This window comes from Pseudomonas sp. HR96 (assembly GCF_034059295.1).
Classification (GTDB): Bacteria; Pseudomonadota; Gammaproteobacteria; order Pseudomonadales; family Pseudomonadaceae; genus Aquipseudomonas.
On record NZ_CP139141.1, the window covers coordinates 4,024,487 to 4,080,041 of the forward strand.

55 protein-coding genes (2 of these 55 cut by a window edge) are annotated in these 55,555 nt (G+C 64.0%); 25 read left to right on the forward strand and 30 right to left on the reverse strand.

Annotated features, from left to right (window positions below):
* A protein-coding gene (locus SFA35_RS17980; protein ID WP_320571879.1) for an inorganic phosphate transporter crosses the window boundary here: on the forward strand, positions 1-33 show its 3' end. Its footprint begins 1,575 nt before the window's first position; 33 of the gene's 1,608 nt are visible here — the last part of the coding sequence; its start codon lies beyond the left edge, outside the window; its stop codon occupies positions 31-33.
* 85 nt (positions 34-118) lie between these two features.
* Here SFA35_RS17980 and SFA35_RS17985 read toward each other — a convergent pair whose 3' ends face one another.
* The 4 genes from SFA35_RS17985 to SFA35_RS18000 form a co-directional block, all read right to left on the reverse strand.
* Positions 119-1,009 (reverse strand): pseudouridine synthase, encoded by an 891-nt coding sequence (locus SFA35_RS17985; protein WP_320571880.1) that lies wholly within the window; start codon positions 1,007-1,009, stop codon positions 119-121.
* Between the two features lie 74 nt (positions 1,010-1,083).
* Positions 1,084-1,398 (reverse strand): transcriptional regulator, encoded by a 315-nt coding sequence (locus tag SFA35_RS17990; protein WP_320571881.1) that lies wholly within the window; start codon positions 1,396-1,398, stop codon positions 1,084-1,086.
* Positions 1,399-1,484: 86 nt separating this feature from the next.
* Positions 1,485-1,730 (reverse strand): glutaredoxin family protein, encoded by a 246-nt coding sequence (locus SFA35_RS17995; RefSeq protein WP_320571882.1) that lies wholly within the window; start codon positions 1,728-1,730, stop codon positions 1,485-1,487.
* Between the two features lie 54 nt (positions 1,731-1,784).
* Complete coding sequence (locus SFA35_RS18000; protein WP_320571883.1) at positions 1,785-2,993, reverse strand: ammonium transporter; 1,209 nt, start codon at positions 2,991-2,993, stop codon at positions 1,785-1,787.
* A gap of 404 nt (positions 2,994-3,397) precedes the next feature.
* Between SFA35_RS18000 and SFA35_RS18005 the strand changes: the two genes are divergently transcribed.
* From SFA35_RS18005 to SFA35_RS18030, 6 genes are all read left to right on the forward strand, one after another.
* Positions 3,398-3,712 (forward strand): DUF883 family protein, encoded by a 315-nt coding sequence (locus SFA35_RS18005; protein ID WP_320571884.1) that lies wholly within the window; start codon positions 3,398-3,400, stop codon positions 3,710-3,712.
* Position 3,713: 1 nt separating this feature from the next.
* A complete protein-coding gene (locus SFA35_RS18010) occupies positions 3,714-4,103 on the forward strand; it encodes a phage holin family protein (RefSeq protein ID WP_320571885.1) in 390 nt (129 codons plus the stop codon).
* Positions 4,100-4,462 (forward strand): hypothetical protein, encoded by a 363-nt coding sequence (locus SFA35_RS18015; RefSeq protein WP_320571886.1) that lies wholly within the window; start codon positions 4,100-4,102, stop codon positions 4,460-4,462. Before SFA35_RS18010 ends, SFA35_RS18015 begins: the two co-directional genes overlap by 4 nt.
* Positions 4,463-4,581: 119 nt before the next feature.
* Positions 4,582-5,745: an EAL domain-containing protein gene (locus tag SFA35_RS18020; RefSeq protein ID WP_320571887.1), complete on the forward strand. Its 1,164-nt coding sequence runs from the start codon at positions 4,582-4,584 to the stop codon at positions 5,743-5,745.
* A 70-nt stretch (positions 5,746-5,815) separates the two neighbouring features.
* Complete coding sequence (locus SFA35_RS18025) at positions 5,816-7,147, forward strand: deoxyguanosinetriphosphate triphosphohydrolase (protein WP_320571888.1); 1,332 nt, start codon at positions 5,816-5,818, stop codon at positions 7,145-7,147.
* 192 nt (positions 7,148-7,339) lie between these two features.
* The gene (locus tag SFA35_RS18030) at positions 7,340-7,966 is read left to right on the forward strand and encodes a response regulator transcription factor (protein ID WP_320571889.1); all 627 of its coding nucleotides are present in this window, start codon (positions 7,340-7,342) and stop codon (positions 7,964-7,966) included.
* A 71-nt stretch (positions 7,967-8,037) separates the two neighbouring features.
* Here SFA35_RS18030 and SFA35_RS18035 read toward each other — a convergent pair whose 3' ends face one another.
* On the reverse strand, positions 8,038-8,382 hold the full coding sequence (locus SFA35_RS18035; protein ID WP_320571890.1) for a YggL family protein: 345 nt from the start codon (positions 8,380-8,382) through the stop codon (positions 8,038-8,040).
* Positions 8,383-8,629: 247 nt separating this feature from the next.
* On the opposite strand from SFA35_RS18035, the gene dacB reads away from it, so the two are divergent.
* The gene (gene dacB / locus SFA35_RS18040) at positions 8,630-10,090 is read left to right on the forward strand and encodes a D-alanyl-D-alanine carboxypeptidase/D-alanyl-D-alanine-endopeptidase (RefSeq protein ID WP_320571891.1); all 1,461 of its coding nucleotides are present in this window, start codon (positions 8,630-8,632) and stop codon (positions 10,088-10,090) included.
* A 112-nt stretch (positions 10,091-10,202) separates the two neighbouring features.
* On the opposite strand, the gene SFA35_RS18045 is transcribed toward dacB, so the two are convergent.
* Together SFA35_RS18045 and rlmKL are read right to left on the reverse strand one after the other, a co-directional pair.
* Positions 10,203-12,590 (reverse strand): diguanylate cyclase, encoded by a 2,388-nt coding sequence (locus SFA35_RS18045; protein WP_320571892.1) that lies wholly within the window; start codon positions 12,588-12,590, stop codon positions 10,203-10,205.
* Positions 12,591-12,733: 143 nt separating this feature from the next.
* Entirely contained in the window at positions 12,734-14,998 is a 2,265-nt protein-coding gene (gene rlmKL, locus SFA35_RS18050; protein ID WP_320571893.1) for a bifunctional 23S rRNA (guanine(2069)-N(7))-methyltransferase RlmK/23S rRNA (guanine(2445)-N(2))-methyltransferase RlmL, read from the reverse strand.
* A 586-nt stretch (positions 14,999-15,584) separates the two neighbouring features.
* Here rlmKL and rmf point away from each other — a divergent pair.
* Entirely contained in the window at positions 15,585-15,800 is a 216-nt protein-coding gene (gene rmf, locus SFA35_RS18055; protein ID WP_008368461.1) for a ribosome modulation factor, read from the forward strand.
* 93 nt (positions 15,801-15,893) lie between these two features.
* On the opposite strand, the gene SFA35_RS18060 is transcribed toward rmf, so the two are convergent.
* The 9 genes from SFA35_RS18060 to ppsA all read right to left on the reverse strand — a co-directional run bounded on the left by SFA35_RS18060 (position 15,894) and on the right by ppsA (position 25,233).
* The gene (locus SFA35_RS18060) at positions 15,894-16,919 is read right to left on the reverse strand and encodes a quinone-dependent dihydroorotate dehydrogenase (RefSeq protein ID WP_320571894.1); all 1,026 of its coding nucleotides are present in this window, start codon (positions 16,917-16,919) and stop codon (positions 15,894-15,896) included.
* A 245-nt stretch (positions 16,920-17,164) separates the two neighbouring features.
* Positions 17,165-18,220, reverse strand: a complete 1,056-nt coding sequence (locus SFA35_RS18065; RefSeq protein ID WP_320571895.1) for an OmpA family protein — start codon at positions 18,218-18,220, stop codon at positions 17,165-17,167.
* Positions 18,221-18,326: 106 nt separating this feature from the next.
* On the reverse strand, positions 18,327-18,893 hold the full coding sequence (sigX, locus tag SFA35_RS18070) for an RNA polymerase sigma factor SigX (protein ID WP_414058552.1): 567 nt from the start codon (positions 18,891-18,893) through the stop codon (positions 18,327-18,329).
* Positions 18,894-19,010: 117 nt separating this feature from the next.
* Positions 19,011-19,835: a mechanosensitive ion channel family protein gene (locus SFA35_RS18075; RefSeq protein ID WP_320571897.1), complete on the reverse strand. Its 825-nt coding sequence runs from the start codon at positions 19,833-19,835 to the stop codon at positions 19,011-19,013.
* 1 nt (position 19,836) lies between these two features.
* On the reverse strand, positions 19,837-20,085 hold the full coding sequence (locus SFA35_RS18080) for a CrfX protein (protein ID WP_320571898.1): 249 nt from the start codon (positions 20,083-20,085) through the stop codon (positions 19,837-19,839).
* Positions 20,086-20,168: 83 nt separating this feature from the next.
* Positions 20,169-21,164 carry a zinc transporter ZntB gene (locus SFA35_RS18085; protein ID WP_320571899.1) on the reverse strand — a complete coding sequence of 332 codons (996 nt, stop codon included), beginning with the start codon at positions 21,162-21,164 and terminating at the stop codon, positions 20,169-20,171.
* A 26-nt stretch (positions 21,165-21,190) separates the two neighbouring features.
* On the reverse strand, positions 21,191-21,682 hold the full coding sequence (gene rraA, locus SFA35_RS18090; RefSeq protein ID WP_320571900.1) for a ribonuclease E activity regulator RraA: 492 nt from the start codon (positions 21,680-21,682) through the stop codon (positions 21,191-21,193).
* 84 nt (positions 21,683-21,766) lie between these two features.
* Complete coding sequence (locus SFA35_RS18095) at positions 21,767-22,753, reverse strand: alpha/beta hydrolase (RefSeq protein WP_320571901.1); 987 nt, start codon at positions 22,751-22,753, stop codon at positions 21,767-21,769.
* Between the two features lie 104 nt (positions 22,754-22,857).
* The gene (gene ppsA, locus SFA35_RS18100; RefSeq protein WP_320571902.1) at positions 22,858-25,233 is read right to left on the reverse strand and encodes a phosphoenolpyruvate synthase; all 2,376 of its coding nucleotides are present in this window, start codon (positions 25,231-25,233) and stop codon (positions 22,858-22,860) included.
* Here ppsA and SFA35_RS26795 point away from each other — a divergent pair.
* Both SFA35_RS26795 and SFA35_RS18105 read left to right on the forward strand, forming a co-directional pair.
* Positions 25,180-25,365, forward strand: a complete 186-nt coding sequence (locus SFA35_RS26795) for a hypothetical protein (RefSeq protein ID WP_414058420.1) — start codon at positions 25,180-25,182, stop codon at positions 25,363-25,365. The two genes, ppsA and SFA35_RS26795, sit on opposite strands and share 54 nt — an antisense overlap.
* Positions 25,366-25,403: 38 nt before the next feature.
* On the forward strand, positions 25,404-26,222 hold the full coding sequence (locus SFA35_RS18105) for a pyruvate, water dikinase regulatory protein (protein WP_320571903.1): 819 nt from the start codon (positions 25,404-25,406) through the stop codon (positions 26,220-26,222).
* Between the two features lie 9 nt (positions 26,223-26,231).
* On the opposite strand, the gene prpF is transcribed toward SFA35_RS18105, so the two are convergent.
* The 5 genes from prpF to SFA35_RS18130 all read right to left on the reverse strand — a co-directional run bounded on the left by prpF (position 26,232) and on the right by SFA35_RS18130 (position 32,918).
* The gene (gene prpF / locus SFA35_RS18110; RefSeq protein ID WP_320571904.1) at positions 26,232-27,413 is read right to left on the reverse strand and encodes a 2-methylaconitate cis-trans isomerase PrpF; all 1,182 of its coding nucleotides are present in this window, start codon (positions 27,411-27,413) and stop codon (positions 26,232-26,234) included.
* A 12-nt stretch (positions 27,414-27,425) separates the two neighbouring features.
* Positions 27,426-30,017 (reverse strand): Fe/S-dependent 2-methylisocitrate dehydratase AcnD, encoded by a 2,592-nt coding sequence (gene acnD, locus SFA35_RS18115; RefSeq protein ID WP_320571905.1) that lies wholly within the window; start codon positions 30,015-30,017, stop codon positions 27,426-27,428.
* A gap of 65 nt (positions 30,018-30,082) precedes the next feature.
* A complete protein-coding gene (prpC, locus tag SFA35_RS18120) occupies positions 30,083-31,210 on the reverse strand; it encodes a 2-methylcitrate synthase (protein ID WP_320571906.1) in 1,128 nt (375 codons plus the stop codon).
* An 83-nt stretch (positions 31,211-31,293) separates the two neighbouring features.
* Complete coding sequence (gene prpB, locus SFA35_RS18125; RefSeq protein WP_320571907.1) at positions 31,294-32,184, reverse strand: methylisocitrate lyase; 891 nt, start codon at positions 32,182-32,184, stop codon at positions 31,294-31,296.
* Positions 32,181-32,918 (reverse strand): GntR family transcriptional regulator, encoded by a 738-nt coding sequence (locus SFA35_RS18130; protein WP_320571908.1) that lies wholly within the window; start codon positions 32,916-32,918, stop codon positions 32,181-32,183. The genes prpB and SFA35_RS18130 overlap by 4 nt, the downstream gene beginning before the upstream one ends.
* A gap of 211 nt (positions 32,919-33,129) precedes the next feature.
* Here SFA35_RS18130 and SFA35_RS18135 point away from each other — a divergent pair, with 211 nt between their 5' ends.
* From SFA35_RS18135 to SFA35_RS18155, 5 genes are all read left to right on the forward strand, one after another.
* Positions 33,130-33,672 (forward strand): ATP-dependent zinc protease, encoded by a 543-nt coding sequence (locus SFA35_RS18135; RefSeq protein WP_320571909.1) that lies wholly within the window; start codon positions 33,130-33,132, stop codon positions 33,670-33,672.
* A 5-nt stretch (positions 33,673-33,677) separates the two neighbouring features.
* Positions 33,678-35,210 (forward strand): inactive transglutaminase family protein, encoded by a 1,533-nt coding sequence (locus SFA35_RS18140; protein ID WP_320571910.1) that lies wholly within the window; start codon positions 33,678-33,680, stop codon positions 35,208-35,210.
* Positions 35,210-36,205, forward strand: a complete 996-nt coding sequence (locus SFA35_RS18145) for an alpha-L-glutamate ligase-like protein (RefSeq protein WP_320571911.1) — start codon at positions 35,210-35,212, stop codon at positions 36,203-36,205. The genes SFA35_RS18140 and SFA35_RS18145 overlap by 1 nt, the downstream gene beginning before the upstream one ends.
* The gene (pabB, locus tag SFA35_RS18150; RefSeq protein ID WP_320571912.1) at positions 36,202-37,566 is read left to right on the forward strand and encodes an aminodeoxychorismate synthase component I; all 1,365 of its coding nucleotides are present in this window, start codon (positions 36,202-36,204) and stop codon (positions 37,564-37,566) included. Before SFA35_RS18145 ends, pabB begins: the two co-directional genes overlap by 4 nt.
* Before the next feature lie 89 nt (positions 37,567-37,655).
* Entirely contained in the window at positions 37,656-38,390 is a 735-nt protein-coding gene (locus tag SFA35_RS18155) for a phosphoadenylyl-sulfate reductase (protein WP_320571913.1), read from the forward strand.
* Between the two features lie 52 nt (positions 38,391-38,442).
* Here SFA35_RS18155 and cysB read toward each other — a convergent pair whose 3' ends face one another.
* From cysB to SFA35_RS18170, 3 genes are all read right to left on the reverse strand, one after another.
* The gene (gene cysB, locus SFA35_RS18160; protein WP_320571914.1) at positions 38,443-39,417 is read right to left on the reverse strand and encodes an HTH-type transcriptional regulator CysB; all 975 of its coding nucleotides are present in this window, start codon (positions 39,415-39,417) and stop codon (positions 38,443-38,445) included.
* 118 nt (positions 39,418-39,535) lie between these two features.
* Positions 39,536-40,036 carry a universal stress protein gene (locus tag SFA35_RS18165; RefSeq protein ID WP_320571915.1) on the reverse strand — a complete coding sequence of 167 codons (501 nt, stop codon included), beginning with the start codon at positions 40,034-40,036 and terminating at the stop codon, positions 39,536-39,538.
* 88 nt (positions 40,037-40,124) lie between these two features.
* Positions 40,125-41,036, reverse strand: coding sequence for a 5'-nucleotidase (locus tag SFA35_RS18170; protein WP_320571916.1), 912 nt, complete (start codon positions 41,034-41,036; stop codon positions 40,125-40,127).
* Positions 41,037-41,177: 141 nt separating this feature from the next.
* On the opposite strand from SFA35_RS18170, the gene SFA35_RS18175 reads away from it, so the two are divergent.
* A complete protein-coding gene (locus tag SFA35_RS18175) occupies positions 41,178-42,251 on the forward strand; it encodes a 3-deoxy-7-phosphoheptulonate synthase (protein ID WP_320571917.1) in 1,074 nt (357 codons plus the stop codon).
* A gap of 69 nt (positions 42,252-42,320) precedes the next feature.
* Here SFA35_RS18175 and SFA35_RS18180 read toward each other — a convergent pair whose 3' ends face one another.
* Entirely contained in the window at positions 42,321-42,602 is a 282-nt protein-coding gene (locus SFA35_RS18180) for a GNAT family N-acetyltransferase (RefSeq protein WP_320571918.1), read from the reverse strand.
* A 451-nt stretch (positions 42,603-43,053) separates the two neighbouring features.
* Here SFA35_RS18180 and SFA35_RS18185 point away from each other — a divergent pair, with 451 nt between their 5' ends.
* Positions 43,054-43,308: an Lpp/OprI family alanine-zipper lipoprotein gene (locus SFA35_RS18185; RefSeq protein WP_320571919.1), complete on the forward strand. Its 255-nt coding sequence runs from the start codon at positions 43,054-43,056 to the stop codon at positions 43,306-43,308.
* A 66-nt stretch (positions 43,309-43,374) separates the two neighbouring features.
* Here the strand turns inward: SFA35_RS18185 and SFA35_RS18190 are convergent, their stop codons facing one another.
* The 3 genes from SFA35_RS18190 to SFA35_RS18200 form a co-directional block, all read right to left on the reverse strand.
* A complete protein-coding gene (locus tag SFA35_RS18190; protein WP_320571920.1) occupies positions 43,375-44,337 on the reverse strand; it encodes a L,D-transpeptidase family protein in 963 nt (320 codons plus the stop codon).
* A 110-nt stretch (positions 44,338-44,447) separates the two neighbouring features.
* Positions 44,448-44,729, reverse strand: coding sequence for a hypothetical protein (locus SFA35_RS18195; RefSeq protein WP_320571921.1), 282 nt, complete (start codon positions 44,727-44,729; stop codon positions 44,448-44,450).
* Positions 44,730-44,785: 56 nt separating this feature from the next.
* Complete coding sequence (locus tag SFA35_RS18200) at positions 44,786-45,391, reverse strand: arylesterase (protein ID WP_320571922.1); 606 nt, start codon at positions 45,389-45,391, stop codon at positions 44,786-44,788.
* Between the two features lie 15 nt (positions 45,392-45,406).
* Here SFA35_RS18200 and SFA35_RS18205 point away from each other — a divergent pair, with 15 nt between their 5' ends.
* The 3 genes from SFA35_RS18205 to SFA35_RS18215 all read left to right on the forward strand — a co-directional run bounded on the left by SFA35_RS18205 (position 45,407) and on the right by SFA35_RS18215 (position 49,246).
* Positions 45,407-46,090 (forward strand): ABC transporter ATP-binding protein, encoded by a 684-nt coding sequence (locus SFA35_RS18205; protein WP_320571923.1) that lies wholly within the window; start codon positions 45,407-45,409, stop codon positions 46,088-46,090.
* Positions 46,090-48,603 carry an ABC transporter permease gene (locus tag SFA35_RS18210; RefSeq protein WP_320571924.1) on the forward strand — a complete coding sequence of 838 codons (2,514 nt, stop codon included), beginning with the start codon at positions 46,090-46,092 and terminating at the stop codon, positions 48,601-48,603. The genes SFA35_RS18205 and SFA35_RS18210 overlap by 1 nt, the downstream gene beginning before the upstream one ends.
* 82 nt (positions 48,604-48,685) lie before the next feature.
* Entirely contained in the window at positions 48,686-49,246 is a 561-nt protein-coding gene (locus SFA35_RS18215) for a hypothetical protein (RefSeq protein ID WP_320571925.1), read from the forward strand.
* On the opposite strand, the gene SFA35_RS18220 is transcribed toward SFA35_RS18215, so the two are convergent.
* Both SFA35_RS18220 and greB read right to left on the reverse strand, forming a co-directional pair.
* Positions 49,225-49,437, reverse strand: a complete 213-nt coding sequence (locus tag SFA35_RS18220) for a hypothetical protein (protein ID WP_320571926.1) — start codon at positions 49,435-49,437, stop codon at positions 49,225-49,227. The genes SFA35_RS18215 and SFA35_RS18220 overlap by 22 nt on opposite strands.
* Before the next feature lie 40 nt (positions 49,438-49,477).
* Positions 49,478-49,963, reverse strand: coding sequence for a transcription elongation factor GreB (greB, locus tag SFA35_RS18225; RefSeq protein ID WP_320579104.1), 486 nt, complete (start codon positions 49,961-49,963; stop codon positions 49,478-49,480).
* Between the two features lie 304 nt (positions 49,964-50,267).
* Between greB and SFA35_RS18230 the strand changes: the two genes are divergently transcribed.
* From SFA35_RS18230 to SFA35_RS18245, 4 genes are all read left to right on the forward strand, one after another.
* Positions 50,268-50,792: a hypothetical protein gene (locus SFA35_RS18230; RefSeq protein ID WP_320571927.1), complete on the forward strand. Its 525-nt coding sequence runs from the start codon at positions 50,268-50,270 to the stop codon at positions 50,790-50,792.
* On the forward strand, positions 50,792-51,718 hold the full coding sequence (locus tag SFA35_RS18235; protein WP_320571928.1) for a hypothetical protein: 927 nt from the start codon (positions 50,792-50,794) through the stop codon (positions 51,716-51,718). Before SFA35_RS18230 ends, SFA35_RS18235 begins: the two co-directional genes overlap by 1 nt.
* Positions 51,715-54,909 carry a T6SS effector BTH_I2691 family protein gene (locus SFA35_RS18240; RefSeq protein WP_320571929.1) on the forward strand — a complete coding sequence of 1,065 codons (3,195 nt, stop codon included), beginning with the start codon at positions 51,715-51,717 and terminating at the stop codon, positions 54,907-54,909. The genes SFA35_RS18235 and SFA35_RS18240 overlap by 4 nt, the downstream gene beginning before the upstream one ends.
* 75 nt (positions 54,910-54,984) lie before the next feature.
* On the forward strand, positions 54,985-55,555 hold the 5' portion of the coding sequence (locus SFA35_RS18245) for a DUF6708 domain-containing protein (RefSeq protein ID WP_320571930.1). It continues 236 nt past the right edge of the window; the window shows 571 of its 807 coding nt (coding positions 1-571); the start codon lies at positions 54,985-54,987; its stop codon lies off the right edge, out of view.

Below are 55,555 nucleotides of genomic sequence, written 5' to 3' on the forward strand. Positions count from 1 at the left end.
AGCCTGTACTGGGTGTTCAGCAGGCTGTTCTGATTGGCTCACAGGTGCTTGTCTTCAGGGTCGCCAGGGTCACCACTGGCCGCCCCCTGGAGGCTTGCGGCAGGCACCTGCCGATACATCAAGGCATCAGCAGCCGCAACCCCGAGACAAACTCGCGCGCGACCCCGCTCAAGGGGTCGGCAAAGCGCACGCTCTGCGCCAGCAGCTGCAAGGGCCGCTGGTAATCGTCCGGATCGCCATTGATTTGGGGATAGAACGGATCATGGCGAATGCTCGCCCCCAGCGCCGTCATGTGCACCCGCAGCTGGTGGGTCTTGCCGCTGATGGGGTGCAGTATGTAGCGCCAATACTCCTCACCCTGCTCGCCGACCTCCACGCGGGTCTCGCTGTTGACCTGCCCCGGTACCTCGCGCATGCGGAAAAACGGCTCGCCGTGCTCCAGGCGGCTGCGATGAGTCAGCGGGTAGTGGTGTTCGGGCAAGGCGCGGGCGATGGCTTCGTAGCGCTTGTCGATGCGCCGAGTGGGAAACAGCTGCTGATAGGCCGAACGGCTGGCCGGGTTGGCAGAAAACAGCACCAGCCCGGCGGTGTGGCGGTCGATGCGGTGCAGCGGCACCAGATGAGGGTTGTCCAGGCGCTGGATCAAGCGGCGCAACAGGGTGTGCTCGACGTATTCGCCGGTCGGGGTGACGGGCAGAAAGTGCGGTTTGTCAGCCACCACCAGATGCTCGTCGGCATACAGGATCTGCTCGTGGAAAGGGATCGGCCGCTCGTTGGGCACTTCGCGAAAATAATGGATGCGCAGCCCCTGACGGTAGGCCAGCTCGACCGTGATCGGCTGACCCTCGGCGTCCAGTACCCGACCACGAGCGATGCGGTCGAGCCACTGCTCCCGATCGATGGCCTTGAAATGCGCGCACAGGCAGTCCAGCACGGTCCCCCAGTTACCCGGTGGCAGGCTCAAGGTACTGGCCTGATGGCGGGCGGGATCGAAAGGCTGCGAGCTCATGGGTGATTCCAGGCGGGTGACTCAAGGGGGCGCTGATTATCCCGCAGCCGTGTGCGGCCTGTCACCCGGGCGGGTCAGCTCGCGCTGGCTTCGCGGGCGGCCTCGGTGAACTCCTTGAGCCAGCGCAATACATCCACCGCCTCCCAGCGGCTGGGGTCGTACAGCGCGTAAAGCAGCCCCTGGTAACCCACCACGTCCAGCGGTCGGTGGTAGCCGGCGCGCTGGAACAGCGCCTCGATTTCGGCGAAGCAGGTATTGAAGTGCAATTTGTTGAAGGGCGTCTTGCCCTCGGTGACCAGGCCGTCCAGACGCAGCTCGAGCACCGCCTCCATGACCACGCTCGGCGACATCCGGTTGACGCTGTATTTCAGTTGTTCGACGTTGACCATGAGCCTCGGGGGCCTCTTTGCACTGATACTGTATTTATATACAGCATAGTGCAACCCGGTTTGATAGTGCAACCAGGTTTGTCCGGTCAACGCGCGCTGCGGCCAAGGAAGCTGACGATGTGCTCGGCCTCGAACGGCCAGGCCAGCTCCGCACCCGTGTCGACCCGGCGCAGCACCGGGGTGGCGCCCTCATAGCGCTCGCGCAGAGGCTCGGCGCTGATATCGACCAGCTCCACCAGCAGGCCCCGCTCCACCATCGGCATCAGCTCGTATTCGGCCAATTCACAAAGGTGACAGCCAGGCGTAATCAACAACTGACATTCGGGAAACATGACGCCGTTACCGTGCAGGCGGGCAGATAATCATTCTAGGCCAGCAGCGCCGCTTCAGTCGTGGCTAAGCGCACCGATGCGATGAAGCGCCAGGTCTGCGCCGTGATATTCCTGTTCCTGGCTCAAACGCAGGCCGACTGTAGCCTTGAGCACGCCGTACACCAGCAGCCCGCCCAGCAGCGCCACCAGCACCCCGGCCAGGGTGCCCAGCAGCTGGCTGAGCAGGCTCACCCCGCCCATGCCACCCAACGCGCTCTGGCCAAAGATGCCACAGGCAATACCGCCCCAGACGCCGCACAGCCCGTGCAACGGCCAGACACCCAGCACGTCGTCGAGCTTCCAGCGGTTCTGCGTGGCGGTGAAGCACCATACGAACAGCGCCCCGGCGATGGCTCCAGTGGCCAGCGCCCCGACCGGATGCATGAGGTCGGAGCCGGCGCACACCGCCACCAGCCCAGCCAGCGGGCCGTTGTGCAGAAAGCCCGGATCGTTGCGCCCGATGGCCAGCGCGGCGACGGTGCCGCCGACCATGGCCATCAGCGAATTGACCGCCACCAGCCCGCTGACTCCTGGGAGGGTCTGCGCGCTCATGACGTTGAAACCGAACCAGCCGACGATCAGAACCCATGAGCCCAGCGCCAGGAACGGAATGTTCGAGGGCGCAAAGGCCACCACTCGCCCCTCGCGAAAGCGCCCCTGGCGCGGCCCCAGCAGCCACACCGCCGCCAGCGCCAGCCAGCCGCCCATGGCGTGTACCACCACGGAGCCGGCGAAGTCGTGAAAGCCTGCGCCCAGTTGGTGTTGCAGCCAGGCTTGAATGCCGTAGTTGCCGTTCCAGGCCACGCCTTCGAAAAACGGATAGATGAAGGCAACGATCAGCAGCGTCGCACACAGTTGCGGCACGAAACGCGCGCGCTCGGCGATGCCGCCGGAGATGATCGCCGGAATCGCCGCCGCGAACGTCAGCAGGAAGAAAAACTTAACCAGCCCATAGCCACTGTTCGCCGCCAACTGGGCGGCGGGCTGGAGAAAGGTCACGCCGTAGGCGACCCAGTAGCCGATAAAGAAGTAGGCCAGGGTCGAAACGGCAAAATCGCTGAGGATCTTGCACAGCGCATTGACCTGGTTTTTCTGCCGGACCGTGCCGACTTCCAGAAAGGCGAAGCCGGCGTGCATGGCCAGCACCATCACCGCACCGGCCAACAGGAACAGGGTATTGGCGCTGTGCACCAAAGGGTCGAGAGCGGTTTGCAGGTTTTCCATTACAGCAGCAGGCCTGGTAGCGGAATGGCACCAAAACGGCGCAAACCGCAACTCGCGTGCACCAGGGACGAGCCGAACGCCACCGAACCAGGTGATCGCGTGCAGGTCGGTGGACGACAACGGCAGCTTGCAGCGTCTCGAGTCACCCCGGGGGTTGAACGAGCGAAAGATGAAGGTCCGGGGCTGGATTCCAGCGCCCCTCTACAGCGCGGCAGCCCTGCTCGCGCACCATGAAGTAGCAAATCCTGTACCAGCTCGGCGCCGTGCGCATGGCTGCGGATGTGTGCACAAATCGCAGTGAACCTTCGCCGTGCGGCTAGACTCGAAACATTCAGTCACTCGAAACCGGTGCGCGGACATCAGCCCGCGCAGCCTTCGACACCTCGCCACCGATGGAGAAAGACATGGTCAGCGCCACCGCCAAGCAGGCTCAGGAAGTACTTACAGCCGATTTCCAGACGCTCGTCAAAGACACCGAGAAGCTTCTCGCCCACACCGCCAACCTGGCCGGTGAGCAGGCCGATGAGCTGCGTGCGCAGATCAACGAAAGCCTGCAGCGCGCCCGCGAAACGCTGAAGGCCACCACCGAGGCGGCCAAAGTGCGCAGCCAGGAGGCGGTCGCCACCGCCGAGGACTACGTTCAGGCCAAGCCCTGGCAGGCGATCGGCGTAGCTGCCGGCGTGGGCTTCCTCATCGGCTTGCTGGCAACCCGGAACTGACATGTCCTCACTCGATACTGAAACTCCGTCCGCCAAGACCGGCCCAACCAGCCGTCGCCTCGGCGCTGCGCTGCTGGGGCTGCTGCACAGCCACATCGAGCTGTTCGGCATCGAGCTGCAGGAACAGAAAGCGCGCACCTTGAGCCTGTTGCTGTTCGCCGGCCTGGCGCTGGTGTTCGCTCTGCTCGCGCTGGTCGCCCTGTCCGGCCTGGTGCTTATCCTGCTGTGGGACACCTACCGCATGGCCGGCATGCTGGGCCTGTGCATCTTTTACGTACTGGCGGGCATCTTCTGCGCCCTGCGGCTCAAGGCCGCGATCTTCGACGAATCCTCGCCATTCAGCGGTACGCTGCATGAACTGGCCAACGACCGCGAGCGACTGCTGCCATGAGTGCCGAATCCCCAAGCAAGACCTCGCGCAGGGAAATGCGCAAGGCACTGGTCTGCCTGCGTATGGAAATGCACCGCCAGGAGATCCGCCGGGAGGCCAGCCAACTGGTCAACCCGATGACCCGTCTGCGCGGCATGGGCAAAGGCGTGACCCAAGGCATGGGCATCAAGCATGCACCGCTGTGGGGAATCGCCGGCGTCACGCTGCTGGGCTTCCTGACCGGCAAGCGCGCGCGCAGCACCCCGACCGTAGTGGCCGAGCCGCACCGTAAGGGTGGCATGGGTCGGGCGATCAAGCTCACCACCACGCTTATGCCCTTGATTCGACTGGCGTTGCGCCTCAACTCGAACCGGCAATAGCTGGCACTTCGCTGGCTGCATTCTTGCAAGGCTGTTCGTTCTGTACGGCGCCGCTGCCCGCTTTGGGCCGCGGCGCTGTGCTTTTGCCTGCGCAGTCATACTCCAGTAAGGGAATCAACGTGATCGACGGGCAACCGCTCGCTTGCTTTCAGCCATTCATCGACACCGCCACCGGCCGCATCGCCGGCATCGAAGCCCTGGGTCGCCTGCGGGGCGCCGATGGCCGGCTGGCCTCGGTCGGGCCACTGTTCGCCGACCCGCGCGCGCCCATGGCGGCGTTGCGCCAACTCGACCGGCAGATCCGCGACGACGCCTTGAGCCGCTTGCACGAAGCGCCAGATGACTGGTTCCTGAGCATCAATATCTCGCCGCGCTGGATCAACCGCCTGCGCCCCGGCCAGGCCCTGCCCAGCCTCAAGCAACTGCGCCAGCACGGTGTCGCAGCCGAACGCGTGGTGTTCGAGATCACCGAGCTGGGCGGCGATATCCAGCGCCTGGCTGCCGTGGTCGGCCGCTACCGTGAAGCCGGCGCGCGCATTGCCATCGACGATTTCGGCGCCGGCTATTCCCAGCTCGATCGCGTGCTGGCCTTGCAGCCGGATATTCTCAAGCTGGACATGCGCCTGTTCCAGGCTGCCGCTCGCGGCGGGCCCAGTAGCGAAGTGGTGAAGGCGCTGGCGCAAATGGCGGAGAAGACCGGCTGCTGGATCATTGCCGAAGGGGTGGAAACCGAGGCTGAACTGCACTTTGCCCTGGAATGCGGCTCGCGCTACGTGCAGGGGTTTCTGTTCGCCGGAGCCGAAGCCTCGTTCTTCGCCGCCGATGCCTTCGTGGCGCAGTTTGCCGTACTGCGCGAACGCTATGTGCAGAAGAAACTGGCCGAGCGTGCCCGCCTGATGACCCTGCGCCAGCAACTGGTGCAGCTCATGGCCGTTTTGCAGGGCTGGGCCATGAACGGCGCAGCGCTTGACCGGCTGCCCGCCCCGGCCGACTGGCCGTGGGTGCTGCGCTTTTATCAGTGCGACCGGCACGGCACCCAACTGACCCCCAACCTGGAATGGCGCGACCAGGCCTGGCGCTCGGACAGCAGCTACCTGGGCCACAACTGGTCCTGGCGTCCATACTTCTACCACTTGCTCGCCGAGGGCTGGGAGGAACGCCGGGTGACGCTGTCCAACACCTACCGCGACGCCACCAGCAACCAGTACTGCCTGACCGCCGGCCAATTCTTCGACGGCGGCCAGCGGCTGATGCTGATCGATATCGACGCGGCAGCGCTGTAGGGCGAGAATGGGCCTCGCGCCGATCGCTTGATCGCGGCGCAACCTATTGAAACGACATGGAGAGCGCACTTTGGACTGGCATACCCTGCTCAACCGCGAGCGGCTGGGCAAGCCCCTGCACAGCCCCGAAGAACTGGGCCGCAGCCCGTTTCACAAGGACCACGACCGCATCATCTTTTCCGGAGCGTTCCGCCGCCTGGGTCGCAAGACCCAGGTACACCCGGTGTTCAGCAACGATCACATCCATACCCGCCTGACCCATTCCCTGGAAGTCAGCTGCGTGGGCCGCTCGCTGGGCATGCGCGTGGGCGAGACCCTGCGCGCGCAACTGCCGGACTGGTGCGAGCCGAGTGACCTGGGCATGGTGGTGCAGTCGGCGTGCCTGGCCCATGACATCGGCAACCCGCCCTTCGGTCACTCTGGTGAAGACGCCATCCGCCACTGGTTCCAGCAGGCCGCCGGGCGTGGCTGGTTGGACGCCATGAGCCCCACTGAAAGGCTCGACTTCCTCAATTTCGAAGGCAATGCCCAAGGCTTTCGTGTGCTCACCCAGCTGGAATACCACCAGTTCGATGGCGGCACACGCCTGACCTACGCCACCCTGGGCACCTACCTCAAATACCCCTGGACGGCTCGCCACGCCGATTCCCTGGGCTACAAGAAGCACAAGTTCGGCTGCTATCAAAGCGAGCTGCCGCTGCTCGAACAAATCGCCCAGAAACTCGGCCTGCCACAGCTGGAAGATCAACGCTGGGCGCGCCACCCGCTGGTTTATCTGATGGAAGCAGCCGACGACATCTGCTACGCGCTGATCGACCTCGAAGACGGCCTTGAGATGGAGCTGCTCGAATACGCCGAGGTCGAGGCGCTGCTGCTCGGGCTGGTCGGCGATGACCTGCCGGAAACCTACCGCTTGCTGGGCCCCGACGACTCGCGTCGGCGCAAATTGGCGATCCTGCGCGGCAAGGCCATCGAACACCTGACCAACGCCGCCGCACGGGCCTTTGTCGAGCAGCAGACAGCGCTGCTGGCGGGCACCCTGGAGGGCGATCTGGTGGAGCACATGCACGGCCCGGCCAAGCGCTGCGTGCTCGATGCCAAGGACATGGCACGCAACAAGATCTTCCAGGACAAGCGCAAGACCCTGCACGAGATCGGCGCCTATACCACCCTCGAAGTGCTGCTCAACGCCTTCTGCAGCGCGGCGCTGGAACAGCACGGCGGCCGCACGCCGTCGTTCAAGCACCGGCGCATCCTCGACCTGCTGGGCAACAACGCCCCTGCGCCGCACGCGCCCCTGCACGACTCGTTCATGCGCATGATCGATTTCATCGCCGGTATGACCGACAGCTACGCCAGCGAGATGGCCGGAGAAATGACCGGGCGCGGCAAGGGTTTCTGAGTCCCGCGCCGGCTACGACAGGAAACCATCGGGCAATTGACTGCGGGGATATTCCGAAAAAATTGTATGAAGTTAGACAATTGTCTGTAGGACATTTCCTATAAAGCGCCCGCAGGCCTGGCGCTCGTATGCCGTTCGTCGCAAGTGGGCTATGGTGCAGAAGCCCTTGCAGTCGGACAGGAACCTACAGCCATGCAATCAATCCTTATCGTCGACGATCACCCGGTGATCCGCCTGGGTGTGCGGATGATCCTGGAAAACGAAGGCTACAACGTGGTCGGTGAATCCGATAACGGCGCCGACGCCATGCGCCTGATACGCGACCACATGCCCGACCTGATCATCCTCGACATCGGCATCCCCAAGCTCGACGGCCTGGAATGCCTGACCCGCTTCAACTCCATGCAGCTGCCCGCCAAGGTGCTGATCCTCACCGCCCAGGCGCCGGCGCTGTTTGCCATACGCTGCATGCAATCAGGGGCTGCCGGCTACGTGTCCAAGCGCGAGTGCCTGAGCGAGCTGCTCAGCGCGATCAAGGCCGTGCTGGCGGGCTACAACTACTTCCCCAGCGAAGCCGTGTCGCAGCCCAGAGGCTCGGCGCAGCAGGTGCGCGAAATCGAGCGATTCCAGGAGGTCAACGATCGCGAACTGATGGTGCTGCAGCTGTTCGCCCAAGGCCGCTCGAACCGTGACATTGCCGATGGCATGTTCCTCAGCAGCAAGACCGTCAGCACCTACAAGAAGCGCTTGATGCACAAGCTGGAGGTGGGCTCGCTGGTGGAGCTGATCGAAATGGCCAAACGCAACGCGCTGATCTAGCGCCGCCGCCCCAGGGGCAAAAAAAAACCGCCATGCAGCGTGGCGGTTTTTTTCGCGTTACCCGAACAGCATCAGGCAGCCGGGTTGACCGGCTTTTCCGGGTACCAGGCGTCGAGCAGGGGGCTGACTTCGACCTTGGTCAATTCCGGACGGGCCTTGAGCCAGGCTTCGACGGCGCTGCGCTGCTCTTCGCTGACCGAGCCACGCTTGGCCAGGCACACCAGGCCGAAGTCGTCGCCACCCACGTAGTCCAGGCCGTTGGCGTCCATAGCCTCGGTCAGGAAGGCGTCGAGGAAGGCATCGATTGCGTCGTCAGCCAGATCTTCCTTGAAATCCAGGTTCAGTTCGAAACCCAATTCCTGGAATTCGTCGACGCAAAGTTTTTTGCGCAGACGACGGGAGCGGTTAGTGGCCATGAAACAATCCTCTTGAGTCTTTAATGACGGCGCGGCACTTTACCAGTAATGCCGGGCAAATGCCCGAGATGGATGCACCGAATGCCTGTCGGCAAGATTGCCAGGCAAAAATCTCCAGCAGGTGGCCGCCCTGTCCGCCCCGCTGCGCGCACCTTGGGGCATAATGTCGGCACTTTGCCGGACCGCCGGGGGCCTTCACCTTTTCATGCCCCTTCTACTCAACCCTTGTCACAGGGCTTCATCGTAGATGATCAAATCGTTTCGCTCACTCATCCTGACCTGCGCGCTTTTGCCACTGGCCCTGCCCCTGGCCGCCGCCCCGCTGAACACCTCCCTGCCGCCCAAGGTGGCGCAAGCCCTCAAGGCCAGCCAACTGGGCGACAACGCGCTGTCGCTGGTGATGCTGCCGCTCACCGGCCCCGGCACCCCCACGGTGTACAACGCCGATACCTCGGTGCAACCGGCCTCCACCATGAAACTGGTGACCACCTTCTCCGCCCTGGAAATGCTCGGTCCCAACTATCAGTGGAAGACCGAGTTCTATACCGACGGCACCCTGAGCGACGGCATCCTGCACGGCAACCTGTACCTCAAGGGCGGCGGTGATCCCAAGCTGAACATGGAGAAACTCTGGCTGCTGCTGCGCGACCTGCGCGCCAACGGCGTGACCCAGGTCACCGGCGACCTGGTGCTGGACCGCAGCTACTTCGTTCAGCCTGCCCTGCCCGACTTCGACGACGATGGCGGTGATGACAACGCGCCATTTCTGGTACGCCCCGACGCCCTGATGATCAACCTCAAGGCGCTGCGCTTCGTCGCTCGCAACGACTCGGGCAAGGTGCTGGTAGCGGTCGAGCCGCCGATCGCCACCATCCGCGTCGACAACCAGGTCAAGCCGCTCAACAGCAAGGACTGCTCGGGCGACGTGCGCTACAACCCGGTGACGCAACCGGACGGCAGCATCAGCGTGGTAGTCAGCGGCGAACTGGGAATCGGCTGCAGCTCGCAGACCTACCTGTCGCTGCTCGATCACCCGGCCTATGCTGCGGGCGCGGTGCGGGCGATCTGGGGCGAGCTGGGTGGCAGCATCGAGGGCGCCGACCGCGAGGCGGCCGTGCCCAAGGACGCGCGCCTGCTGGCCCGGGCCTTTTCGCCGGACCTGGCGGAGATCATTCGCGACATCAACAAGTACAGCAACAACACCATGGCCCAGCAGCTGTACCTGAGCCTGGGCGAAAAATTCCGCACCGATGCCGACACCGATGACGGCAGGGCGGCGCAACGGGTGATTCGCCAGTGGCTGGCGCAGAAGGGCATCACTTCGCCGCATCTGGTCATGGAAAACGGCTCCGGCCTGTCCCGGGCCGAGCGGGTCAGTGCGCGGGAGTTGGCCAACATGCTTCAGGCCGCATGGAAGAGCCCGTACCAGGCCGAGTTCATGAGCTCTATGCCGATCGTCGGGCTCGACGGGACCATGCGCAAGCGCCTGAAAAACACGGCCATGGCCGGCGAGGGCCATATCAAGACCGGCACCCTGAATACCGTTCGCGCCATCGCCGGTTTCAGCCGTGACAGCAACGGCAACACATGGGCTGTGGTGGCGATCCTCAACGACCCGAAACCCTTCGGCGCCTCGTCGGTGCTCGACCAAGTGCTGCTGAGCCTGTATGCGCAGCCGCGGGCGGTGGACACGTCGCCGAAGTTGTAGGTTCGTCGCCGGCCGTGGCTATCGCGCAGGGGGCATTGCTCGCCAGCTTCGCCGGCTCCTGCACCATCGTGCGCTCAACACTGTAGGCGCAGGACCTGGCCAGCCGCAAAACTCAAGGCAACTCCGGTTCGACCCGGTCACGGCCGGCCTGCTTGGCCGCATACACCCCGGAATCGGCGCGCAGCAGCAGCGCGTCGGCGCCCTCCTCGCCGCGCCAGCTGGCCACGCCGAAGCTGGCGGTGACCTTGCCGACGCCATCGATCGGCGCACTGCGCAGGCCCTGCCACAGCTCGCAAGCCAAGGTGTAGGCCTGCTCGCTGGTGGTATTGGGGCACAGCACCATGAACTCCTCGCCGCCCAGTCGGCAGAACACGTCAGTGCGCCGCACCCGCTGGCCGATGCGCTCGCACATCGCCTGCAGGGCCTTGTCGCCGGTGGCGTGGCCGAACTGGTCGTTGATCCGCTTGAAATGGTCGATGTCCAGCATGATCAGCGACATCTGCAAATGATCGCGCTGAGAACGGGCCATCTCCGACTTGAGCCGCTGCTGGAAATAGCGCCGGTTGAAGATACCGGTCAGCGAATCGGTCACCGACAGGGCGCGCAGCTCCTCTTCGATCTGTTTGAGGTCGGTGATGTCGCTGAGATAGCCGTGCCATAGCGTACCGCCGTCGACATGGGGCTCAGGGGTCGATTCGCCGCGCAGCCAGCGCACCCCGCGGCTGGGCAGTACCACGCGATACTCCTCGCGCCAGGCAGTCAAGTGCTCGGCCGAATGCACGATCGACTGGCTGATGCGCTCGGCGTCCTGGGGATGAATCCGCTCCAGCGCCGCCCAGCCGTCGGCCAGCAGCCGCTGGGTGTCCAGCTCATAGAGTTCAGCCATGCCCTGGCTGACATAGGTGAAGCCGGGGATGCCGCCAGGGTCGCGGCGAAACTGAAAGATGCCCCCGGGCACCTCGGCGCTGAGCTTTTCCAACAGCCGATCACGGGCCGCCAGGGCTTCGAGCACCTGGCGACTCTCGGTCACATCGATGCAGATGGCCAAGTGACCGACACAATGGCCCCGCTCGTCCATCACCGGGGTGGCCAGCATGTTGACCGTCAGCTGGCTGCCGTCGCGACGCGCCAGGGTCCACTCCTGGGCGCGGCGGTCGTTCTCGCACACCGTATCCATCAGCATCGCCTGGGCCATGGGCACGTCACGGCCCAGCTGCTGGCTCAGGGCCGCCGCGCGGGCCACCAGCTGCTCGGGCAGGTGCAGGTCGATCAACGCCAGCCGCCCCACCGCGTCGGCGGCGCTGTAGCCGAGCATTTTCTCGGCGCCGGCGTTGAACATATTGATGATGCCGCGCAGGTCGGTGGCGATGATCGCCACCTGGGTCGCCGCATCGAGGATATTGCGCAGGCGGTTATGGGTGGCGCGCAGCTCCTGCTCGCTGACGCGCAGCTGCCAGGTGCTCTGCTCGACCCGTCGCTGGGCGCGCTGGCGCTGGCTGACCAGCACGTACAGCAGCGCCGCAAGCAGCAGGCTGAGAAGCACGCCGAAGGCTACCATGGCGGCCACCGCGCCGGTCTGGTTGGCCTGCAGGAACACGCGGCTGGGCAGGATATCGAGCTGGTAGGTGCGGTCGGCCATGTGCAGCATGTGCGTGGCGTGCAGATCACCCTCCACGGGTGTCGCCGCCGAACGGTACAACACCTCATGTTCGCTGCCGCTGGACAAGTCGGAGATCACCACCGCCAGGTTGTCTTCCTCGGCCGAGGGCAGCCCCTCGGCGAGCAACTGCTGGACGCTGATCAGCGCCGAAACGTAGCCACGCAACTCGCCGGACGCCAGGGCCGGCACCGGCACCACCAGCAACAGACCGCGGGTATAGCGCGGCTCGACATTGACCAGGTTCAGCGGCTGGGACACCGCCATGCGTGCGGACCTGCGCGCCTGCTCCAGGGTGGCGCGGCGCACACTCTCACTGGCGCTGTCCAAACCCAGCGGCAGCGGCTGCTGGGTCTGCGACTGGCTGAAATACACCGGAAAGTACTCGGCACGCCGGCTGGCGACCTCCAGCGAGTTGCCGGGGCCGATCTGGCGAATCTGAAAGTTGGCCAGGCCTTCGGCCCGGGCCTGTGCCTCGAACTGCTCACGCTGGGCATCGCGCACCCAGGGCATCCATGAATAGGCCTGGGTGCGCGCCAGCAATGGCCGGGCGAAGCCGTCGAACTCGGCGCGCGAGACGTTCTGCGAATAGACGAAAAAACGCCGCAGGTCATCGAGCCGCTGCACCTGCTCCATGAAGCGCTCTTCGATGCGACTGCTGCGCTCACTGGCCAGCAGGTCGAAGCGCTGTTCGAGCTGGTGCCGGTAGAGTTCGGCAGTGGTCACGGCCAGCAATACGGTGAGCAGGCCGCCGGCGACCAGTGCCAGCAGGGCCACCAGCCATGCCGAGGCATCTTCACTGATGAAGCCGAGTATCTTCGGGCGGACGGCATGCAAGGACATAGGCGCGCGACTCAACATACCGGCAGGGAAGACGGGCTTGCTTGGCTACCTTTATAGCGATTAGCCATGTTCTTGCCTAGACAAGCGCCGACGGAATGTGGCCGCCAGCGGCCAGGCAGGCGAGCCTGGTCGCTGGCGGTGCATCACTTGGCCTGAATCTTCCAGGCGCGGTGAATGCGATTGTTGCGCGCAAAGTCAGGATCCAACGTCTGCGCGGTGATTTCCTCGACCTGATAGCGGCTCGCCAGGTGCTCGTCCAGCTGGAACTTGCGAAAGTTGTTCGAGAAGTACAGCACGCCGCCCGACGCTAGCCGCGCCACGGCCAGATCCAGCAGTTGCACATGATCGCGCTGCACGTCGAACACCCCTTCCATGCGCTTGGAATTGGAGAAGGTCGGCGGGTCGATGAAGATCAGGTCGTACTCGTCGCGACTGGCCTGCAGCCAGGCCATCACGTCCCCCTGCTCCAGGCGGTTCTTGTCGGAGAAACCGTTGAGCGACAGGTTGCGCCGCGCCCAGTCCAGGTAGGTTTTCGACAGGTCGACGCTGGTGGTACTGCGCGCGCCGCCCTTGGCCGCATGCACACTGGCGGTGGCGGTATAGCAGAACAGGTTGAGAAAGCGCTTGCCCGCCGCCTCGCGCTGGATGCGCAGGCGGATTGGCCGGTGGTCGAGAAACAGCCCGGTGTCCAGGTAGTCGGTTAGGTTCACCAGCAACTTGACGCCGCCCTCGCTGACCTCGGTGAACTTGCCCTCGGTGCTCTGGCGCTCGTACTGGCGCGTGCCGCTCTGACGCTCGCGGCGCTTGACGATGACACGGCTCTTGTCGATGCCCAATGCCTGCGGGATCGCCGCCAGCGCATCGAACAGGCGCGCCTGGGCCTTCTCCGGGTCGATCGACTTGGGCGCGGCATACTCCTGCACGTGCACCCAATCGTGATAGAGGTCGATCGCCAGGGAATACTCGGGCATGTCGGCATCGTACACCCGGTAGCAATCCACCCCTTCGCGCCGTGCCCACTTGCTCAGCAGCTTGAGGTTCTTCTGCAGGCGGTTGGCGAACATCTGCCCGCCTTCGCTCAGACGCGGCTGCTCGACCACGACCGGCGCCGGCTTGATCGGGTTGCCGTTCCTGTTGACTCGCGCATAAGGGTCGGCCGCCGGCTGAACGGCCAGTTCGGCAGCCTGGTCGCGTTCGATCTGGCGTTGTTCGGGGCTGCGTCGCTCGCCGGTGACGAACTGGTCGGGCAGCACCTTGATCAGCAGCAGCTTGCACGGCAAGGCGCCGTTCCAGAAGGCGTACTGCTTGTGGCTGCGAATGCCCATGCGCTTGCCGAGGTCCGGGGCACCGGTGAACACCGCCGCCTCCCAGTTCAGACAGGCCTGGCGCAGGCGCTCGCCGAGATTCTGGTAGAGGTACAACAAGCTGGCTTCATCGCCCAGACGCTCGCCATACGGCGGGTTGCAGATCACCAGACCTTTCTGGTTCTGGTCCGGGCGCGGCTCGAAAGTGGCGACCTCGCCCTGGTAGATCTTGATCCAGTCGCTCAGGCCCGCGCGCTCGACGTTGTTGCGTCCCGGCTGGATCAGTCGCGGATCGGCCTCATAGCCACGAATCCACAATGGCGGCCTGGCCAGCCCGGCCTCGGCGCGGGCCAGCGCCTCGTCGTGCAGCTTGCGCCACAGGGCGGGCACATGGCCTAGCCAGGCACTGAAACCCCAGCGGGTGCGGCGCAGGTTGGGCGCGATGTCGGCGGCGATCATCGCCGCTTCCACCAGGAAGGTGCCCACGCCGCACATGGGGTCGGCCAGCGCGCCGCCCTGGGCGGCGATTCTCGGCCATCCGGCACGAATCAGGATGGCTGCGGCGAGGTTTTCCTTGAGCGGCGCGGCGCCTTGCTGCAGGCGGTAGCCGCGCTGGTGCAGGCTGTGGCCGGACAGGTCGAGCGAGAGAATGGCCTCGCCGCGGTCCAGGCGCAGGTGCACGCGCAGGTCGGGGTCGAGTTTGTCGACGCTGGGCCGCTCGCCTTCAGGCGTGCGCAGTTTGTCGACGATGGCATCCTTGACCTTGAGCGCGCCGAAGTGGGTGTTATCGATGCCCGAGCCGTGGCCGCTGAACTCCACTGCCAGGCTGCCGTCGGGCAGCAGGTGGTCCTGCCATTCGACCGAGTGCACGCCGGCGTAGAGGTCTTCGGCGTCCTTCATGGCGAAGCGCTTGAGCACCAGCAACACGCGGTTGCCCAAGCGCGACCACAGGCACAGCCGGTAGGCGGTTTCCATGTCGGCGTTACCGCGAATCGCCGAAGTGTGCTCGCGGATATCCTCCAGGCCCAGCGCTCCAGCTTCTTCGCTGAGCAGACCTTCAAGGCCCTTGGGGCAGGTGAGGAAGAGTTCGTAACGGTCCGACATGATTTACCACCAGCTTGATTGAACCCACGACGCATCGCCGGCTCGACGTTTGACCAGACAGGTTTCTGAAAGCCTGTCCGAGTGATGCCACAATGGCATCTTGCCCGCCTTGAAATGGCTGCAGTCCAGGTGACCCCAACTCGCAGATTGCCCCAAAGCAGAAGTTATTGGATGACGCAGACTACCGATCGATCCCGAAAAGTCACAATCTCATGACCCTTCGTCGCATTTATATTTTTGCTACCTGTCACCCACATGGCATGGCATTTTGCTGGGTGCATGCACGCCAGCCCCATCAACAGCGCGCTTTCACTGCGAATGTCTTCGAAAACATTTTTTTACTTATGGTCTGGAGACGAGAATCGTTACGTCCTTATGACAAAACGATCATTCCCAGTACCCCCTGCATTGTTTAGAACTCAACACAGGTTGCCACCGCCATGGGGGCAACCTGTGTTGGGTTCTCAACCTGAGTTCTCGACAACGCGCTCGCCACGCCGGCAGCGAGCACTCACCGGCAGAACGAATCTGCCTGGCCTCAGCCGAGGCCGACGGGACATCAGTCAACAAACGAGGGCAATACCCTATGAGAAGACTCAAGCGTGATCCGTTGGAACGAGCATTTCTACGCGGATACCAATACGGCATCCATGGCAAATCCCGCGAGCTTTGCCCTTTTACTCTACCGTCAGTTCGTCAAGCCTGGATCAATGGCTGGCGCGAGGGACGCGGCGACAACTGGGACGGTATGACCGGCACTGCGGGCATCCACAGACTCAACGAACTTCACGCTGTCGGCTAGGGCCGATCATCATCATTCATCCATGACGCCCTGACCGGGCGACGGGCAACTGCCCAGGGGCCTCCATGAGGCCCCTTCTCTGCCAGTCGGTCCCTAGCGGCCAGGCAGCGCTGCGATGGCATCCACCGCCTCGCGGATCAGCGCCGGGCCCTTGTAGATGAAACCGGAATAGATCTGCACCAGGCTGGCGCCGGCGGCGATTTTTTCCGCCGCATGCCGCCCTTCGGTAATCCCCCCCGCCGCGATGATCGGCAACCTGCCGCCCAGCTCGCCCGCCAGCACCTTGACGATGTGCGTGCTCTGCGCCAGCACTGGCGCGCCGGACAGCCCCCCCGCCTCTTCGCCATGGGTCAGCCCTTGCACCCCTTCGCGGCTCAGGGTGGTGTTGGTGGCGATGACCGCATCCATGCCAGCCTCGAGCAGAGCGGCAGCCACCAACGCGGTTTCCTCATCGGTCATGTCCGGGGCGATCTTGATCGCCAGTGGCACGCGCTTGCCCTCACGCCCAGCCAATACCTCGCGACGCTCGGCCAGGGTGCCCAGCAGCTGCTTGAGCGAGTCGCCGAACTGCAGGCTGCGCAGGCCCGGGGTGTTGGGCGAGCTGACATTGACGGTGATGTAGCTGGCGTGGGCGTAGACCTTGTCGAGGCAGATCAGGTAATCGTCCACCGCGCGCTCTACCGGCGTATCGACATTCTTGCCGATATTGATGCCAAGCACGCCCTTGTAGCGCGCGCCCTGCACCCGCGCCACCAGGTGGTCGACGCCGAGGTTGTTGAACCCCATGCGGTTGATGATGGCGGTCGCTTCTGGCAGACGGAAGATCCGCGGCTTCGGGTTGCCCGGCTGCGGTCGCGGCGTGACCGTGCCGATCTCGACGAAACCGAAACCCAACTGGGCAAAGCCGTCGATGGCCGCACCGTTCTTGTCCAGACCTGCTGCCAGACCCACCGGGTTGGCGAACTCCAGCCCCAGCACCTGCACCGGCAGGCGCGCCGGCGGCTTGCTCAACAGGCCATTGAGACCCAGACGACCGCCCGCTCCGATCAGGTCCAGCGACAAGTCGTGGGACGTTTCGGGGGAAAGCTTGAACAGCAGCTGGCGGGCCAGGTTATACATGGGGTCGAGGGCTCGTTCGTTGAGGTGAAGAGTGAGCGATTATACGGCCCTGGACAAGGCTGGGCCAGCACGGCGCGCAAAGCGCGCTCGCTCGTCCGTTCCTCCATCCCCCGCCGCCTCCACCGCAGCACCGAGCTCGCTCGGGAACAGCAGCACCCGGCTCTGCGCCAACCCCCAAAAGCCAGACAAAGAAAAACCCGGCCGGAGCCGGGTTTCTCATTGAAGCGAAGGTTGCAGCAGGCGAATTACTTCGACTGAGCTTCTACTTCGGCTTCTACGCGACGGTTGATAGCACGGCCAGCGTCAGTTTTGTTGTCTGCAACTGGGCGGGTTTCACCGTAGCCAACCGACTTGATGCGGTCGGAACCAACACCGTACTGCTTGACCAGGACGTCTTTAACGGCGTTAGCGCGTTTTTCCGACAGTTTCTGGTTGTAAGCGTCAGGACCGACGGAGTCAGTGTGACCTTCAACAGTGGTGGTGGTCGATGGGTACTGCTTCATGAAGTCAGCCAGGTTCTTGATGTCGCCGTAGCTGTTTGGCTTCACAACCGACTTGTTGAAGTCGAATTTCACGTCCAGCTGAACGCGGACGACTTCGGCTACGGCTGGGCAGCCGGTAGCGTCAACGGTCACGTTGGCAGGAGTGTTAGGGCACTTGTCGACGTTGTCGCAAACACCGTCGTTGTCGCTGTCGGTGCAAGCTTCAGCTACTGGAGCTGGAGCTGGAGCGGCTTCGACTTTCTTCGAACCGCCACCGAAGTTCACACCCAGGCCGATGGTAGGAGCGTAGTCCCACTTGCCGTTGTCCAGCTTGTAGTCAGCGTCAACGCCGGCACGAGCGTACAGGTTGTCGGTGATGTACCACTTGGCGCCAGCGCCGATGGTAGCGAAAGTCGAGCTGTCGCGACCGCTGTGGCCGTCAGCTTCGACGTTGCTCAGGCTCTGGTGAGCAAAGCCACCGGAAACGTAAGGACGGATAGCGTCGCCAACGGTACCGAAGTGGTACATGCCGGTCAGGGAGCCAGTGTCACCGTGGATCTTCTGGCTGCCGGTACCGTCGTTGGAACGGGTGTAGTTGGTCTTGCCGTAGCCCAGGATCAGCTCAACGTCGTCAGTCAGGAAGTAGCCGATGGAAGCGCCAGCGGTCCGACCATCTTCAACGTGCTTGACGCTGTCGTTGTAGTTCTTCTGGTAGAAGGCTTCACCCTCGACCGCGCCTTGGCCTTGCGCCAATACGCCGAACGAAGTCGCGGCAACAAGAGAACCAATGGCAATGCCTAAGGTGTTTTTCAGTTTCATCCGTTAAATCCCCATCTGTGATTGTTAAGCCGTCCCACGTCGAAGGGGGACAACTCGGCTGCAAGTCTAGCAGAACTTGCCCATCGTTAGAGAACTTTGCGCCTCACTAAGTTTCGGCCACGCCTGCAAATTTCTCACGAAGTTTGTCCAGAGCACGCTTGTACCGCATTTTGGTTGCGCTCAGACCCATGTGCATGATATCGGCGATCTCCTGGAATTCCAGCTCAGCGACGAAGCGCAGCACCAGAATCTCCCGATCGATCGGGTTGACATACACAAGCCAGCGGTCCAGCCCACCTCGCTCTTCCGGCTTGGGCGCCTTTTCTTCGGAGGCCTCCTCGAGCGGATCGAGACTCAAGGCATCCATCAGGCGGCGCTTGCGCCGTTCCTTGCGGTACTGCGTGATGCATTCGTTATAGGTGATGCTGTAGAGCCAGGTCTTGAATTTCGATTTACCCTCGAAATTCTTCAGACCATAGAGCACCTTCAACATCACTTCCTGACAGACATCGTCAGCGTCCCGATCGTTCCCCAGGTAACGCGCACAAACGTTGAACAGGGTGCGCTGGTAGCGGCGCATGAGCTCCTCGTACGCCCGCGTCACATGGAACAGCTCCTCGTGCGAACGCGCCACCAGCTCCTCATCGGTCAGCTCGCGGGGGTCGTAACGCACGGGGGGCGAATAAACTTTATTCAAAACAGGTCCGGCCGGAGTCGAGTCAGTGTCCGCTGCAGCCCGAATCACAACCGGGCTTTTTTGCGGCGGCGTACATTAGCAGAATTTCTCCGCTCAGCGGCTACTGACACGCTGCTCGAGAAGGATCCGATTGGACAGCGACACCAGCTCGCCGTCGTCGGTCAGCAACGTCGTCTTGACCGTGCCGATTTCCTCGATCTGCCCTTCGACCTCTCCAATACGCACCTGCTGGCCCACCTGGAACAGCTCTCTGACATAAATGCCGGCGATGATCTGCCCGGCAATTTCGCGACTGCCCAGCCCCATGGCCAGCGCAATCGCCAGACCGACGGTAATCAAGGCAATCACGATCACGTGGTTCAGCAGGTCGGTCTTGACCTCCAACTGACTGATGGCCACGGAAATACTGATGATGATGACCAGCCACTGGGCGACCCGCCCAAGGCCTGCCGAATAATCCAGCCCTACCCCTTCGGCGGCGCCACGCACCAGGCCGTTGGCCAACTGCGCCAGCAGCACGCCGACCAGCAGCACCAGCGCCGCACCGAACACCTTGGGCAGGTACAGCGCCAACATGTCGAGCGTTGCCGAGACACGTTGCAGGCCCAGCGATTCAGCCGCCGAAACCAGAAATATCAACAGCACGAACCAGTAGACGATCTTGCCGATCACCGTGGAAATCGGTACCTGGATGCCGCCACGGCCGAGCAGCTTGGTCAGGCCGGTACCCGCCATCAGGCGATCCAGGCCAACCTTGGCCAACAGCTTGGACAGCAATGTATCGAGCAGCTTGGCCACGACGAAGCCCAACAGGACCACCACCAGCGCGCCAAACAGGTTGGGGATGAAATTGGCCACTTTGGTCCAAAGGGCGGTCATTGCCGCGACCAGGCTCTGGGTCCAGAGGTCAAGTTGCATATCAATCAGCCTTGTCGGTTCGAGTCGATTGCCCGCGCACACGGCGCGACACGGGGGCCAGGTGGGGGCTGCCCTGGTTGACGGCGATCATCGCCGCCTGGCCCCAGCGACCCAGTAGACCGAACAGCACGCCGGCACCGACCTGGCGATTGGCGGTCTTGAGCACTCGGCCCAGGCACGCATCGTCATCGCGGCTCGAGGACGACGCGTTGAGCATGTCTCGCAAGGATTCTTCAAAAGGGTCGTGCATCTTCACCTCACCTGATTCCACACAAAGACGTGGCCCATACCGGGCAGGTCACATGCGCAGTCGACAATGAACAACCTTTCATGTCAAACCCAACGCAGGCGGCGGAACATCCACCACTGGGCCAGCGCCACTGCCACCATCACCGCGCAGGCGATCCAGAAACCGTGGGGGTTGCTGGCGCCCGGCAGGCCGCCGACGTTGATGCCCAGCAGGCCGGTGAGAAAGCTCATCGGCAGGAAGATCCCGGTGATGATGCCGAAGCGGTACATGGTGCGGTTCATGCGTTCGTTCAGGCGCCGGTCTTCAGCCTCCAACACCAGGCCGACGCGTTCGCGGGTCAGCTCCAGTTCCTCGAGGTAGCGGGTCAGGCTGTTGTTCAGCTCGTTCCAGTAATCGGGGTCGTCGTCGCAGAACCATGGCTGGCGGTTGCGCGCCAGCTGGGCGTAGATTTCCCGCTGCGGCGCCAGAAAGCGCCGCAGCCCGGCCGCCCGCCGACGAATCTGCAGGATGCTGCCATGCTCGGGGGTGTAGTGCTCGTCGGCGTCGACCTTTTCTTCTTCGCCGTCGACGATCTCGCCGAGGTCGCTGACCAGAGCCTGGACCTTTTCGGTCAGAGCCTGGGCCAGGTAGAGGATCAGCTCCGACGCGCTCCTGGGCCCGCGCCCTTCGCGGAACATGCCCAGCAGGTCGTCGGTGGCGCGCAGCGAGCGCAGGCGCAACGAGATGACCCGTTGCGCCTCGGCGAAGATGCGCACCGAGACCATGTCCTCGGGCTCGGCGCCGGGGTTCAGATTGACCCCGCGCAGGAACAGCAGCAATTGCGCGTCGGGCAAGGTCACCAAGCGTGGCCTCGTGTTCTCTTCCAACAGCAGGTCGCAGGAGAACTCGTTGAGGCCACTGGCCTGGCGCAGCCAGATTTGGGTCTGCGGGTGGCTGCGATCCCAATGCAGCCACAGGCTCTCGCCAGGCTGCACCTTGAGGTGGTCGAGCTCGGATCGGGCCAGATTACGCGCACCGCCTTTACCATCCAGCAACAGGGCAATCACCAGCCCCCACTGCGCGTTTTCTTCCTCGAACATTCAATCCCCGCCAGTCAGTCGAAATATCACTCAGGCATGGTCAGCGCGCTGGGCGAGACAATGATGCCGTTATTGTCGGCATAGACATACTCCCCAGGATTAAAGGTCACTCCGGCAAAGGTAACTTTTACGTTAAGGTCGCCGATGCCGCGCTTGTCGGTCTTCAATGGATGGCTGGCCAGCGCCTGCACCCCTACGTCGGTCTGCGCCAGAACATCGACGTCGCGCACGCAGCCGTAGATCACCAGACCCTCCCAGTGGTTGCGCGCGGCCTTCTCGGCGAGCATGTCGCCCAGCAGTGCCCGGCGCAGGGAGCCGCCACCGTCCACTACCAGCACCTTGCCGGTGCCGTCGAGCTCGACCTGCTCTCTTACCAGCGAGTTGTCCTCGTGGCACTTGATGGTGACGATCTGCCCGCCGAAGGAATCGCGGCCGCCGAAATTGCTGAACATCGGCTCGAGCACCTGAAGCTGGTCAGGGTAGGCATCGCACAAATCGGGGGTGCTGTAATGCTGCATGGGCTGCTCCTGTCGAAGAAAGGCTTGCGGATTTGACCAATGGCCTGGCCGTGCCAATTTATATGACCGAAGACAGCAATAAAGTCACGCTTCGGCCAGTTCCAGCGGTGTTTCGGCCGCCGATTGCACGTGCTGGCGATTCAGCCAGCGCCCGACCAAGGGCCACACTTCGGTTTGCGCCGCCTTGCTGACCAGCATCTCGACGTGACCGAAGTCTTCAGTGAAGCCGTGCTTTCGCCCCAGCACCAGCGATTCGCGGGTTTGTGAGCCAAATTGTTCATACAATTCGTGACAGGCCCACACCGGTGCCTGGCGATCGCCTTCAGCGGCGACCACCCACAGGGGTAGATCGACCTGGCCGAGGCCGGCCAGCCAATCGTTGCCCTTCTCGCCAAAGCGACCAAACAGTCCTTGCCAGCGCAACGCTTCCAGGGCGATGCCCACCGGCTCGTCCTCCGGGCCACGCTTGAGACGGCTGCCGGACAAGTGCTCGAAGCGCTTGAGCAACGTTTGCACACCCCATTGCACGGGCGGAATGCGCAGCGGCCAGTGGCGACGACTGACATGGCTGCCGAACAAGGCCACCGAGGCGGCCACCTCGGCCTGCAGATAGCCACCGCCCAGTGCGGCGGCCAGGCTGATGCCGCCCAGGGAATGGCCGATCCAGTGCGCCGGGTGGCCGCTCTGCTCGCGCACGAAGGCACCGATCACCGGCAGGTCGTAGCGCGCATAGTCGGCGACGCGGTTGCGGCGGTAGTCGATGTTGCGCGGCGACACGCCGTGGCCGCGCATCTCCGGTATCCACACGTCAAAGCCCGCCCGCGCCAGCCAGGCGCCGAGGCCCGCGCCCTTGGGCGAAAACCAGAAGCGCCGGTTGGCGAAGCTGCCGTGCAGGAGAATCACCGGGATGCCCCGTGCCGAGTGATCGGCCAGACCCAGGCGGGTCACCGCCAGTTCGACACTGGCATCGGGACTGTTGGCGGCCTTGATGCGATAGACATCTTCGCTGAGGTCGCCGCGCCGCTCGGCACTGAGCAACGCGACAGGAAACAGGGAGCTACTGCTTTGCATAGGTTCCAGGATCAGTTGATGAGATGCGAAACACCACCACAGGCGCACGGAGCCCGCGATGGGTACCACCCCGATCACGGGCTCCGTGCGCCTACGCTTTCACATCATACCGCACCTTGGCCTTGCGCCAGGAAGAACCAGGTTTCGAGCACCGAATCAGGGTTGAGCGACACACTCTCGATGCCCTGCTCCATCAGCCATTTGGCCAGGTCCGGGTGGTCCGATGGGCCCTGGCCGCAGATGCCGATGTACTTGCCGGCCTTGTTGCAGGCCTGGATGGCATTGGCCAGCAGCTTTTTCACCGCCGGGTTTCGCTCGTCGAACAAGTGGGCGATGATCCCCGAGTCGCGGTCCAGGCCGAGGGTCAGTTGAGTCAGGTCGTTGGAGCCGATCGAGAAGCCGTCGAAGAATTCGAGGAACTCCTCGGCGAGAATCGCGTTGGACGGCAGCTCGCACATCATGATCACCCGCAGACCGTTCTCGCCACGGGCCAGGCCGTTGGCTGCGAGCAGGTCGACCACTTGCGACGCCTCGCCCAGGGTGCGCACGAACGGCACCATGATCTCGACGTTGGTCAGGCCCATCTCGTTGCGCACGCGCTTGAGCGCCCGGCATTCAAGCTCGAAGCAGTCGCGGAACGATTCGCTGATGTAGCGCGAGGCGCCACGGAAGCCCAGCATCGGGTTCTCTTCTTCCGGCTCGTAGAGCTTGCCGCCGATCAGGTTGGCGTATTCGTTGGACTTGAAGTCCGACAGGCGCACGATGACCTTTTTCGGGGTGAAGGCCGCCGCCAGGGTGCTGATGCCTTCCACCAGCTTGTCGACGTAGAAGCCTACCGGGTCATCGTAGCCAGCGATGCGCTTGTCGACGCTGTCCTTGATCTCGGCAGGCAGGTTGGCGTAGTTGAGCAGCGCCTTGGGGTGCACGCCGATCATGCGGTTGATGATGAACTCCAGCCGCGCCAGGCCGACGCCGGCGTTGGGCAGCTGGGCGAAGTCGAAGGCGCGGTCGGGGTTGCCGACGTTCATCATGATCTTGAACGGCAGGTCGGGCATGGCGTCGACCGAGTTCTGCTTGATGTCGAAGCCCAGCTCACCCTCGAAGATGTAGCCGGTATCGCCCTCGGCGCAGGACACGGTGACGCCCTGCCCGTCGACCAGCAGCTGGGTGGCGTTGCCGCAACCGACCACCGCCGGAATGCCCAGCTCGCGGGCGATGATCGCCGCGTGGCAGGTGCGCCCGCCGCGGTTGGTGACGATGGCACTGGCGCGCTTCATCACCGGCTCCCAGTCCGGGTCGGTCATGTCGGAAACCAGCACGTCGCCGGGTTGCACCTTGTCCATCTCGGACACGTCGTGAATGATGCGCACCTTGCCGGCGCCGATGCGCTGGCCGATGGCACGGCCTTCGACCAGCACCTTGCCTTTTTCCTTGAGCAGGTAGCGCTCCATGACGTTGGCATTGCTGCGGCTCTTCACCGTCTCCGGGCGCGCCTGGACGATGTACAGTTTGCCGTCGTCACCGTCCTTGGCCCACTCGATGTCCATTGGCGCCTGGTAGTGTTTCTCGATGATCAAGGCCTGCTTGGCCAACTCGCTGACCTCGGCGTCGGTCAGGCAGAATCGCGCGCGTTCGGCGGCGTCGACGTCGACGGTTTTCACCGAGCGACCGGCCTTGGCCTCGTCGCCGTAGATCATCTTGATCGCCTTGCTGCCCAGGTTGCGCCGCAGGATGGCCGGGCGACCGGCTTGCAGGGTGCCCTTGTGGACGTAGAACTCGTCAGGATTGACCGCGCCCTGCACCACGGTTTCACCCAGGCCGTAGGCGCCGGTGATGAACACCACGTCACGGAAACCCGACTCGGTGTCGAGGGTGAACATCACCCCGGCGGTGCCGGTTTCGGAACGCACCATGCGCTGCACGCCGGCCGACAGCGCCACCAGCTTGTGGTCGAAGCCCTGGTGCACGCGGTAGGAAATGGCGCGGTCGTTGAACAGCGAGGCAAAGACTTCCTTGGCCGCACGGATGACGTTGTCGACCCCACGGATGTTCAGGAAGGTTTCCTGCTGGCCGGCGAACGAGGCGTCGGGCAGGTCTTCGGCGGTGGCCGAAGAGCGCACCGCCACGGCGATGTCCGGGTTGCCCCGGGACAATTCGGCAAAGTGCGTGCGGATCTCGTTGTTCAGCTGTTCGGGAAATTCGGCGTCCATGATCCATTGACGGATCTGCGCGCCGGTTCTGGCCAGGGCATTGACGTCATCGACATCCAGCGCATCGAGTGCGGCGTGGATCTGGTCGTTGAGACCACTCTGTTCGAGAAAATCACGGTAGGCCTGTGCCGTGGTGGCGAAACCACCCGGCACCGATACGCCGGCGCCCGCCAGGTTGCTGATCATCTCGCCCAGGGATGCGTTCTTGCCCCCCACGTGCTCCACATCGTGGACGCCGAGCTTGTCGAGGGAAACTACGTACTCTACCAAGGTGATCTCTCCACTGACTGTTATTGGAATAGCTCGAGAACATCTGGTGCCGAATCGGCGTTTATGGCCGCAGGTCGCAAATTGGGCGAGAATGATCGGGCATCCCGTCCCCGTGTATCGGGGCCATCATAGCCCAACCCTCGCCCCCTCGCTCAAGGCCCGGAAAGCAAATGAAACGATCCGCGTTCTTCATCTCCGACGGCACCGGCATCACTGCCGAAACCCTGGGCCAAAGCCTGCTAGCGCAGTTCGAAAACATTACCTTCAACAAGTTCACGCGCCCCTACATCGACAGCATCGACAAGGCGCGCACCATGGTCCAGCAGATCAACCTGGCGGCGGAGCGCGACGGCGTGCGGCCGATCATTTTCGATACCATCGTCAATCAGGACATCCGCGAGATCCTCGCCACCTCCAACGGCTTCATGATCGACATCTTTTCCACCTTTCTATCGCCGCTGGAGCTGGAGCTCAACGCCCACTCGTCCTACTCGGTGGGCAAGTCCCATTCGATCGCGCACAACTCCAACTACATGGAGCGCATCGAAGCGGTCAACTTCGCCCTCGACAACGATGACGGCGCACGCACCCATTACTACGACAAGGCTGACCTGATCCTGGTCGGCGTGTCACGCTGCGGCAAGACCCCGACCTGCCTGTACATGGCCATGCAATTCGGCATCCGCGCCGCCAACTACCCGCTGACCGAAGACGACATGGAACGCCTGCAATTGCCGCCGGCCCTGCGTGCGCACCAGCAGAAGCTGTTCGGCCTGACCATCGACCCCGATCGCCTGACTGCCATCCGCCACGAGCGCAAGCCCAACAGCCGCTATTCGAGCTACGCCCAGTGCGAGTTCGAGGTGCGCGAGGTGGAGGGCCTGTTTCGCCGGGAAAACATCCCGCACATCAACTCCACGCATTTTTCCGTGGAAGAGATCTCGGCGAAAATCCTCGTCGAGAAAGGCGTGGAGCGGCGCTTCAAGTAGCCGGCCGTCTCAGCCCGGCACGCGCACCCAGCCCTCCATCAACACTCGCGCACTGCGGCTCATGATGGCCTTGACCACCTGCCATTCACCCGCCTGCTTATTCGCCTGGGCGCCCACTCGCAGCGTTCCGGACGGATGCCCGAAGCGCACCGAACCGCGTTCGCCACCGCCGGCGGCGAGGTTGACCAGCGTGCCGGGGATGGCTGCCGCCGTGCCGATGGCCACGGCGGCGGTGCCCATCATGGCGTGGTGCAGCTTGCCCATGGACATCGCCCGTACCAGCACATCGATGTCCTCGGCGGCCACCGGCTTGCCGCTGGACGAGCGATAGGCCGCCGGCGGCGCGACAATGGCCACTTTGGGCGTGTGCTGGCGAGTGGCGGCCTGCCCCAGCTCGGTGATCAGGCCCATGCGCAGGGCGCCGTAGGCGCGGATGCTCTCGAAGCGGCGCAGCGCTTCGGGGTCGCCGTTGATCTCGCCCTGCAGTTCGGTGCCGCTGTAGCCCAGGTCCCGGGCGTTGATGAAAATGGTCGGGATGCCGGCATTGATCAGCGTCGCGGCGAAGCTGCCGACCCCAGGCACTTCAAGCTCGTCCACCAGGTTGCCGGTGGGAAACATCGCCCCGCCGCCACCCTCCTCCTCGGCGGCCGGGTCGAGAAACTCCAGCTGCACTTCAGCGGCCGCGAAGGTCACGCCGTCGAGCTCGAAGTCGCCGGTCTCCTGCACCACACCGTCGGTGATCGGCACATGGGCGATGATGGTCTTGCCGATATTGGCCTGCCACACCCGCACGGTGGCCATGCCGTCCCGGGGAATGCGCTGCGGGTCGATCAGGCCGCTGCTGATGGCGAACGGCCCGACCGCGGCGGAGAGGTTGCCGCAGTTGCCGCTCCAGTCGACGAAAGGCTTGTCGATCGACACCTGGCCAAACAGGTAGTCGACGTCGTGGTCGGCCCGCGTGCTCTTGCTCAGGATCACCGTCTTGCTGGTGCTGGAGGTCGCCCCGCCCATGCCGTCGATCTGCTTTTCGTAGGGGTCGGGGCTGCCGATCACCCGCAGCAATAGCGCATCACGAGCGGCGCCGGGCACCTGGGCCGCCGGCGGCAGGTCCTGCAGTTTGAAGAACACGCCTTTACTGGTGCCGCCGCGCATGTAGGTGGCGGGGATCCTGATTTGTGCTGCTTTGCTCATGGGGCATGCTCCTCAGGCGGTCGCCGATTCCAGGAAGTCCTGGGCAAAACGCTGCAACACGCCGCCCGCCTCGTAGATCGACAACTCCTCGCCGGTGTCCAGGCGGCAGGTGACTGGCACCTCGAGCCGCTCGCCATCGCGGCGGTGGATCACCAGGGTCAGGGTACTGCGCGGGATGCGCTCGCCGATCACATCGAAGGTTTCCGTGCCGTCGATGCCCAGGGTCTTGCGGTTGGTGCCCGGCAGGAACTCCAGGGGCAATACGCCCATGCCCACCAGGTTGGTGCGATGGATGCGCTCGAAACCCTCGGCGACGATCGCCTCGACCCCGGCCAGGCGCACGCCCTTGGCCGCCCAGTCGCGCGAGGAGCCCTGGCCGTAGTCGGCGCCGGCGATGATGATCAAGGGCTGCTTGCGCTGCATGTAGGTTTCAATGGCCTCCCACATGCGCATCACCTGGCCCTCAGGCTCGACCCGGGCCAGCGAGCCTTGCTTGACCTTGCCGTCCTGCTGGACCATCTCGTTGAACAGCTTGGGGTTGGCGAAGGTGGCGCGCTGCGCGGTCAGGTGGTCACCGCGATGGGTGGCGTAGGAGTTGAAGTCCTCTTCGGGCAGGCCCATTTTCGCCAGGTACTCGCCCGCCGCGCTGTCGAGCATGATGGCGTTGGACGGCGACAGGTGGTCGGTGGTGATGTTGTCCGGCAGCACCGCCAGCGGGCGCATGCCCTGGAGTGGCCGCGCTCCCGCCAGCGCGCCTTCCCAGTAGGGCGGTCGGCGAATGTAGGTACTCTGCGGCCGCCACTCGTACAGCGGCGCCACCTTGGGGCCGGTGTCTTCGTGCACGGCGAACATGGGAATGTAGACCTGGCGGAACTGTTCGGGCTTGACCGAGGACTTGACCACGGCGTCGACCTCTTCGTCGCTGGGCCAGATGTCCTTGAGGCGGATCTCGTTGCCCTGGGCGTCCAGGCCAAGCACGTCCTTCTCGATGTCGAAGCGGATGGTGCCGGCGATGGCGTACGCCACCACCAGCGGCGGCGAGGCGAGAAACGCCTGCTTGGCATATGGGTGGATGCGCCCGTCGAAGTTGCGGTTGCCCGAGAGCACCGCAGTGGCATACAGGTCGCGGTCGATGATCTCCTGCTGGATGGCCGGGTCCAGGGCGCCGGACATGCCGTTGCAGGTGGTGCAGGCAAAGGCCACCACGCCAAAACCGAGCTGCTCCAGCTCGTCGGTCAAGCCAGCTTCGTCGAGGTACAGGGCCACCGTCTTCGACCCTGGGGCCAGGGAGGACTTGACCCATGGCTTGCGGGTCAGGCCAAGGCGATTGGCATTGCGCGCCAGCAGTCCGGCGGCGATGACGTTGCGCGGGTTGCTGGTGTTGGTGCAACTGGTGATGGCGGCGATGATCACCGCGCCGTCGGGCATCTGCCCCGGCACCGAGTCCCAGTGCCCGGCGATGCCCTTGGCGGCGAGCTCCGAGGTGGCCAGCCGCGCGTGCGGGTTGCTCGGCCCGGCCATGTTGCGCACCACCTGGGACAGGTCGAAGTGCAGCTCGCGTTCGTACTGCACTTCGGCGAGGCTGTCGGCCCAGAGGCCGGTCAGCCGCGCGTAGTTCTCCACCAGCTGCACCTGCTGGTCTTCGCGGCCGGTCAGCTTGAGGTAGTCGATGGTCTGCTGGTCGATGAAGAACATCGCTGCGGTGGCGCCGTATTCCGGGGCCATGTTGGAGATCGTCGCACGATCACCGAGGGTCAGCCCGGCCGCGCCCTCGCCGAAGAATTCGAGGTAGGCGCCGACCACTTTCTGCTGGCGCAGGAACTGGGTCAGGGCCAGGACCATGTCGGTGGCGGTGATACCCGCTTGCAGGCGGCCACTCAGGTGCACGCCGATGATGTCCGGCAGGCGCATCCAGGAAGCGCGGCCAAGCATGACGCTCTCCGCTTCCAGGCCGCCGACGCCGATGGCGATCACGCCCAGGGCGTCGATATGCGGGGTGTGGCTGTCGGTGCCGACGCAGGTATCGGGGAAGGCCACGCCGTCACGCACCTGGATCACCGGGGACATTTTCTCCAGGTTGATCTGGTGCATGATGCCGTTGCCGGGCGGGATCACATCGACGTTCTTGAAGGCCTTCCTGGTCCAGTCGATGAAGTGGAAACGGTCTTCGTTGCGGCGATCCTCGATAGCGCGGTTCTTCTTGAAGGCGTGCGGGTCGAAACCGGCACTCTCGACGGCCAGCGAATGGTCGACGATCAGTTGGGTCGGCACCACCGGGTTGACCTGCGCCGGGTCGCCGCCTTGCAGGGCGATGGCGTCGCGCAGGCCGGCCAGGTCCACCAGCGCGGTCTGGCCAAGGATGTCATGGCACACCACGCGCGCCGGGTACCAGGGAAAGTCGAGGTCGCGGCGGCGCTCGACCAGTTGCAGCAGCGAGGCGTCGAGGCTGGCCGGGTCGCAGCGGCGCACCAGGTTCTCGGCCAGCACCCGCGAGGTGTAGGGCAGCCGGGCATAGGCGCCGGGCTGCAGGCGGTCGACCGCAGCGCGAGCGTCATAATAGTCCAGCGGGGTTCCAGGCAGATTCTTGCGGTTCTCGGTGTTCATGGTGGCTGCTCGTCACGGTCGGCTCAGGTAACCCCGGGGCCTGCGGCTGGCCGCAGGCCCGGGGCTCAGCGTTGTTCGATTGGCACGAACTTGCGCTGCTCGACGCCGATGTACTCGGCGCTGGGGCGGATGATGCGGTTGTTGGCGCGCTGCTCGAACACGTGGGCAGCCCAGCCGGCCACGCGCGAGCAGACGAAGATGGGCGTGAACAACGGCGTCGGGATGCCCATGAAGTGGTAGGCCGAAGCGTGATAGAAGTCGGCGTTGGGGAACAGCTTCTTCTGCTCCCACATGGTCTTGTCGATGGCTTCGGAAACCGGGTACAGCACAGTGTCACCGACTTCGTCGGCCAGCTTTTTCGACCAGCCCTTGATCACCTCGTTGCGCGGGTCGCTGTCCTTATAGATGGCGTGGCCGAAGCCCATGATCTTGTCCTTGCGCGCGAGCATGGCCAGGGTGCCCTCGGTGGCTTGCTCGGCCGAGGCGAACTTCTCGATCATCGCCATCGCCGCCTCGTTGGCGCCGCCGTGCAGCGGGCCGCGCAGCGAGCCGATGGCGGCGGTGATGCAGGAATACAGGTCCGACAGAGTCGAGGCGCAGACCCGTGCGGTGAAGGTCGAAGCATTGAATTCGTGCTCGGCGTAGAGGATCAGCGACACGTCCATGACCTTGCGGTGCAGTTCGCTGGGCGCCTTGCCGTGCAACAGGTGCAGGAAATGGCCGCCGATGGAGGCTTCGCTGCTGTTGCAGTCGATGCGCACGCCGTCGTGGGCAAAGCGGTACCAGTAGCACATGATCGCCGGAAAGGCCGCCAGCAGGCGGTCGGTGACGTCGTTCTGCTGCGAGAAGTCGGTCTCGGGCTCCAGGTTGCCGAGAAAGGAAGTGCCGGTGCGCATCACGTCCATCGGGTGGGCGTCGGCGGGGATGCGCTCGAGCACTTCCTTGAGCGCTGGCGGCAGATCGCGCAGCTGGCCCAGCCTGGCCAGGTAGCCGTCCAATTCGCGCTGGTCGGGCAGATTGCCATAAAGCAGCAGGTAGGCCACCTCCTCGAAGCGCGCGTGAGCTGCCAGTTCACGTACATCGTAGCCGCGGTAGGTCAGGCCGGCACCGGCCTGGCCCACTGTGGACAAGGCCGTCTGCCCGGCCACCTGGCCCCGCAGTCCGGCGCCGCTCAATACTTTTGCTTCGGCCATGGTTTTTCTCCATTTGAATTTATTATCGGTTTTGCCTCGGGGTGCACTTGTGCCAGCGGGCCCAGCCCGCTGGCACGGCCACATCACCCGCGCTTGTGCGCGAACAACGCATCGAGCTTCTGCTCGAACGCGTGGTAGTCGATGGCGTCGTACAGCTCCATGCGAGTCTGCATGGTGTCGATGACATTCTGCTGCGTGCCATCGCGGCGGATCGCGCCGTAGACGTTTTCAGCCGCCTTGTTCATCGCTCGGAACGCCGACAGCGGGTACAGCACCAAGCCCACCTCGGCACTGCGCAGCTGTTCGACGGTAAACAGCGGCGTGGCGCCGAATTCGGTGATGTTGGCGAGGATCGGCGCCTTGACCCGCTGGGCGAACAATCGGTACATCTCAAGCTCAGTGATCGCCTCGGGAAAGACCATGTCGGCGCCGGCCTCGATGCACGCCGCCGCGCGGTCCAGGGCTGACTCCAGGCCTTCCACCGCCAACGCGTCGGTGCGCGCCATGATCACGAAGCCGTCGTCGGTGCGGGCATCCACTGCCGCCTTGATGCGGTCGACCATTTCCTGCTGGGTGACGATTTCCTTGTTGGGCCGATGGCCGCAGCGCTTGGCGCCCACCTGGTCCTCGATATGGATGGCCGCCGCGCCGAACTTGATCATCGAACGCACGGTGCGCGCCACATTGAACGCCGAGGAACCGAAACCGGTGTCCACATCCACCAGCAAGGGCAGGTCGCAGACGTCGGTGATCCGCCGCACGTCGGTGAGCACGTCATCGAGCCCGGTGATGCCCAGGTCCGGTATGCCGAGGGAGCCCGCCGCCACCCCGCCACCGGACAGGTAGATCGCCTTGAAGCCGGCGCGCTTGGCCAGCAGGGCATGGTTGGCGTTGATCGTCCCCACCACCTGCAAGGGTTGCTCGCTGGCGACCGCATCGCGAAAGCGCTGGCCCGCGCTGTTGTTCGAATTCATGACTCACCTCGTGGTTGCTGGTTGGCAGGGGTGACGCCGCCCTGCTGATTGCGCTCGATGCTGCGCTCGATGTTGCGCCGGGAGGCGCCAATGTGCCGGCGCATCAGCAGCTCGGCCAGTTCACCGTCGCGGTCGGCGATCGCGTCGAGAATGCGGTGGTGCTCGGCAAAGGCCTGGCGCGGGCGATTGGGGGTGGTGGAAAACTGGATGCGGTACATGCGCACCAGTTGGTACAGCTCGCCGCAGAGCATTTGGGTCAGGGTGCCGTTGCCGCTACCTTGAATGATGCGGTAGTGAAAATCGAAATCACCCTCCTGCTGGTAATAGCCCAGCCCGGCCTGAAAGGCGGCATCGCGCTCATGGGTATCGAGCACCTGGCGCAGTTCGTCGATCTGCGCCTGGCTCATGCGCTCGGCGGCCAACCGGCACGCCATGCCTTCGAGGGATTCGCGTATTTCGTATAGTTCGATCAGCTCGGCCTGGCTCAGCGACACCACCCGCGCGCCGACATGGGGCACGCGCACCAGCAGGCGCTGGCCCTCCAGGCGATGGATGGCCTCGCGCAACGGCCCGCGACTGATGCCATAGACCCGGGCCAGCTCCGGCTCGGAGATCTTGCTGCCGGGGGCAATCTCACCTTTGACGATGGCGGCCTGGATACGACGGAAGACGTTCTCCGATAATGTTTCAGAATCTTCCAAAGCCGGCGCAATGGATTCAGCCATATCAGCCATATTGTCGACACCTTGCCAAACTTGAACCCTGAAAATAGTCAATTCCAAGGTAATCGTCAATGACACGCCATAAACTGTCGACAATCGATGGTTTTTCGTCGCTCATCGTGTGGCCCAGAGTCTGCTGGCGCCGGCCCACCGGCACGCTTAAACTGCGCGCCGCTTCGACCGCAAGGGCGAGCAGCCCTCGTTCGCGCCTGGCCAGGACATCATGAAACTTACCGCCTACCTATCCGCGCTGGTTTTCAGCACCCTGCCCGTCCTCGGCCTTGCCGCCGACCGCACGGTCTACGGCCTCACCGAGCGGGTGCAGTTGCCCGAGCTCGGCGTGCAACTGGCGGCCAAGCTCGACACCGGGGCCGAGACCGCTTCGCTCAGTGCCCGCGACATCCAGCGCTTCAAGCGCGACGGCCAGTCCTGGGTGCGCTTCGTGGTGGCCGGCAGCCCAGAGGGCAACCCGCCGATCGAGCGCCCGCTGCTGCGCACCAGCCAGATCAAGCGCCGGGCCGGCGACTGTGCCTGCGACACCGACAGCAGCCAGACCCGCACCTCACGGCCGGTGGTGGAACTGCGCTTATGCCTGGGTCGGACCCTGCGCATGGTGCCGGTCAACCTCACCGACCGCAGCGCCTTCCAGTACCCCCTGCTGCTCGGGGCGCAGGCCCTGAAAGATTTTGCCGCGATCGTCGACCCCAGCCTGGCCGACACGGCGGGCGCCCCCGCCTGTGCCGCCGACGCCCTGCCGGCCGGGTGACAGGAATGCGCGACCTGACCACCCATCTGAGGGTGCTGATCATTACCCTGGTCGCCCTTGGCCTGGCGATCATCGCCTATCAGGCGCTGCTGCTCGGTATCCCGCTGCGCGAGGACGACACCGACGACCTGTGGAACATCGACGCCAAGGTGACCTTTGTCGCCAACCCGCGCGAGGGGGTCAAGGTGCAGATGTTCGTGCCACCGGTGCCCCGTGGCTACGTGAGCCTCAACGAAAGCTTCATCGCCAACGGCTACGGTGTCAGCGTCAACCGGGTCGACGCCAACCGCATGGTCACCTGGTCGGCGCGCCGGGTCAGCGGCGAGCAGACGCTCTACTACCGGCTGGTGCTGACCCGGCGCTACAGCGACAACGCGGCCGAGCCCAAGGGCCCGGTGTTTCGCGACAGCCTGCCGCTCGATGGCGCGGAAAAGGTCGCGGCCATGGCCCTGGTCGGGCCGATTCGCCAGCACTCGGCGGACGTCGCAACCTTCGTCGGCGAGACCATCAAGCGGGTCAACAATGCCAATGACGACAACGTCAAACTGCTGCTGGCCGGCGACGCCTCGGTGGCGAACCGGGCGCGGGTGATCGACCTGCTGCTGTCCGTCGCCCATGTACCCCTGGAAAAGGTCCACACCCTGCGTTTGGCGGCCGACCACGCACAAACCCCGGAACTCTGGCTGCGTACCTACAATGGACGCGACTGGCTGTACTTCGACCCCGAGACCGGCGCCCAGGGCCTGCCCGCCGACCGCCTGCTCTGGTGGATCGGCGACGACAATCTGATCAGCGTCGAGGGTGGCCGTAAACCGTTGGTCACCTTCAGCATGAGCAACAGCGAAATGAATGCCCTGCGCCTGGCCCGGCTCACCGACGCCAACAGCGACGGCGACCTGCTGGCCTATTCGCTGTACAACCTGCCGCTGCAGACCCAGCAGACCTTCACTATCCTGCTGATGATTCCGGTGGGGGTGCTGGTCATTCTGGTCCTGCGCAACCTTGTGGGCCTGCAGACCCTGGGGACCTTCACTCCGGTGCTGATCGCCCTGGCGTTCCGCGAGATGCACCTGGGCTTCGGCGTACTGCTGTTCGGTGTGATCACCGCGCTGGGCCTGGGGCTGCGTTCCTATCTGGAGCACCTCAAGCTGCAGATGCTGCCGCGCCTGTCGGTGGTGCTGACGTTCGTCGTGGTGCTGATCGCGGTCTTGAGCCTGCTCGGGCACAAGCTGGGCCTGGAGCAGGGCTTGTCGGTGGCCTTGTTCCCCATGGTGATCCTGACCATGACCATCGAGCGCCTGTCCATCACCTGGGAGGAGCGCGGCGCTCGCCATGCGCTGCAGGTGGCGCTGGGCACCTTGCTGGCGGCGGCCCTGGCGCACCTGCTGATGAGCGTGCCGCCATTGATGTATTTCGTATTCACCTTCCCGGCGGTGTTGCTGGTATTGGTCGGCTTCATGTTGGCGATGGGGCGTTATCGCGGCTATCGCCTGAGCGAACTGCTGCGCTTCAAGGCCGCGCTCAAGGAGGGTTTCTGATGCTTGGCCTGGTCAGGACCTGGCAGGCGTTGCAGGCCAAGGGGATCATGGGCATCAACCGGCGCAACGCCGATTACGTGCTCAAGTACAACCCGCGCCACCTCTACCCTGTAGTGGACGACAAGATCATCACCAAACAGCGCGCCATCGCCGCAGGCATCCAGGTACCGCAGCTGTACGGCGTGATCGCCAGCGAAAAAGCCATCGGCCAGCTGGCGCAGATCACCGAGGCGCACCGCGACTTCGTCATCAAGCCTGCCCAGGGCGCCGGTGGCGACGGCATTCTGGTCATCGCCGACCGCTTCGAAGGCGGCCGCTACCGCAGCGCCGCCGGGCGCATCCTGACCCGCCAGGATCTCGAGTATCAACTGTCGAACATCCTGACCGGCATGTACTCGCTGGGCGGGCATCGCGATCGCGCGCTGATCGAATACCGGGTCAAGCCCGACCCGGTGTTCCAGCGCATCAGCCACGAAGGCGTGCCGGACATCCGCATCATCGTGCTGCTGGGTTACCCGTTGATGGCCATGCTGCGCCTGCCGACCCGGCAATCGGACGGCAAGGCCAACCTGCACCAGGGCGCCATCGGCGTGGGCGTGGACCTGGCCAGCGGCCTGACCTTGCACGGCAGCTGGCTGAACAGCAGAATCAGCCACCACCCCGACACCGACCAACCGGTCAGCGGCGTGCAGCTGCCCGACTGGGACCGCTTCATGCACCTGGCCGCCGGTTGCCACGAGCTGTGCGGGCTGGGCTACATTGGGGTCGACCTGGTGCTGGACGAGCAGCAGGGCCCGCTGATTCTGGAGCTCAACGCCCGCCCCGGCCTGAACATCCAATTGGCCAACCACTGCGGCCTCAACCACCGCGCCCAGCTGATCGAGGCCCGCGTCGCCGAATGCGCCGCCGCCGCGCGCAGCGAAACGGCCGCCGAACGGGTAGCCTTCGTGCAACGTTGTTTTCATTCCGATTTCGGTCACACTGCCAGCCCATGAACACCACTGCCGTCTGCACCCTGTATCCACTGCCCTACCAGGCCGACCCTGGCCACTACTTCGCAGCCATCCGCCAGCAACCTGGCGCGGTGCTGCTCGACAGCGCCCGCCCGTTGGCCGACCGCGGGCGCTTCGACCTGCTCAGCGCCTGGCCGCTGGCCCAACTCGAAGCACGCGCGCAGGAAAGCGGCGAAGGGTTCTTCCAGCGTTTGCGCGACAGCCTGGCGCAACTGGGTCCCGCGCAATTGCCCGAGGGCTGCGAGCTGCCCTTTGCCGGCGGCCTGATCGGCTACCTGAGCTATGACTTCGGTCGCCGCCTCGAGGCGCTGCCCGGCAATGCCGGCAACGCCGTCGATGACCTCGACTGGCCCGACGCGCGGCTGGGGGTGTATGCCTGGGCGTTGATCAGCGACCATCAGTTGCGCACCAGCCAGCTGGTGTTTCACCCAAGCCTCGCGCCCCGCGAGCGCGAGCGGCTGGTAACCTGGTTCAGCGCACCGCAGCAGTTGGCCTGCGGTCCCTTTCGACTGCTGCGGCCGATGGCCGGCGATTGGTCGCCCGAGCAGTACCGCGCCGCCTTCGAGCGGGTGCAGCAATACATCGCCGCCGGCGATTGCTATCAGGTCAACCTCACCCAGCGCTTTCGCGCGCCCTGCAGCGGCGACCCCTGGACCGCCTACCAGGCCCTGCGCCAGGCCTGCTCTACGCCGTTTTCCGGCTACCAGCAATGGCCGGATGGCAGCGCCCTGCTGAGCCTGTCGCCGGAGCGTTTCGTCCAGGTCAACGAGGGCCAGGTGGAGACGCGGCCGATCAAAGGCACCCGCGAGCGCGGCGCCACGCCCGCCGAGGACGCTGCCAACGCCGCGCAACTGCTGGCCAGCCCCAAGGATCGCGCCGAGAACCTGATGATCGTCGACCTGCTGCGCAACGATCTGGGCCGCAGCTGCCGGGTCGGCTCGGTGCGGGTGCCGCAGCTGTTCACCCTGGAGAGCTACCCCAATGTGCACCACATGGTCAGCAGCATTACCGGGGAGCTGGCGCCGGGCAAGGACTGCCTCGACCTGCTCGGCGGCAGCTTTCCCGGTGGCTCGATCACCGGCGCGCCAAAGATCCGCGCCATGCAGATCATCGACGAGATCGAGCCGGGGCGCCGGGCGCTGTACTGCGGCTCATTGATGTACCTGGATGTGTGCGGGCGCATGGACAGCTCGATCGCCATCCGCAGCCTGCTGATCAAGGACGGCCAGGTCAGCTGCTGGGGCGGCGGCGGCATCGTTGCCGATTCCGACTGGCAGGCCGAATATGCCGAGTCGGTGTTCAAGGTGCGGGTACTGTTGCAGACCCTGGCTGCGCTGCAGTGAGCCGGCGGCCACGCAACCCAGGGGGAATTTGCTAATATCGGCGGTCTAGAGCGCCAAGCGCCATTCGAGAGAAACCAGGAAGCCGCCTGATGAGCCAAACCCTAGACGTCGCCGCCCTCGCCGCGACCTACGCCAACAAATCCCCGCAGGACATCCTGAAGCTGGCTTTCGAGCATTTCGGCGACGACCTGTGGATCTCTTTCAGCGGCGCCGAGGACGTGGTGCTGGTGGACATGGCCTGGAAGCTCAACAAACAGGTCAAGGTGTTCAGCCTCGACACCGGTCGCCTGCACCCGGAAACCTATCGCTTCATCGAGCAGGTGCGCGAGCAGTATCAGCTGCCGATCGAGATCCTTTCCCCGGAACGTGAGCCGCTCGAAGCACTGACGCGGGAAAAAGGCCTGTTCAGCTTCTACCGCGACGGCCACGGTGAATGCTGCGGCGTGCGCAAGATCGCCCCGCTGCGCCGCAAACTGTCGGGCGTCAGCGCCTGGGCCACCGGCCAGCGCCGCGACCAGAGCCCAAGCACCCGCAGCGAAGTGGCCGCGCTGGAAATCGACAGCGCGTTCTCCACCGCCGAGCGCCCGCTGTACAAGTTCAACCCACTGGCGCAGATGACCAGCAGTGAAGTCTGGGCCTACATCCGCATGCTCGAACTGCCGTTCAACCCGCTGCACGAGCGCGGCTTCATCAGCATCGGCTGCGAGCCTTGTACCCGCCCGGTGCTGCCGAACCAGCACGAGCGCGAAGGCCGCTGGTGGTGGGAAGAAGCCACGCAGAAGGAATGCGGGCTGCACGCAGGAAATATCATCAGCAAGGCGTGAAACGTAAAAAAACGGGGGCTAGCCAGCCCCCGTTTTTTTTTGGCGCGGCCGATCAATGCACCGGCAGTTCCACACCATCGAACAGCTCTTCGAGCTCTTGCTTGTTGTGGCACTGAATGGCCTTGGCCATCACTTCGCGCGTCAGGTGCGGGGCGAACTTCTCGATGAAGTCGCACATGAAGCCGCGCAGGAAGGTACCGCGACGAAAGCCGATCTTGGTGATGCTGGCTTCGAACAGATGATCGGCGTCGATCACCACCAGGTCGCTGTCCAGCTTGGTATCCACCGCCATGCGGGCCACGATGCCCACGCCCAGACCCAGGCGGACATAGGTCTTGATCACGTCGGCGTCGGCGGCGGTGAACACCACCTTGGGCTCCAGGCCGCGACGGCTGAAGGCCTCGTCGAGCTTGGAGCGGCCGGTGAAACCGAACACGTAGGTGACGATCGGGTATTCGGCCAGGGTTTCCAGGGTCAGCTTGGGCAGTTTGGTCAGCGGATGGCCCTGCGGCACCACCACGCAGCGGTTCCAGCGGTAGCACGGCATCATGATCAGGTCGCCGAACAGCTCCAGCGCCTCGGTGGCGATAGCGAAGTCCACGGTGCCGTCGGCAGCCATCTCGGCGATCTGCATCGGCGAGCCCTGGTGCATGTGCAAGGCCACGTCCGGGTACTGCTTGATGAAATTGCTGATCACCGGCGGCAGCGCGTAACGGGCCTGGGTGTGGGTGGTGGCGATGGACAGCGTGCCCTTCTTCTCGTTGGAGAACTCCTGGGCGATCTGCTTGATGCTCTCGACCTTGCGCAGGATCTCGCCGGCGGTGTTGATGATGCGCTCGCCCGCCGGGGTGACGCGGGTCAGGTGCTTGCCGCTGCGGGCGAAGACCTCGACCCCCAGCTCGTCCTCGAGCAGGCGGATCTGCTTGCTGATGCCGGGCTGCGAGGTGTACAGGCTCTGCGCGGTCGCCGACACGTTGAGGTCGTGGTGCGCCACTTCCCAGATGTAGCGCAGTTGTTGAAGCTTCATAGGGTTCCCTCAAGGCAGGTAGACCGCGCGGTTGGTGTCGAGCGGTGATATAACTATATTAAAGGTGCCTTACGGAAATCTAGAACTTTTTAATTAATTGTGTCGTACTCGCAACGCCTCAGGTCTTGCGCCGCCCCGGCTGCTGGGACAAGGGCACCATGTACACCGGTACCGGCGACATCTGCAACACCCGGGCGGCCGTGCGCCCGAGCGGGATATCCATGTCGCCCCGGTGGCTATGGCTGCCGAGGATCAGCAGGTCGACGGCCAGGCTCTGCGCCTGATCGAGAATCACCGTACCGGGGTCGCCCTGGCGCACCCGCACCGCACTGATCAGCGACAGGTCCGGGTTACCGTCGCCCAGCTCCTGACGAAAGGTGTCGAACACGCGGTTCTCGATGGTGGCCATGACGGTACTGAGCCCCTGCTGGTGCAGTGCACTGAGCGTAGGCTCGTCCAGGTAGCTTTCCAGTACCGACTGGGCGAATTGGCCCATGGGCTCGACGGCGTGAATCACGTACAGATTGGCCTTGAAGGTGCGCGCCATGGACAGCGCGTGTTGCAGCACCAGCGGGGCATACAGACCCAGGTCAGTGGCATACAGCATCGAACGGATCATATGATCTCCTCGACTGCCCGAACGGCAGAGCTGAAATCAGCTTAGCAGCGCCCGCCGGGGCTCGCTGCCCGGGGCTTTTCAGGCTGTTTCAGGGCTTGATCTCGTTGCTGATGCCGTGGGGCACATGACCGGTGGCGACGAACTCCATTGCCAGCTCGCAGTGCCCGGCCTGGTCATCGAAAAACACATCGGCGGCGAAGGCCTCGAGAAACGCCGACTTGCGCAGTCCGCCAAGAAACAGCGACTCGTCCAGACGAATATCCCATTCGCGCAGCGTGCGGATCACCCGCTCATGGGCCGGCGCCGAGCGCGCCGTCACCAGCGCAGTGCGGATCGGGCACTGCCCCTCGGCGAACTCGCGCTGCAACACATTGAGCGCAGCCAGAAACGGCTTGAACGGCCCGCCCGGCAGCGGTTGGTGCGCCGCCTCGCGCTCGTTGGCCTGGAAGGCCGCCAGCCCGCCGGCCTGGTAGACCCGCTCCGACTCGTCGGAAAACAACACGGCGTCGCCGTCGAAGGCGATCCGCAGCTCGTTGCCGGCCTCGCGCCGCGCCCCGCCGGAAAGGATGGTGGCCGCGGCGAACCCGGCCTCCAGGGCATTGCGCACATCCTCGGCGTGGGTCGACAGAAACAGATGGCAACCAAACGCCGCCAGGTAAGGATAAGGGCTGCGCCCACCGACGAAGGCCGCCCGGGAAATGGCCAGGCCATGATGCTCGATCGAGTTGAACACCCGCAGGCCGGTGTCGGCGCTGTTGCGCGAGATCAGCACCACTTCCACCCGCTCATGCCCCAGAGTGGCGTTGAGCGCCAACAGCTTCTCCACCAGGCGGAAAGCGTCGCCAGGCTCGAGAATCTCGTCTTCGTGCTCGATCTGGTATTGGCGGTAGGCCTCGACACCCTCGTTCAGGTAAACCCTGTGGCTGTCGCCCAGGTCGAACAAGGCTCGCGACGAAATGGCCACCACGAGTTTTTCCTGCGGTCTGCTCTTGTCCTGCACGATTTCGCTCCTGGGCACCGGTTGAGTGGCTAACGGTATCATCTGGCGACAGCAAGCGAGCGCTTTGCGGTTGTCGCCGGGGGGCGTTCGCGCTAAGGTTCCGCTCCCCGCGATATGAACTGTGACCTGACGAGTAGCACGATGGCCGATTTACCGATCAACGACCTCAATGTCGCCTCCAACGAGACGCTCATCACCCCCGACCAGCTCAAGCGCGACATCCCCTTGAGCGCGTCGGCCGCCCACACCGTGGCCAGCGGCCGCGAGGTGGTGCGCAACATTCTCGACGGCACCGACCACCGTCTGTTCGTGGTGATCGGCCCGTGCTCGATCCACGACATCAAGGCGGCCCACGAATACGCCGACCGCCTCAAGGCGCTGGCGGCCGAGGTGTCCGACACCCTGTTCCTGGTGATGCGCGTGTACTTCGAAAAGCCGCGCACCACAGTCGGCTGGAAAGGCCTGATCAACGATCCATACCTGGACGACTCGTTCAAGATCCAGGACGGCCTGCACATCGGTCGCCAACTGCTGCTGGACCTTGCCGAAAAAGGCCTGCCCACTGCCACCGAAGCGCTGGACCCGATCTCGCCGCAGTACCTGCAGGACCTGATCAGCTGGTCGGCCATCGGCGCGCGCACCACCGAATCCCAGACCCACCGCGAGATGGCCTCGGGGCTGTCCTCGGCCGTGGGCTTCAAGAACGGCACCGACGGCGGCCTGACCGTGGCGATCAACGCCCTGCAGTCGGTCTCCAGCCCGCATCGGTTCCTGGGCATCAACCAGGAAGGTGGCGTGTCGATCGTCACCACCAAGGGCAATGCCTACGGCCACGTGGTACTGCGCGGCGGCAACGGCAAGCCCAACTATGATTCGGTCAGCGTGGCCCTGTGCGAACAGGCGCTGGCCAAGGCCGGGGTCAAGGCCAACATCATGGTCGACTGCAGCCACGCCAACTCCAACAAGGACCCTGCGCTGCAACCACTGGTGATGGAGAACGTCGCCAACCAGATTCTCGAAGGCAACAACTCGATCATCGGCCTGATGGTCGAGAGCCACTTGAATTGGGGCAGCCAGTCGATTCCGAAGAACCTCGAAGACTTGCAGTACGGTGTGTCGATCACCGATGCCTGCATCGACTGGGAAAGTACCGAAAAGACCCTGCGCGGCATGCACGCCAAGTTGAAGGACGTGTTGCCCAAGCGTCAGCGCTGACGCCTGCTCCCCTCGCCAATGGGCGAGGGGGTTTCAGCGAACGGCCTGATCTGCCAGGCCAGGCCAGGCTCAGAGCTTGGCTGCGTGCCGCTGATGGCGCTCCATGTAGCGCTCGACGTAAGAGCAGGAAGGAATCACGCTGTAACCCATGTCCTCGGCGTATTGCAGCGCCTCTTCGGTCAAGGCCGCCGCGATGCCGCGGCCACGCAGGGCGTTGGGCACGAAGGTGCGATAGATATCGAGCGTCTGCTTACCCAGATCCATATAGGTGAGGTAAGCCCGATGGCCGTCGATATTGATTTCGAACTGATGACCAGCCTGGTCATGGTGAATCGACAACGCCTCGCTCATCACTACTCCTCGCGGGTCTTGGAATTTGACCCTCACCTTACCGATGTTTGGCCGGCGAAGGAACCTCTACGCCTCTGCGTGCCGTTTGGACACCGAGAAGAGCACTGGCGTTCTCCAACATGAGCACCCAGCAATAGTAGGACCTCACCCCGACCTGCTCAAGCCGCCAGGCATAAAATCCCAGATGGCGACATGCCATGCCATACGGAAATGGCAGTCGCCGGCGAACTAGCAGGAGTGAGACGCGCCATGACACTTTTAGTCACTATAAGTTCATCAGTCTCTGTCTGTAAAAGCCCTGTAATAGATGGCCCGGGAGGGTCGAAGAGTTTTTGCCGCTTCTTGCGCTCAGTCCGTTTACTTACTACAAGTAATGGGTACTATGTACGCCGGCTATTGTCTCACTCACGAGAGATGGCTATTTAATAGAAAGTCCTTCAAGGGGATCACGATGAACAACGTTCTGAAATTCTCTGCTCTGGCTCTGGCTGCCGTACTGGCAACCGGTTGCAGCAGCGGCGCAACCAAAGAAACTGACGCTCGTCTGACTGCAACCGAAGACGCTTCGGCTCGTGCTCAGGCTCGTGCTGACGAAGCCTACCGCAAAGCCGACGAAGCTCTGGCTGCCGCTCAGAAAGCTCAGCAGACCGCCGACGAAGCCAACGAGCGTGCTCTGCGCATGCTCGACAAGGCTAGCCGCAAGTAATAGTTCTTCGGAACTGTTGCAAAAAAAAGCCGACCCCTGGGGTCGGCTTTTTTTATGGGCCAAAGCTTACCGCGGCGCAGGTGACGCGCCGCTGCCGAGCGCCGAGCCCGGGCCGGCGATCTCCACCGGCAGGCCGTCTTCGGCGGTGATCACGTCACGCACCACGTCCCAGTTCATCTGCAGATGCTCGGCCAGGTCCTCGCGTTTGAGCAAGGCGTTGATCACCGTGGTGTGCTTGTTCTCGTTGGAAGGATCGCCCTCGGCGTCCAGCGGCGTGTGCGCTTCAAGATAGACCTTGCCGGCACTGACCCCGAACTTGTACGGCTCGTTCATGATGCGTACCGGCGTGCCCACCGGGACCAGCTTCGACAGCTCCAGTACGTTGTTGTTGTACATGCGGAAACAGCCATGGCTGGTGCGCATGCCGATACCGAACTGCTTGTTGGAGCCGTGGATCAAGTAGCCCGGCAACCCCAGGGTGAACTTGAACGGCCCGAGTGGGTTGTCGGGGCCGGCCGGCACCACGTTGGGCAAGGGATCGCCGTCGGCGGCGTGTTCGGCCTTGATCGAGGCCGGTGGCGTCCAGGTCGGGTTGGCGATCTTGCCGGTCACCTTGGTCACCGCCACCGGCGAGCCCCAGCCTTCGCGGCCGATGCCGATGGGATAGGTGCGTACCACGTTCTGCCCTTTCGGGTAGTAGTACATGCGGTATTCGGCCAGGTTGATGACGATCCCTTCACGCGGCCCCGGCGGCAGCACGAAGCGGGTCGGCAGCACAATCTCGGTACCCGGCTTGGGCAGCCACGGGTCGACGCCCGGGTTGGCGGCGATCAGCTCCAGGTAGCCCAGGTCGTAGGCGGTACCGATGTCGGCGAAGGTGTCTTCGTATTTGGCGGTGATGGTCTGCACCTGGCCTATGACATCCTCGCCCGCAGGCGGCAACGGGAATTCGAGGGCGACCGCCTGGCCGCAGGCAAACAGCGCAGCCAGCGAAAGGCCGCGAGAGACCACTGAAAAACGCGCGAACATCCGGAAATCCTTGGCAAATCGACGGGGGCAAGGCAGCGATTGTACATGTAATCGGCTGAACGTCGCATAAACCCCGGTCCTGCAGGGGCTGCCGGTGGATCAGCCTCTCGTCACAACAAAGGCCACACCGGCCGCGTGCCCTGGCGCTGCGCATACACGATCGCCTTGCACAGCTGGCACAGACGCTGGTCACGGAAAATGGTCTTGCCCACCGTCGACCAGCGCGGCTGTGCCGGCAACAAGGTGCCACACAAGGTGCGGTCGGCCGAGCCGCCCAGTTCGAGCTGCCGCGCGACCAGGTGCACGCGCACCTCCTGACAGGCAAACAGGTCGAGCTGCTCGTCGGGTTCGATCAATTGGTAGGCAAACAGGGACCAGGCGGGACGCGGCATTTGGGGCTCCAGAGCGGGGGCGCCACATTAGCCTAAAGCCCTGCCCGTTTAAAGCCTCAAAGCAGCGGTTTGAGGGTTGGCCAGACATTCTCCAGCAACATCCCCTGGGCGTTGACCGCCGGGTGAATACCATCGGCCTGCATCAGCTGCGCATTGCCACCGATGCCCTGCAGAAAGAACGGCACCAGCGCCACCTGTTTCTGCTCGGCCAGGTCGCTGTAGACCCGGGAAAAAGCCTGGGTGTAACGCACGCCATAATTGGGCGGCAGCTGCATGCCCAGCAGCAATACCTTGGCCCCCGCCGCCCTGGAGCGGTCAATCATTGTTGCAAGATTTTGCTGCAACTGCGCCGGCTGCAGTCCGCGCAAGCCGTCGTTGCCGCCCAATTCGATGATCACCAGCGCCGGCTTGTGCTCGGAAAGCAGCGCGGGCAGCCGCGCGGCGCCATTGGCGCTGGTGTCGCCGGTGATCGAGGCATTGACCAACACATCGCTGGAACCCTCGTGTTCAAGCCGCTGCCTCAATAGTGAAACCCAGCCTTTGCTGGTATCCAGGCCAAAACCGGCGCTGATACTATCGCCAACGATCAGCACGGTTGCCGCCGCCGCGTTCTGCGCCATCAACAGCAGCGCCAGGCCGGCACTCAATAACCACACTCGCATCGGATTGTTCACTCCATGGGCGAAAGCATTCTCGCAGCTCGCAACCTTAGCAAAGTGGTCCCCAGCGAGGAAGGCACACTGACCATCCTTCACGAACTGACCCTCGACCTTGCCGCCGGCGACAGCCTGGCCATCGTCGGCGCCTCCGGTTCCGGCAAGTCGACCCTGCTCGGCCTGCTGGCCGGCCTCGACCTGCCCAGCGCCGGCAGCGTGGTGCTGGCCGGCAATGACCTCAGCGGCCTGGACGAAGACCAGCGCGCGCGGGTGCGGGCCGAACACGTCGGCTTCGTGTTCCAGTCGTTCCAGCTGCTGGACAGCCTCAATGCTCTGGAAAACGTCATGCTGCCGCTGGAGCTGGCAGGCAACCCACGTGCCCGCGAGCTGGCCAGCGAACTGCTGCAACGAGTCGGCCTGGGCCATCGCCTCAGCCACACGCCGCGCCAGCTGTCCGGCGGCGAACAACAGCGAGTGGCCATCGCCCGCGCGTTCGCCGCGCAGCCGGACGTGCTGTTCGCCGACGAGCCGACCGGCAACCTCGACAGCCACACCGGCGAGCGCATCACCGACCTGTTGTTCGAGCTCAATCGCGAGCGCGGCACCACCCTGGTGCTGGTCACCCACGACGAACGCCTGGCTCACCGCTGCCGGCGCCTGATCCGCCTCGACGCCGGCCGCCTGGTCGCCCCCCTGGAGCCCTGATGGCCCGCCTGCCCGTGTTGCGCCTGCTGACCCTCGCCGCCCGCCAACTCGCCCGCGATACCCGCGCCGGCGAATTGCGCGTGCTGTTCTTCGCCCTGGTGGTCGCGGTCGCGGCCAGCACCGCCATCGGCTATTTCGGCGCCCGTCTCAATGGCGCCATGCAGATGCGCGCCACGGAGTTTCTCGGCGCCGACCTGGTACTGCAAGGCAGCGCCCCGGCGCGCCCCGAGCAACTGGCGAGCGGCGCCCAGGGCGGTCTTGCGCATGCGCGCACGGTGGAATTTTCCAGCGTGATCGCTACCGACAACGGCATCCAGCTGTCCAGCGTCAAGGCCGTGGACGGCCTTTACCCCTTGCGCGGCCAACTCAAGAGCGCGCCACAGCCGCTGGCCGAGGAGACCCTGGGCGGCGCCCCGCAACCTGGCGAGGCCTGGGTCGAAAGCCGCCTGCTGGTAGCCCTGAACCTGAAGATCGGGGACAGCATCGACGTCGGCAACAAGACCCTGCGCATGACCCGGGTGCTGACCTACGAGCCGGACCGCGCCGGCAATTTCTACAGCCTGACCCCGCGAGTGATGATCAACCTCGACGACCTGGCCGCCACCGGCGTGGTCCAGCCGGGCAGCCGGGTCAGCTATCGCGAACTGTGGCGCGGCACCCCCGAGGCGCTGGCGCAGTACCGGCAGAACGTCGAGCCGGGCCTGGCGCCCAGCCAGAAGCTGGAGGATGCCCGCGACAGCAACCGACAGATCGGTGGCGCGCTGGGCAAGGCCGAGCGCTACCTGAACATGGCCAGCCTGGTGGCGGTGCTGCTCAGCGGCGTCGCGGTGGCGCTGTCGGCTTCCCGCTTCGCCGCCCGGCGTCTGGACGCCAGCGCCCTGCTGCGCTGCCTGGGCCTGTCGCGGCGCGAGGCACTGCTGGTGTTCAGCGTGCAACTGGCGCTGCTTGGCCTGGCCGCCTGCCTCAGCGGCGCCGTGCTGGGCTGGCTCGCGCAACTGGGCCTGTTCGCCCTGCTGCAGGGCCTGCTGCCCGCTGTGGTGCCCCCCGGTGGCTTGCTCCCGGCACTGGCCGGAGTGGCCACCGGCCTGGTTGCCCTCGCCGGCTTCGCCCTGCCGCCGCTGGCCGCGCTGGGGCGGGTCCCGCCACTGCGGGTCCTGCGCCGCGACCTGCTGCCGGTACCGCCGAGCAGCTGGCTGGTGTACGGCACCGCGCTGCTGGCGCTGGGCCTGATCATGTGGCGACTGAGCCTCGACCTGACGTTGACCTTCGCCCTGCTGGCGGGCGGCCTGGTCGCCGCGCTGCTGCTCGGCGGGCTACTGTTGCTGGTGCTGCAAGGCCTGCGTCGGGTGCTGGCGCGGGCGCCGCTGGCGTGGCGCCTGGGCCTGGGCCAACTGCTGCGCCACCCCCTTGCCGGGGCCGGCCAGGCACTGGCCTTCGGCTTGATCCTGCTGGCCATGGCGCTGATCGCCCTGCTGCGCGGCGAACTGCTCGACACCTGGCAGAACCAGCTGCCCAAGGACGCCGCCAACTACTTCGCCTTGAACATCCTGCCCGACCAGCGCCAGGCATTCGCCGAGCAACTGACCCACCTCACTGCCCAGGCCGCCCCGCTGTTCCCGATCATTCCAGGGCGTCTGACGCGGATCAACGACAAGCCAGTGCAGGACTTGGTCATGCCCGACTCCCAGGGCGAGCGCGCCATCCAGCGCGACCTCAGCCTGACCTGGGCCGCCGACCTGCCGGCCGGCAACCGCATCACCGAAGGCGCCTGGTGGAGCGGCGAGACGCCTGGCGCGACCGACGCCATACCGGGTGTCTCGGTCGAAGGCGAAGTGGCCAGGAGCCTGACCCTCAAGCTCGGCGACAGGCTGACCTTCGACATCGGCGGCGTCGAGCGCCAGGCTCGGGTCACCAACCTGCGCCACATCGACTGGGACAACTTCAAGCCCAACTTCTTCATGATCTTCCAGCCCGGCACCCTTCAGGGCCTGCCGGCCACCTACCTGACCAGCTTCTATCTGGCCCCGGGACATGACGCCCAGGTGGTGGAACTGTCCCGCGCCTTCCCTGCCGTGACCCTGCTGCCGGTGGAGGCGCTGCTGCAACAATTGCGCAGCATCCTCGCCCAGGTCACCATCGCCGTGCAGTACGTGTTGCTGTTCGTGCTGGCGGCAGGGCTGGCGGTGCTGTTTTCGGGCCTGCAATCGACCCTCGACGAACGCATTCGCCAAGGCGCCCTGCTGCGCGCCCTGGGGGCCCAGCGGCAACTGCTGGTCAAGGCGCGCCGCATCGAGTTCGGCCTGCTGGGCGCCGCCAGCGGCGTGCTCGCCGCGCTGGGCACCGAGCTGGTCAGCCAGCTGCTCTATCGCTACGCCTTCAACCTGCACTGGAGCCCGCACCCGTGGCTTCTGGCATTGCCGCTGGTCGGCGCCCTGCTGGTCGGTGGCGCGGGCGTCTTCGGCACCCGCAGGGCGCTCAACAGTAGTCCGTTGGCAGTGCTGCGCGAGAGTTAGACCGCCCGGCACCCGAACCGAACCTCCCTGAACGTCGCCTCTCCAACCCTAGGTGTCTTTCAGAACAATGAGGTTCACCAGCATGAAACGCCCAATCAGCAGCACAGTCGGTAAATGGCTCACCACCGGCGCCCTCTGCGCCGTCCTCGGCAGCGGCCTGGCCATGGCCGCAGGCGCGGCTGGCGGTGCGGGCGGTGGCGCGGGCGGCGGTGCAGCGGGAGGTGCCGCCGGCGGCGCGGCGGCGGGCGGCGCGGCAGGCGGCAACGGTGCCGGTGCCGCCCGCGGCGCCTCCACCCCAGGCACGGGCACCGTCGGCACCACCAACGCCACCGGCACCAATGGCAGCAACAGCAACGCTACAGACGCCATGCACAGCAACGGCAGCAATAGCAATGCCACCGACGCCATGCACAGTAACGGCAGCAACAGCAATGCCACCGACGCCACCCACAGCAACGGCACCAATGCCAATGGCACCAACGCCATCAACAGCAACGGCACCAACGGAGTCAACAGCACAGGTACTGGCACCAGCAGCGGTGGCAACATGGGTACGCCGGGCACTTCGGGCAGCACCGATGCCATGCAGCAACAGCGTCAGCAGAGCGGCCAACAGATGATTCAGGAGCGCACCACGCCCTGATCCTGTGGCGACCGCTCGCTGATCAAGGCCCATAAGCGCTCATCGTCGAAGTCGCGGATCACCCTCTGCGCGCCCGCCTCGCGCAGCGGGTCTTCAGCCAGTCCGGCAAGCATGCCGAAGGTGTGGAGGCCCGCCGCAACCGCCGACCTGACCGCCGCCAGCGAGTTCTCGAACGCCAGTGCCTGGCTCATCCGTACAAACCTGCCGATCCGGTTATCACGGGCCTTGGGATCAGGCATCCACCGGCCCTGGATAAAAGATCCGGGTCACATACCAGAGTGCATCCCCGCCTGGTGTCTGCACTACGAACTCGTCGCCTTCCTGCTTTTTCAACAAGGCTCGGGCCATGGGCGAATCAATCGAGATGTAGTCATTGCGACCATAGATTTCGTCATAGCCGACGATTCGGAATTTCTTCAGCTCGCCCTCGTCATTCTCGATCTCGACCCAGGCGCCGAAGAACACCCGGCCTTCCTGCTCCGGCGCGTAATCGACGATCTTCACATCCTCCAGCCGCTTGCGCAGATAGCGGATGCGCCGGTCGATCTCCCTGAGCAGCTTCTTGTTGTACTGGTAGTCGGCGTTTTCACTGCGGTCGCCCAGCGACGCCGCCCAGGTGACCTTTTGCGTGATTTCCGGCCGATAGACCCGCCACAGGTGGTCGAGCTCCGACCGCAGGGCCTCGTGGCCCTCTCGGGTGATGATATTGGTTGCCAAAACTACCTCGATCGTCAGTGAATCGCTGCGCTGCCACCGGGCCCCCGCAACGGTATCTCGGCACAGTCTTATCCATATAGTGACGTTCGTCATCACCGGCTTGAGTTCGCCTTGTTCTCCAGCGACAGCGTCGCAGGAGGTGAAACCTGCGAGCGCTGGCTCCAAGATGTCCCGCCCCAATTCATAAACAGCTATCTGTCTGATTTAGCTGAAATTTATCAATTGCTTACAATTTTAGACTGGCGCCTATCGTCGATTATGTCATTTTTCCGACGTCAAAAAATAAAAGAATGGACAGGATTCCATGGCACGCCAATCAGACCTGCGCTACACCTTTGCGCCCCTTGCCAGCGAGGCGCAATTCGAGGTTGTCAGCTTCAAGCTCAAGGAAGGGCTTTCCCGCCCTTTCCACTTGAAGCTGACCCTGTCCAGCCGCGACCCCGACATCGACTTCGCCGGCCTGCTCGACAGCCGCGTGCTGTTCACGCTGTGGCACCAGCAAGTCGGCAATAGTCACCATGAAACCACCGGTGGCGATCATCACCTCGAGGTCGGCGGTCACTTCGAGCAACTGATCGCGGGGTCTCGGTACCTGGTGGTAGGCCAGGGCGCCAGGGTCGACACCACGATGTATCAACTACAAGCCAGCGAGCGACTGGTCATGAGCAATCCGGGCGGCAGTATCACGATCAACGCCACCGGTGTGCATTTCGAGGGGGTGGCCATCCACGTCAAGGGTCCGCTGAACCTCGGCGCTCGGGGTCAAGGGCAGGATTTACATATCCAGCTGCCCGTCAACCTTGCAGAGCCGTGCAAGGTGAAAGCGTGATGACCAGTCCGTTGCAGACTTTCCTGACCAGCCACCATCGGCCCGAGGCAAGCCTGTATCTGCTGCTCGACCCCCTCGCCGACTGCGCCGAAAGCGACCCGCTGCACGAGATGGCCCTGCGTCGGCAGCTCGGTGAAAATGCCCTGACCCGGCTGCCTCGGCCTGACCTGGACCACGCTCCGGAGGCCTGGCCGCTGCTGGTGACCCTCGCCGGCCCTGGAGTTGCGCCGGCGCCAGAGCTGCTGGCCCTGGCCGAGCACCGCGTTCAGCGCGACCGCCGGGATTCGCGCCACTACGTATGTGCCTGGCTCAGCAGCAGCGTCACCGCCGAGCAGGTGGGCAAGCAGCTGATCACACTGGGCCACAGCTTTGCCCCGCAAGGAGTGCAGTTTCTGCCGCTGTACCAGCCACTGCGCTTCGAATTGCTACGAGCCTGGTCCAAGCAGGGCGACCAGGGGCTGGGGCCGTTGCATGGCGGGCTGTTTCCGGGGAGCGACCTAGGGTACTTCACCGCCACTGGCGAGGCGCCGCGCAGCGCCGCCACCGATCCGCAGGCCCTCGATGCCCAGCGCGAGGTGGTGCTGATCGCGGAGTTGCTGGACATCTGGCGTAGCTGTGGACAGCGTCCGGCGCCGTCCCTGCGCAGTGATGGCACCAACCCGATCGCGTTGCCTGGTGACGCTGCCTTTCAGGCTTACCAACAGATACGCCAGGCGCGAGCGCTGGGCCTTCAGAGCGCCGACATCCAGGTCCTGGCCGCTTACCGCCTGTTGGTGCATGACGGCTTGCCCCGCCATCCTCTGTTCCAGCGGCTGATCGCTGAAGCCGCCAGCGGAGGGCTCGCACTCGAAGCCGCCTTTCTACAAGTGCCGGGTTACGACTGGGACCGGGCCATCGCAGAACTCGATCATGGAGCCGCCCAATGAACTTCAGGGAACAAATGGCCGTGCGCATCGCCGAAAACGCCTTCTCCCACGGCGACTGCAGACTCTGCGAGCGCAAGGGGCTGTCCATCCTGCTGGTGCGCACGGCGCTGGTGCCCAAGGCCCACACCGCCTACCACCGCCCCAAACCCGAGCTCACCGACATGAAGCTGGGCCTGCGCACCCTGCGCGCCGGCTACGTCTACCTGCTGCTGGACGACAAGGTCTGGCATGCCTATCAGGTCACCCCGGACGGCTACCTGCGCCAGTTCAACCCCTACAAACCCCCGGCCGCCAACACACGCCTGCTGCCCTGGGCCTGCGTCAACGCCGACCACCACATCCCGGCGTCCTTCATCAACATCGACACCGACAAATACCAGACCGTCTCCATGGCCTTCGCCAGCGACCCCTGGCCCAGGAGTGTGCTCGACTCCTACAAGGCGCTGAACAACATCGAGCGCATGCAGATGTTCGACCTGACCACCGCCCAGCAAAACCCCGGCAAACTGGGCGACTTCCTCACCGCCGAGCAGCCGCTCGTGCACCACAAAGTCTACGAATACGAGGCTTTCGTGCCCGGTTTCGACAGCGTGCACGCCTTCCACAGCCGCGGTCGCTCGCGCCTGGCCCTGCGCAACTACCTGCAAAACATGGCGCCGGGCGCGGATGGCCGGCAAGGCGTGCTGATGATCGACATCGACGACCCCATCGGCCTGGTCCAGGAGTACAACGGCCTGCGCGCCAGCTGGGCGCATGCCCGGCAGGCATGGCTGGAAGAGCCGGAGCGGGCCTACCAGCAGCAGACTTCGCAGATCCTGCTGGCGATCCGGGCCATGCATCGGCAGTGGGCCGAACACAGGGTGCCCTCGTTCGAGCCCATGAGCGGCGACGGCCCGCCGGTGTTCGTCAGTCCCGAAATCGAGCGCCAGCGGGTGGTCGACAGCCACACCCTGGACGCCAACCAGCGGCTGGAGCAGCGCTACGACGAACCCCGACGCGCCGCTTTCCAGCAGGCCCATGAAGCCACCCTGCAGGCCTACCAGCAGGAGATCGATCGTTACGGCAGGCTGTACGCCGAAGCCTTCCTGACCCGTGACTTCCAAGTCGCCATGACCCACGACTACGACGGTGCCGACGAAGAGTCGGGCGAGGCCTACAGCAAGACCATGGCCCTGTGCCTGCGCGGCGGCATCAGCGAGGCGCCCGACAACCCCGGCGGCGCCACGGCACAGCTATGGCAGACCCTGCTGCAGGATCCGCACAGTCATGCCTATCAGGCCTTGCTGCGGCGCGACTCGCCCTTGCTGGCGGCCCTGCTGCCCAGTTTCAGCGAGTCCACCACCTGGAACGACAGCCTCAGGCTGTACGACCTGCTGACCCGGACCATCGCCAGCGACGAAAGCAGACGCCTGATGCAGGCGCCGCTGCAGGAAGCCATCGCCCAGCTGCTGGGTGCCGTCAACGGCGCCCAGGCCCGCCTCAAGGACCTTGTCGGACCTGGGGTGAACTTCGCCATCTCGCGAATCAATACCGCCAGCCAGCTGCTGTACAACCGCATCAGCCTGATCGAGCTGAACGTGCAGATGAAGCTTCGCGAGTATTACGCCCTGCAATCGGAGGTGGTCCGCAGTCTGCAACACAAATTTGCCAACGGCGCCGACCGGATGGTGGCCGGCACCCGGCCGAAGATCCGCCCGATGATCCAGGGCGGCGTGCTCAGCCTGGTGGTCCTGGACCCCAAGCTCGCCGACCTGATGGTCAAGGTATCGCTGTGGTTCGAAGGTACGGCGGACGACCTGATGGCGGCCATGAACAGCGACAAGGACAAGCCCGTGTCGGGCGACTACTCCTCGGTGGCCGCGTATTCAGCGCTGAGCATGGTGACCGTCGGCCTCGGCACCCTGGACCCGCAGGTGGTCAAGGGCATCAGCCACTTCAAGGTCCCGGCGTGGCAGGCCAGCCGCTGGGTCAGAACCAGCTTTGCCGGGTTGCGCGGAGTGGCTGCAAGCGCGGAGCTGCTGGTGGCGATTGGCTCGATGTATCTGATGGGCGATGCGCTGGCCAAGAGCCTAGAGTCGGCGGAAGAAGCGGTTGGGGACAAGTCGGCGGAAGCGTTGATTGCGCTTCAGGGGAGCATACTGGGCGTGCTTGGCGGGGGCGTGAAGCTGGTGGGGTTGGCTTTGAAGAGTGGTGCTACAGGAGTGCAGAAGTCCGGGTTGATAGTGGGGTCAGGGGTGAAAATTGCTTTGGACGCCGGGTTGTATTTGCAGCGGGCTGGGGCGGTGATCATCGCGATTAGTAGCGGATTTGATGCTATCAAAGCCGCTGTGGCAGCTCAACGGACCTGGAATGTGGGTGATAAAGATGCTTCTCACAGGTACATAGGCTCCACATTTTTTGCACTTGTAGGCGCCTACTATGGAGTAAAAGCCGCAGCCTCGATGAGCATGGTACTTGGAGGTCCACTAGGCGTCGCTATCGGTTTAAGCCTTCTGGCTTACGCCTTGTTCAGGGCTGCAGAATCCCAAGAATCTGATCTGCTGGAAACATGGGCGAAACGCTGCTTTTTCGGTGTTGCCAACGAGACCCCAAAAATTCACTGGGTGAATTCGGAATATGCCAGCACCGCACTGGGCGAGCTGAATGCCGCAACGCTCGGCATGACAGTGGAGATTACCCGAAGGATGAAGGTTGTCGACAGCGGTATGCTTCACCTTGGAGGACTTGCCCGTACGGCTCTCCCGACTTCAACTCGGACCTGGGAATACGCAATTCGATTACCGTTTTTTGATGAGAGTCACTCCGCGTATGCTTGGAACGTTGTGTTGCATCGAGGGCATGACCAAGTTCTTGGCGAATACACTTCGGGCGAAACGATCCTGCGGGAAGATTTTTTTGCCTTGGACTTAGCAACGGCTCCTAGCGAGTGGCGGCAACGACTGCAGCCGAGCTCATCGAAAAACGTCGACTACCATGAAGATTCTAAAACCCATATTTCTTCAATTAAAGTAATGAATGCTAAAGATAATGGATCTCCAAACATAAAAACCATTCGTGGCGCAATCGAGTTACTTCTATCCAACAGCAGACCGGCCGTCGAAGCGGTAACGATTACGCTGACATATTGGCCACATAGAGACAGTCCTGACAGCTATGCCGCGATAATTTCGCAATCTCGCTGGCCCGACTAAATCTCACTACCAGCCCCCTTCGCCCTAGCTCAACGGGACGGGGATGTTACATACGAATATTTTAGGTAAATGCTCATGGCGGCCTCAAAACCATTATTACAGCCCCGATGCCCTGGCTGGAAAAAAGATCTGTCCGGTCCAAATGACCCCCCTGAAAAATTGGTTACGACGAAATTCATATCGAACCCGCCGAATGCTTTCAATGAACACTACATAGAGCTTCCGCGTAGCACCATGAATTTTCGCGGACCGATAGCTATTCTTTCTATAATCCTCATGATATGCAGCTTATGGGGTGGAATATTTTTTTTCTACGCTCTAGCACTACCTATACGAAATATAGAAGACTTCATCAGTAAGCTCACGGTTATCGGTGCTATACTATTTAGCGCTGGTAGTGCACTAGGTGGCTGGCGGCTCGACACCGAATGCCCTCGAGACGAACCCATTCGCTTTAATAGAGCTCGTCGCAAAGTTTACGTTTACCGCTTTCGCAGCAACTACTTCAAGTTGTTCAGCCGCACCGAATGGGGCGTACATGTCGATGTCTTCGATTGGGACGATCTGCACGCTGAATACTGCAGCGCCTACGGCCCCATGGGAACCGGTGGCAAGATCGAGATGGTCATGCTGGCCGTCCGCGAAC

What these genes read in the sequence shown, in the direction of transcription:
- SFA35_RS18210 (WP_320571924.1), top strand. Translation starts at nt 46,090, where the DNA reads ATGGCCCGCCTGCCCGTGTTGCGCCTGCTGACCCTCGCCGCCCGCCAA.
- prpB (WP_320571907.1), bottom strand. Translation starts at nt 32,184, where the DNA reads ATGAATTCGAACAACAGCGCGGGCCAGCGCTTTCGCGATGCGGTCGCC.
- SFA35_RS18035 (WP_320571890.1), bottom strand. Translation starts at nt 8,382, where the DNA reads ATGGCCACTAACCGCTCCCGTCGTCTGCGCAAAAAACTTTGCGTCGAC.
- SFA35_RS18015 (WP_320571886.1), top strand. Translation starts at nt 4,100, where the DNA reads ATGAGTGCCGAATCCCCAAGCAAGACCTCGCGCAGGGAAATGCGCAAG.
- SFA35_RS17985 (WP_320571880.1), bottom strand. Translation starts at nt 1,009, where the DNA reads ATGAGCTCGCAGCCTTTCGATCCCGCCCGCCATCAGGCCAGTACCTTG.
- prpC (WP_320571906.1), bottom strand. Translation starts at nt 31,210, where the DNA reads ATGGCCGAAGCAAAAGTATTGAGCGGCGCCGGACTGCGGGGCCAGGTG.
- SFA35_RS18205 (WP_320571923.1), top strand. Translation starts at nt 45,407, where the DNA reads ATGGGCGAAAGCATTCTCGCAGCTCGCAACCTTAGCAAAGTGGTCCCC.
- SFA35_RS18230 (WP_320571927.1), top strand. Translation starts at nt 50,268, where the DNA reads ATGGCACGCCAATCAGACCTGCGCTACACCTTTGCGCCCCTTGCCAGC.
- SFA35_RS18045 (WP_320571892.1), bottom strand. Translation starts at nt 12,590, where the DNA reads ATGTCCTTGCATGCCGTCCGCCCGAAGATACTCGGCTTCATCAGTGAA.
- SFA35_RS18155 (WP_320571913.1), top strand. Translation starts at nt 37,656, where the DNA reads ATGAGCCAAACCCTAGACGTCGCCGCCCTCGCCGCGACCTACGCCAAC.
- SFA35_RS17995 (WP_320571882.1), bottom strand. Translation starts at nt 1,730, where the DNA reads ATGTTTCCCGAATGTCAGTTGTTGATTACGCCTGGCTGTCACCTTTGT.
- SFA35_RS18010 (WP_320571885.1), top strand. Translation starts at nt 3,714, where the DNA reads ATGTCCTCACTCGATACTGAAACTCCGTCCGCCAAGACCGGCCCAACC.
- acnD (WP_320571905.1), bottom strand. Translation starts at nt 30,017, where the DNA reads ATGAACACCGAGAACCGCAAGAATCTGCCTGGAACCCCGCTGGACTAT.
- cysB (WP_320571914.1), bottom strand. Translation starts at nt 39,417, where the DNA reads ATGAAGCTTCAACAACTGCGCTACATCTGGGAAGTGGCGCACCACGAC.
- SFA35_RS18165 (WP_320571915.1), bottom strand. Translation starts at nt 40,036, where the DNA reads ATGATCCGTTCGATGCTGTATGCCACTGACCTGGGTCTGTATGCCCCG.
- SFA35_RS18200 (WP_320571922.1), bottom strand. Translation starts at nt 45,391, where the DNA reads ATGCGAGTGTGGTTATTGAGTGCCGGCCTGGCGCTGCTGTTGATGGCG.
- dacB (WP_320571891.1), top strand. Translation starts at nt 8,630, where the DNA reads ATGATCAAATCGTTTCGCTCACTCATCCTGACCTGCGCGCTTTTGCCA.
- SFA35_RS18140 (WP_320571910.1), top strand. Translation starts at nt 33,678, where the DNA reads ATGCGCGACCTGACCACCCATCTGAGGGTGCTGATCATTACCCTGGTC.
- rlmKL (WP_320571893.1), bottom strand. Translation starts at nt 14,998, where the DNA reads ATGTCGGACCGTTACGAACTCTTCCTCACCTGCCCCAAGGGCCTTGAA.
- SFA35_RS18180 (WP_320571918.1), bottom strand. Translation starts at nt 42,602, where the DNA reads ATGAGCGAGGCGTTGTCGATTCACCATGACCAGGCTGGTCATCAGTTC.
- rraA (WP_320571900.1), bottom strand. Translation starts at nt 21,682, where the DNA reads ATGCAGCATTACAGCACCCCCGATTTGTGCGATGCCTACCCTGACCAG.
- SFA35_RS18060 (WP_320571894.1), bottom strand. Translation starts at nt 16,919, where the DNA reads ATGTATAACCTGGCCCGCCAGCTGCTGTTCAAGCTTTCCCCCGAAACG.
- SFA35_RS18105 (WP_320571903.1), top strand. Translation starts at nt 25,404, where the DNA reads ATGAAACGATCCGCGTTCTTCATCTCCGACGGCACCGGCATCACTGCC.
- SFA35_RS18065 (WP_320571895.1), bottom strand. Translation starts at nt 18,220, where the DNA reads ATGAAACTGAAAAACACCTTAGGCATTGCCATTGGTTCTCTTGTTGCC.
- rmf (WP_008368461.1), top strand. Translation starts at nt 15,585, where the DNA reads ATGAGAAGACTCAAGCGTGATCCGTTGGAACGAGCATTTCTACGCGGA.
- SFA35_RS18240 (WP_320571929.1), top strand. Translation starts at nt 51,715, where the DNA reads ATGAACTTCAGGGAACAAATGGCCGTGCGCATCGCCGAAAACGCCTTC.
- SFA35_RS17990 (WP_320571881.1), bottom strand. Translation starts at nt 1,398, where the DNA reads ATGGTCAACGTCGAACAACTGAAATACAGCGTCAACCGGATGTCGCCG.
- pabB (WP_320571912.1), top strand. Translation starts at nt 36,202, where the DNA reads ATGAACACCACTGCCGTCTGCACCCTGTATCCACTGCCCTACCAGGCC.
- SFA35_RS18145 (WP_320571911.1), top strand. Translation starts at nt 35,210, where the DNA reads ATGCTTGGCCTGGTCAGGACCTGGCAGGCGTTGCAGGCCAAGGGGATC.
- SFA35_RS18190 (WP_320571920.1), bottom strand. Translation starts at nt 44,337, where the DNA reads ATGTTCGCGCGTTTTTCAGTGGTCTCTCGCGGCCTTTCGCTGGCTGCG.
- SFA35_RS18000 (WP_320571883.1), bottom strand. Translation starts at nt 2,993, where the DNA reads ATGGAAAACCTGCAAACCGCTCTCGACCCTTTGGTGCACAGCGCCAAT.
- SFA35_RS18175 (WP_320571917.1), top strand. Translation starts at nt 41,178, where the DNA reads ATGGCCGATTTACCGATCAACGACCTCAATGTCGCCTCCAACGAGACG.
- SFA35_RS18135 (WP_320571909.1), top strand. Translation starts at nt 33,130, where the DNA reads ATGAAACTTACCGCCTACCTATCCGCGCTGGTTTTCAGCACCCTGCCC.
- SFA35_RS18195 (WP_320571921.1), bottom strand. Translation starts at nt 44,729, where the DNA reads ATGCCGCGTCCCGCCTGGTCCCTGTTTGCCTACCAATTGATCGAACCC.
- SFA35_RS18005 (WP_320571884.1), top strand. Translation starts at nt 3,398, where the DNA reads ATGGTCAGCGCCACCGCCAAGCAGGCTCAGGAAGTACTTACAGCCGAT.
- SFA35_RS18080 (WP_320571898.1), bottom strand. Translation starts at nt 20,085, where the DNA reads ATGCACGACCCTTTTGAAGAATCCTTGCGAGACATGCTCAACGCGTCG.
- SFA35_RS18030 (WP_320571889.1), top strand. Translation starts at nt 7,340, where the DNA reads ATGCAATCAATCCTTATCGTCGACGATCACCCGGTGATCCGCCTGGGT.
- SFA35_RS18215 (WP_320571925.1), top strand. Translation starts at nt 48,686, where the DNA reads ATGAAACGCCCAATCAGCAGCACAGTCGGTAAATGGCTCACCACCGGC.
- SFA35_RS18220 (WP_320571926.1), bottom strand. Translation starts at nt 49,437, where the DNA reads ATGAGCCAGGCACTGGCGTTCGAGAACTCGCTGGCGGCGGTCAGGTCG.
- SFA35_RS18095 (WP_320571901.1), bottom strand. Translation starts at nt 22,753, where the DNA reads ATGCAAAGCAGTAGCTCCCTGTTTCCTGTCGCGTTGCTCAGTGCCGAG.
- SFA35_RS18235 (WP_320571928.1), top strand. Translation starts at nt 50,792, where the DNA reads ATGACCAGTCCGTTGCAGACTTTCCTGACCAGCCACCATCGGCCCGAG.
- prpF (WP_320571904.1), bottom strand. Translation starts at nt 27,413, where the DNA reads ATGAGCAAAGCAGCACAAATCAGGATCCCCGCCACCTACATGCGCGGC.
- SFA35_RS18185 (WP_320571919.1), top strand. Translation starts at nt 43,054, where the DNA reads ATGAACAACGTTCTGAAATTCTCTGCTCTGGCTCTGGCTGCCGTACTG.
- SFA35_RS18075 (WP_320571897.1), bottom strand. Translation starts at nt 19,835, where the DNA reads ATGCAACTTGACCTCTGGACCCAGAGCCTGGTCGCGGCAATGACCGCC.
- SFA35_RS18085 (WP_320571899.1), bottom strand. Translation starts at nt 21,164, where the DNA reads ATGTTCGAGGAAGAAAACGCGCAGTGGGGGCTGGTGATTGCCCTGTTG.
- SFA35_RS18130 (WP_320571908.1), bottom strand. Translation starts at nt 32,918, where the DNA reads ATGGCTGATATGGCTGAATCCATTGCGCCGGCTTTGGAAGATTCTGAA.